This is a genomic window from Sphaerochaeta sp. (assembly GCF_050256055.1).
GTDB lineage: Bacteria > Spirochaetota > Spirochaetia > Sphaerochaetales > Sphaerochaetaceae > Sphaerochaeta.
The window spans coordinates 1-57139 of sequence record NZ_JBFWIJ010000020.1; the positions used below are offsets into that span (position 1 = coordinate 1).

57 protein-coding genes and 1 pseudogene are annotated in these 57139 nt (G+C 53.7%); 17 read left to right on the forward strand and 41 right to left on the reverse strand.

Annotation, left to right across the window (positions count from 1 at the left end):
• From AB7C91_RS08925 to AB7C91_RS08935, 3 genes and pseudogenes are all read left to right on the forward strand, one after another.
• Positions 1–605, forward strand: a pseudogene (locus AB7C91_RS08925) (iron-containing alcohol dehydrogenase); the annotation flags it as partial.
• A complete protein-coding gene (locus AB7C91_RS08930; protein ID WP_428590747.1) occupies positions 602–1342 on the forward strand; it encodes a sulfite exporter TauE/SafE family protein in 741 nt (246 codons plus the stop codon). The pseudogene AB7C91_RS08925 and the gene AB7C91_RS08930, both read left to right, overlap by 4 nt.
• A gap of 10 nt (positions 1343–1352) precedes the next feature.
• On the forward strand, positions 1353–2060 hold the full coding sequence (locus AB7C91_RS08935) for a DUF4867 family protein (protein ID WP_332448094.1): 708 nt from the start codon (positions 1353–1355) through the stop codon (positions 2058–2060).
• A gap of 93 nt (positions 2061–2153) precedes the next feature.
• On the opposite strand, the gene AB7C91_RS08940 is transcribed toward AB7C91_RS08935, so the two are convergent.
• The gene (locus AB7C91_RS08940) at positions 2154–2861 is read right to left on the reverse strand and encodes a hypothetical protein (RefSeq protein ID WP_332448093.1); all 708 of its coding nucleotides are present in this window, start codon (positions 2859–2861) and stop codon (positions 2154–2156) included.
• A 137-nt stretch (positions 2862–2998) separates the two neighbouring features.
• Entirely contained in the window at positions 2999–5107 is a 2109-nt protein-coding gene (fusA, locus tag AB7C91_RS08945; protein WP_428590751.1) for an elongation factor G, read from the reverse strand.
• 263 nt (positions 5108–5370) lie between these two features.
• Between fusA and AB7C91_RS08950 the strand changes: the two genes are divergently transcribed.
• The 3 genes from AB7C91_RS08950 to AB7C91_RS08960 are packed head-to-tail and all read left to right on the forward strand — an operon-like array spanning position 5371 to position 7766.
• Positions 5371–5772: an HIT family protein gene (locus AB7C91_RS08950; protein ID WP_332446673.1), complete on the forward strand. Its 402-nt coding sequence runs from the start codon at positions 5371–5373 to the stop codon at positions 5770–5772.
• Between the two features lie 2 nt (positions 5773–5774).
• Positions 5775–6056, forward strand: a complete 282-nt coding sequence (locus AB7C91_RS08955; RefSeq protein WP_332446672.1) for a hypothetical protein — start codon at positions 5775–5777, stop codon at positions 6054–6056.
• A 15-nt stretch (positions 6057–6071) separates the two neighbouring features.
• The gene (locus tag AB7C91_RS08960) at positions 6072–7766 is read left to right on the forward strand and encodes a hypothetical protein (protein WP_428590754.1); all 1695 of its coding nucleotides are present in this window, start codon (positions 6072–6074) and stop codon (positions 7764–7766) included.
• Here the strand turns inward: AB7C91_RS08960 and AB7C91_RS08965 are convergent.
• On the reverse strand, positions 7763–8365 hold the full coding sequence (locus AB7C91_RS08965; RefSeq protein ID WP_428590757.1) for an HdeD family acid-resistance protein: 603 nt from the start codon (positions 8363–8365) through the stop codon (positions 7763–7765). The genes AB7C91_RS08960 and AB7C91_RS08965 overlap by 4 nt on opposite strands.
• 89 nt (positions 8366–8454) lie before the next feature.
• On the opposite strand from AB7C91_RS08965, the gene AB7C91_RS08970 reads away from it, so the two are divergent.
• Positions 8455–9159 (forward strand): YjjG family noncanonical pyrimidine nucleotidase, encoded by a 705-nt coding sequence (locus tag AB7C91_RS08970; protein WP_332446669.1) that lies wholly within the window; start codon positions 8455–8457, stop codon positions 9157–9159.
• Here the strand turns inward: AB7C91_RS08970 and AB7C91_RS08975 are convergent.
• The 8 genes from AB7C91_RS08975 to def form a co-directional block, all read right to left on the reverse strand.
• The gene (locus AB7C91_RS08975) at positions 9122–9934 is read right to left on the reverse strand and encodes an FKBP-type peptidyl-prolyl cis-trans isomerase (protein WP_428590761.1); all 813 of its coding nucleotides are present in this window, start codon (positions 9932–9934) and stop codon (positions 9122–9124) included. The two genes, AB7C91_RS08970 and AB7C91_RS08975, sit on opposite strands and share 38 nt — an antisense overlap.
• Positions 9935–10176: 242 nt before the next feature.
• Complete coding sequence (locus AB7C91_RS08980; protein WP_428590764.1) at positions 10177–10704, reverse strand: FumA C-terminus/TtdB family hydratase beta subunit; 528 nt, start codon at positions 10702–10704, stop codon at positions 10177–10179.
• Positions 10697–11563: a fumarate hydratase gene (locus AB7C91_RS08985; protein ID WP_428590767.1), complete on the reverse strand. Its 867-nt coding sequence runs from the start codon at positions 11561–11563 to the stop codon at positions 10697–10699. Before AB7C91_RS08985 ends, AB7C91_RS08980 begins: the two co-directional genes overlap by 8 nt.
• On the reverse strand, positions 11550–12038 hold the full coding sequence (locus tag AB7C91_RS08990; RefSeq protein WP_332446665.1) for an antibiotic resistance protein VanZ: 489 nt from the start codon (positions 12036–12038) through the stop codon (positions 11550–11552). Before AB7C91_RS08990 ends, AB7C91_RS08985 begins: the two co-directional genes overlap by 14 nt.
• A gap of 20 nt (positions 12039–12058) precedes the next feature.
• The gene (locus AB7C91_RS08995; protein WP_332446664.1) at positions 12059–12994 is read right to left on the reverse strand and encodes a TIGR01212 family radical SAM protein; all 936 of its coding nucleotides are present in this window, start codon (positions 12992–12994) and stop codon (positions 12059–12061) included.
• Between the two features lie 50 nt (positions 12995–13044).
• Entirely contained in the window at positions 13045–15261 is a 2217-nt protein-coding gene (locus tag AB7C91_RS09000; protein ID WP_428590771.1) for a patatin-like phospholipase family protein, read from the reverse strand.
• Position 15262: 1 nt separating this feature from the next.
• The gene (gene fmt, locus AB7C91_RS09005; RefSeq protein WP_332446661.1) at positions 15263–16207 is read right to left on the reverse strand and encodes a methionyl-tRNA formyltransferase; all 945 of its coding nucleotides are present in this window, start codon (positions 16205–16207) and stop codon (positions 15263–15265) included.
• Positions 16204–16710: a peptide deformylase gene (gene def / locus AB7C91_RS09010; RefSeq protein ID WP_332446660.1), complete on the reverse strand. Its 507-nt coding sequence runs from the start codon at positions 16708–16710 to the stop codon at positions 16204–16206. Before def ends, fmt begins: the two co-directional genes overlap by 4 nt.
• 164 nt (positions 16711–16874) lie before the next feature.
• Here def and AB7C91_RS09015 point away from each other — a divergent pair, with 164 nt between their 5' ends.
• On the forward strand, positions 16875–17363 hold the full coding sequence (locus AB7C91_RS09015; RefSeq protein ID WP_332446659.1) for a hypothetical protein: 489 nt from the start codon (positions 16875–16877) through the stop codon (positions 17361–17363).
• A 22-nt stretch (positions 17364–17385) separates the two neighbouring features.
• Here the strand turns inward: AB7C91_RS09015 and priA are convergent, their stop codons facing one another.
• From priA to glpK, 7 genes are read right to left on the reverse strand one after another with little or no spacing between them, the layout of a single operon-like run.
• Positions 17386–19341 carry a replication restart helicase PriA gene (gene priA / locus AB7C91_RS09020; RefSeq protein ID WP_332446658.1) on the reverse strand — a complete coding sequence of 652 codons (1956 nt, stop codon included), beginning with the start codon at positions 19339–19341 and terminating at the stop codon, positions 17386–17388.
• A complete protein-coding gene (locus AB7C91_RS09025; protein WP_332446657.1) occupies positions 19341–20087 on the reverse strand; it encodes a uracil-DNA glycosylase in 747 nt (248 codons plus the stop codon). Before AB7C91_RS09025 ends, priA begins: the two co-directional genes overlap by 1 nt.
• Positions 20080–20925 (reverse strand): tRNA pseudouridine(38-40) synthase TruA, encoded by an 846-nt coding sequence (truA, locus tag AB7C91_RS09030; protein ID WP_428590777.1) that lies wholly within the window; start codon positions 20923–20925, stop codon positions 20080–20082. Before truA ends, AB7C91_RS09025 begins: the two co-directional genes overlap by 8 nt.
• Positions 20912–21289 carry a holo-ACP synthase gene (gene acpS / locus AB7C91_RS09035; RefSeq protein ID WP_332446655.1) on the reverse strand — a complete coding sequence of 126 codons (378 nt, stop codon included), beginning with the start codon at positions 21287–21289 and terminating at the stop codon, positions 20912–20914. Before acpS ends, truA begins: the two co-directional genes overlap by 14 nt.
• Positions 21289–21693, reverse strand: coding sequence for a CdaR family protein (locus tag AB7C91_RS09040; RefSeq protein WP_332446654.1), 405 nt, complete (start codon positions 21691–21693; stop codon positions 21289–21291). The genes acpS and AB7C91_RS09040 overlap by 1 nt, the downstream gene beginning before the upstream one ends.
• Positions 21680–22501 carry a diadenylate cyclase CdaA gene (gene cdaA / locus AB7C91_RS09045; protein WP_332446653.1) on the reverse strand — a complete coding sequence of 274 codons (822 nt, stop codon included), beginning with the start codon at positions 22499–22501 and terminating at the stop codon, positions 21680–21682. Before cdaA ends, AB7C91_RS09040 begins: the two co-directional genes overlap by 14 nt.
• An 8-nt stretch (positions 22502–22509) precedes the next feature.
• A complete protein-coding gene (gene glpK, locus AB7C91_RS09050) occupies positions 22510–24024 on the reverse strand; it encodes a glycerol kinase GlpK (protein WP_428590782.1) in 1515 nt (504 codons plus the stop codon).
• 113 nt (positions 24025–24137) lie between these two features.
• Here glpK and AB7C91_RS09055 point away from each other — a divergent pair, with 113 nt between their 5' ends.
• The 3 genes from AB7C91_RS09055 to AB7C91_RS09065 are packed head-to-tail and all read left to right on the forward strand — an operon-like array spanning position 24138 to position 26222.
• Positions 24138–24482: a DRTGG domain-containing protein gene (locus AB7C91_RS09055; RefSeq protein WP_332446651.1), complete on the forward strand. Its 345-nt coding sequence runs from the start codon at positions 24138–24140 to the stop codon at positions 24480–24482.
• A gap of 1 nt (position 24483) precedes the next feature.
• The gene (locus AB7C91_RS09060; protein WP_332446650.1) at positions 24484–24906 is read left to right on the forward strand and encodes an ATP-binding protein; all 423 of its coding nucleotides are present in this window, start codon (positions 24484–24486) and stop codon (positions 24904–24906) included.
• Positions 24903–26222 carry a [Fe-Fe] hydrogenase large subunit C-terminal domain-containing protein gene (locus AB7C91_RS09065; RefSeq protein WP_332446649.1) on the forward strand — a complete coding sequence of 440 codons (1320 nt, stop codon included), beginning with the start codon at positions 24903–24905 and terminating at the stop codon, positions 26220–26222. Before AB7C91_RS09060 ends, AB7C91_RS09065 begins: the two co-directional genes overlap by 4 nt.
• On the opposite strand, the gene AB7C91_RS09070 is transcribed toward AB7C91_RS09065, so the two are convergent.
• Positions 26203–29154 carry an insulinase family protein gene (locus AB7C91_RS09070; protein WP_332446648.1) on the reverse strand — a complete coding sequence of 984 codons (2952 nt, stop codon included), beginning with the start codon at positions 29152–29154 and terminating at the stop codon, positions 26203–26205. The two genes, AB7C91_RS09065 and AB7C91_RS09070, sit on opposite strands and share 20 nt — an antisense overlap.
• An 81-nt stretch (positions 29155–29235) precedes the next feature.
• On the opposite strand from AB7C91_RS09070, the gene nfo reads away from it, so the two are divergent.
• Both nfo and AB7C91_RS09080 read left to right on the forward strand, forming a co-directional pair.
• Positions 29236–30081, forward strand: a complete 846-nt coding sequence (nfo, locus tag AB7C91_RS09075) for a deoxyribonuclease IV (protein ID WP_428590787.1) — start codon at positions 29236–29238, stop codon at positions 30079–30081.
• A complete protein-coding gene (locus tag AB7C91_RS09080; protein WP_428590790.1) occupies positions 30078–30800 on the forward strand; it encodes a glycerophosphodiester phosphodiesterase in 723 nt (240 codons plus the stop codon). Before nfo ends, AB7C91_RS09080 begins: the two co-directional genes overlap by 4 nt.
• On the opposite strand, the gene AB7C91_RS09085 is transcribed toward AB7C91_RS09080, so the two are convergent.
• The 5 genes from AB7C91_RS09085 to AB7C91_RS09105 all read right to left on the reverse strand — a co-directional run bounded on the left by AB7C91_RS09085 (position 30790) and on the right by AB7C91_RS09105 (position 35884).
• Positions 30790–32187, reverse strand: a complete 1398-nt coding sequence (locus tag AB7C91_RS09085; protein WP_428590793.1) for a hypothetical protein — start codon at positions 32185–32187, stop codon at positions 30790–30792. The genes AB7C91_RS09080 and AB7C91_RS09085 overlap by 11 nt on opposite strands.
• Complete coding sequence (locus AB7C91_RS09090) at positions 32184–33140, reverse strand: hypothetical protein (protein WP_428590796.1); 957 nt, start codon at positions 33138–33140, stop codon at positions 32184–32186. The genes AB7C91_RS09085 and AB7C91_RS09090 overlap by 4 nt, the downstream gene beginning before the upstream one ends.
• Positions 33137–34381 (reverse strand): peptidase T, encoded by a 1245-nt coding sequence (pepT, locus tag AB7C91_RS09095; RefSeq protein ID WP_332446643.1) that lies wholly within the window; start codon positions 34379–34381, stop codon positions 33137–33139. The genes AB7C91_RS09090 and pepT overlap by 4 nt, the downstream gene beginning before the upstream one ends.
• Before the next feature lie 76 nt (positions 34382–34457).
• Positions 34458–35306, reverse strand: a complete 849-nt coding sequence (locus AB7C91_RS09100; protein ID WP_332446642.1) for a hypothetical protein — start codon at positions 35304–35306, stop codon at positions 34458–34460.
• Complete coding sequence (locus AB7C91_RS09105) at positions 35303–35884, reverse strand: hypothetical protein (RefSeq protein WP_332446641.1); 582 nt, start codon at positions 35882–35884, stop codon at positions 35303–35305. The genes AB7C91_RS09100 and AB7C91_RS09105 overlap by 4 nt, the downstream gene beginning before the upstream one ends.
• Before the next feature lie 197 nt (positions 35885–36081).
• Between AB7C91_RS09105 and AB7C91_RS09110 the strand changes: the two genes are divergently transcribed.
• Positions 36082–37134: a hypothetical protein gene (locus AB7C91_RS09110; RefSeq protein ID WP_428590801.1), complete on the forward strand. Its 1053-nt coding sequence runs from the start codon at positions 36082–36084 to the stop codon at positions 37132–37134.
• Here the strand turns inward: AB7C91_RS09110 and AB7C91_RS09115 are convergent.
• On the reverse strand, positions 37131–37679 hold the full coding sequence (locus tag AB7C91_RS09115; RefSeq protein WP_428590804.1) for a hypothetical protein: 549 nt from the start codon (positions 37677–37679) through the stop codon (positions 37131–37133). The two genes, AB7C91_RS09110 and AB7C91_RS09115, sit on opposite strands and share 4 nt — an antisense overlap.
• Before the next feature lie 72 nt (positions 37680–37751).
• On the opposite strand from AB7C91_RS09115, the gene AB7C91_RS09120 reads away from it, so the two are divergent.
• Positions 37752–39791 (forward strand): hypothetical protein, encoded by a 2040-nt coding sequence (locus AB7C91_RS09120; RefSeq protein ID WP_332446638.1) that lies wholly within the window; start codon positions 37752–37754, stop codon positions 39789–39791.
• Here the strand turns inward: AB7C91_RS09120 and AB7C91_RS09125 are convergent.
• From AB7C91_RS09125 to AB7C91_RS09180, 12 genes are all read right to left on the reverse strand, one after another.
• Positions 39705–40505, reverse strand: coding sequence for a sulfate/molybdate ABC transporter ATP-binding protein (locus AB7C91_RS09125; RefSeq protein WP_332446637.1), 801 nt, complete (start codon positions 40503–40505; stop codon positions 39705–39707). The genes AB7C91_RS09120 and AB7C91_RS09125 overlap by 87 nt on opposite strands.
• On the reverse strand, positions 40502–41161 hold the full coding sequence (gene modB / locus AB7C91_RS09130; protein ID WP_332446636.1) for a molybdate ABC transporter permease subunit: 660 nt from the start codon (positions 41159–41161) through the stop codon (positions 40502–40504). Before modB ends, AB7C91_RS09125 begins: the two co-directional genes overlap by 4 nt.
• Before the next feature lie 3 nt (positions 41162–41164).
• Positions 41165–41935: a molybdate ABC transporter substrate-binding protein gene (modA, locus tag AB7C91_RS09135; RefSeq protein ID WP_428590809.1), complete on the reverse strand. Its 771-nt coding sequence runs from the start codon at positions 41933–41935 to the stop codon at positions 41165–41167.
• Positions 41936–41944: 9 nt separating this feature from the next.
• On the reverse strand, positions 41945–42886 hold the full coding sequence (locus tag AB7C91_RS09140) for a molybdenum cofactor synthesis domain-containing protein (protein ID WP_332446634.1): 942 nt from the start codon (positions 42884–42886) through the stop codon (positions 41945–41947).
• 5 nt (positions 42887–42891) lie between these two features.
• Positions 42892–43863: a GTP 3',8-cyclase MoaA gene (moaA, locus tag AB7C91_RS09145; RefSeq protein ID WP_332446633.1), complete on the reverse strand. Its 972-nt coding sequence runs from the start codon at positions 43861–43863 to the stop codon at positions 42892–42894.
• Positions 43844–44317: a cyclic pyranopterin monophosphate synthase MoaC gene (gene moaC / locus AB7C91_RS09150; RefSeq protein WP_332446632.1), complete on the reverse strand. Its 474-nt coding sequence runs from the start codon at positions 44315–44317 to the stop codon at positions 43844–43846. The genes moaA and moaC overlap by 20 nt, the downstream gene beginning before the upstream one ends.
• On the reverse strand, positions 44317–45345 hold the full coding sequence (locus AB7C91_RS09155; RefSeq protein ID WP_428590814.1) for a molybdopterin-binding protein: 1029 nt from the start codon (positions 45343–45345) through the stop codon (positions 44317–44319). Before AB7C91_RS09155 ends, moaC begins: the two co-directional genes overlap by 1 nt.
• Before the next feature lie 330 nt (positions 45346–45675).
• Entirely contained in the window at positions 45676–47424 is a 1749-nt protein-coding gene (locus tag AB7C91_RS09160; RefSeq protein WP_428590817.1) for an NADH-dependent [FeFe] hydrogenase, group A6, read from the reverse strand.
• A 20-nt stretch (positions 47425–47444) separates the two neighbouring features.
• Positions 47445–49232, reverse strand: a complete 1788-nt coding sequence (locus AB7C91_RS09165) for an NADH-quinone oxidoreductase subunit NuoF (RefSeq protein WP_332446629.1) — start codon at positions 49230–49232, stop codon at positions 47445–47447.
• On the reverse strand, positions 49232–49636 hold the full coding sequence (locus tag AB7C91_RS09170; protein ID WP_332446628.1) for a (2Fe-2S) ferredoxin domain-containing protein: 405 nt from the start codon (positions 49634–49636) through the stop codon (positions 49232–49234). The genes AB7C91_RS09165 and AB7C91_RS09170 overlap by 1 nt, the downstream gene beginning before the upstream one ends.
• 2 nt (positions 49637–49638) lie before the next feature.
• On the reverse strand, positions 49639–50256 hold the full coding sequence (locus AB7C91_RS09175; RefSeq protein WP_332446627.1) for a sensor histidine kinase: 618 nt from the start codon (positions 50254–50256) through the stop codon (positions 49639–49641).
• Positions 50257–50276: 20 nt separating this feature from the next.
• Complete coding sequence (locus tag AB7C91_RS09180) at positions 50277–50750, reverse strand: NAD(P)H-dependent oxidoreductase subunit E (RefSeq protein ID WP_332446626.1); 474 nt, start codon at positions 50748–50750, stop codon at positions 50277–50279.
• Positions 50751–50928: 178 nt separating this feature from the next.
• Between AB7C91_RS09180 and AB7C91_RS09185 the strand changes: the two genes are divergently transcribed.
• Complete coding sequence (locus tag AB7C91_RS09185; RefSeq protein ID WP_332446625.1) at positions 50929–51564, forward strand: redox-sensing transcriptional repressor Rex; 636 nt, start codon at positions 50929–50931, stop codon at positions 51562–51564.
• Here the strand turns inward: AB7C91_RS09185 and AB7C91_RS09190 are convergent, their stop codons facing one another.
• Genes AB7C91_RS09190 through AB7C91_RS09200 form a run of 3 tightly spaced genes read right to left on the reverse strand, consistent with a single transcriptional unit; the run spans position 51565 to position 55418 of the window.
• Positions 51565–52560, reverse strand: a complete 996-nt coding sequence (locus tag AB7C91_RS09190) for an endonuclease/exonuclease/phosphatase family protein (protein ID WP_428590822.1) — start codon at positions 52558–52560, stop codon at positions 51565–51567. It lies immediately after the preceding gene.
• A gap of 47 nt (positions 52561–52607) precedes the next feature.
• Positions 52608–54836: an MFS transporter gene (locus AB7C91_RS09195; protein ID WP_332446623.1), complete on the reverse strand. Its 2229-nt coding sequence runs from the start codon at positions 54834–54836 to the stop codon at positions 52608–52610.
• A gap of 6 nt (positions 54837–54842) precedes the next feature.
• A complete protein-coding gene (locus AB7C91_RS09200; RefSeq protein WP_332446622.1) occupies positions 54843–55418 on the reverse strand; it encodes an ATP-dependent Clp protease proteolytic subunit in 576 nt (191 codons plus the stop codon).
• 141 nt (positions 55419–55559) lie between these two features.
• On the opposite strand from AB7C91_RS09200, the gene era reads away from it, so the two are divergent.
• Positions 55560–56441, forward strand: coding sequence for a GTPase Era (era, locus tag AB7C91_RS09205; protein WP_332446621.1), 882 nt, complete (start codon positions 55560–55562; stop codon positions 56439–56441).
• Here era and AB7C91_RS09210 read toward each other — a convergent pair.
• Complete coding sequence (locus AB7C91_RS09210) at positions 56438–57058, reverse strand: flavodoxin family protein (protein WP_428590827.1); 621 nt, start codon at positions 57056–57058, stop codon at positions 56438–56440. The two genes, era and AB7C91_RS09210, sit on opposite strands and share 4 nt — an antisense overlap.
• Positions 57059–57139: the final 81 nt, after the last annotated feature.

Consider the following 57139-nt stretch of genomic DNA (forward strand, 5'->3'; position numbering starts at 1 on the left):
CCACGGGTTTGGATGCCCTGGACCATGCACTCGAATCTTTGTGGAACAAGAACAGCACACCGCTTACTCGAGAAGTGTCCCGTTCAGCAGCAATCCAGGTTCTTTCCACACTCGGCCGTTTATACGATGCCATCGAATCCGGAAGTCGCGAACGAAGGGCTTTGCAGATGACCATGCTCGAGGCCAGTGCAGAGGCGGGGATCGCCTTCAATATGACCGGAACCGCAGCGGGACATGCAATCTCCTTCATTCTCAGTGAACAGTGGCATATTCCTCACGGACTTGCCTGTGCATTCACCCTATTGGATATTTTCGATTGGGCGATGCAGGAACCGGAAAACCGGGAGGAAATCGCACTCCTCTCGTCCCACTTCCATTCCGAACAAACACAAGCTGATGCATTGGTGCAGCTCTTACGGAAAGACATTGAGCAGTTGATGCAGCATCTCCATATTCCCAGAACGTTTTCCGAACTGTCCCTTCATCCAGATCGTACCATGATCGAGCAATGCTTCAAGCGAAGCCTCGATGACCCGAAACTTCACAACCAGACACCGCCGCTTTCTGAAGCATCTCTGTATGCCTTGTTGGAGAAAAAGCTATGAGCCTCAGTCTCCTGCTTGCAGGCTTGGTGGTTCTGATAACCCATACCCTGGAAGCGATCACCGGATTCGGATGCACGGTGCTGGGGATGCCTTTCGTCTCGGCCCTGTTGGGAGTCAAGACTGCGGTCAAGACGATGACGGTACTGGCATGGTTGCTCGCTCTCTATTTTGTGGTTACCAAGTTCAAGTACATCGACTTCAAGCAGTACGGAATCATCGCATTCTTCATGCTCCTGGGCATGCCCATCGGCATGTACCTCTTCCGCGCGCAGCAGAACGACAGCCTCTTCATGTTCCTGGCTTGGTTCATCGTAGTCGTCTCGGTCGTCCAGCTGGTGCGGATCAGCACCCAAACTGGAGAACCACCACTTCTGAAAGGCAAGGCTGTAATCCCTTATTACATTCTGCTATTCATCGGGGGCATCGTCCATGGGGTATTCTCCTCCGGTGGACCGTTGGTGGTGTTGTACGCTTCCCGGACCCTCCGGGACAAGAGTACGTTCCGATCAACACTGTGTCTGCTCTGGACCACCTTGAACACCATCATCATTTCGACCTATCTTATTGAAGGTTCGTTCAAAGCGGATGTGGCCAAGACGACCGGAATCATGATTCCGTTTGTCCTTTTGGGTATATATCTTGGGGAGAAAGTCCACAACAAGGTAGACAGCAAGCGCTTCTCGTTGCTTGTATTCGCCATGCTATTGGCCACGGGTATTTTCATGCTTGTCTTTTAAGGGGTGCAGTATGCAAACAAGTTCCTATCGGGTACCGTCCCAACTCATTGCAAAGAATCCAAAGCTGATGATCCACAGCATCACCAGTTCCCGTTTCAGCGAATACGGGAGAATCCTGAATGATGTCGACGTGGAAGCCCTCGTTGCGCTCGCCGACCAAACCATCAGCCTTCCTGAAGCGGGGACCCAATATATCTCGTCCGTCGAAGTGTTCGAGCAAGCTGAAGGCTCGGATGCATTCGTCCCCTATTTCGGAGGCATGGACTACGAAATCGGACATTGCAGCGGGAAGAACAGTACGATCAACGGGATGGAATACCACAAGAGTCCGGAAATATTCGTTGCGGTGACCGACTGTCTCCAGTTTTTGACTTCCTATAAAAGTCTGGAACATTTCAGCAAAGTCGGAACCTCACATGCCGAGTTGTTTTATTTTCCCAAGGGATCGGTGACGATCATCAACCCTTTGGTACTGCATCTTGCTCCTTGTTCGGTCCATCAGGAAGGTTTCAAATCCTTGATCGTACTGCCCAGACTCACCAATGAGGATCTCAGCGAAGCAGAACTTGCAGCCAAGAACAACGCGAAGGATCCGGAAAGCCGTTTGCTCCTGAAAAAGAACAAATGGATCATTGCCCATCCCGAGCGGACGCAATTGGTCGGTCAAGGAGTACCGGCGGGGGTTGCAGGGGAAAATCTGTTCGTCGCAGCTATGTGAATGGGCTCTATCCAAGATGAACCGGCCTTTGCAGGGCCGGTTCGTACAGACACGAGTACACCGAAGGCCGCTTTCGCGGCCCTCGGGTGAACATTACTTGGAAATGAGCATGGTCTTGGGATCGAGCGAAACCCCCATAGGCTTGTCGAACATCCCGGTGTGAGACTTCACTGCAGTCATCACGACTTTGTCGCGCTCCTCATTGTAGATCAACCCAATGAGGACATCGATCAGATTCACATATTTGAGCATGGTATTCGGAACACCATATTTGTCATACACAACGTCGGCACGAACCGGAGATACGCTGAACCATACCTCAAGATTCATGTTTAAGGCAAACTGCTTGATCTTACGCACGTCATCCTCGGTCGCCACGGTCAGCTTGTATCCGTCGAACAGGATGGCATCGGCCTTGAAAGAGCCATGCTTGATCAAGGTTTCCAGACTGGAAAGCACCTTGTCAATGGTGACATTCTCTTGGCTGAAATTCATGACCACACGATTTGAAAGGATGTTGTTGTACACGGATGCTGCATCATCCAGACTGCGGCCATCGGAAACCTCACGGAAGACTTCCTTGTACCAATTGATCACATGTTCCACATTCCCCGAGAAGGATACATGGATGACATGTTCACCCCTGAGCAGCTTGTCTGTGGCAAGGTGTACGAGACATGCCGTCTTTCCGACACCATGACGAGAAACAAGAACACCGAGGTTCCCACGACCGAGCCCACCGCCCAGTGAATCGTCAAATACACGAAGAGGACTCAAGTCGTTCAACTCTTGAATTTCCATAGCGCTCACCTCCAAGTAGTTATTAGGTTCATACCCAGTATACTATGGAAATCCGCAAATGGGTACATTTTTACACAATGGCGCAAAACAAGCCCCCAGATACAATCCGGGGGCTTGTCGTTTCAGCAAACGGGAAGTTACTTCTGTTCCTTCTTCCGCTTTTCCTGATAGTCCTTCTTCAGCTGTTCGGATACACTGCTCGGCACCCGTCCATACTTGTTCAATTCCATGGTGAACTCACCCTTTCCTTGGGTCAGGGAGCGCAGCACCGTCGAGTAGCCGAACATTTCGGAGAGCGGCACATCGGCAAGCACCGTACACATGGCGTTGTCTTCAGTGGAGCTTACGATCAAGCCACGTCTCTGGTTGATCGAAGCGAATACACCACCCTGGAATTCGTTCGGGGCAACGACCTCGACCTTCATGATCGGCTCGAGAATGACCGGCTTGGCCTTCTCAAACGCTTCACGGAACGCTCCGAGTGCTGCAGTCTGGAATGCCTGGTCAGAAGAGTCAACCGGGTGCCAAGCACCATCATTGACCACACCCTTCACACCGATTACCGGGAATCCAAGCTGACTGCCCTTCTTGATTGCAGTCTGGAAGCCCTTGTCGCAGGAAGGAATGTATTCGGTCGGGATGGCACCACCCTTGACCTCGTCAACGAATTCGTATTCCTTGTACTCCTCACCATCGGCAGGCTCCGGAAGCGGTTCGATGTAGCCGGCAACGCGAGCGTACTGGCCGGAACCACCGGTCTGCTTCTTGTGGGTGTAGTTGAAATCCGCACGCTGGGTGATGGCCTCACGATACGCAACCTCAGGCTGACCGATCTCCACCTCAGCCTTGTATTCGCGCTTCATGCGCTCGACATAGACTTCGAGGTGCAGCTCTCCCATGCCCTGGATGATCGTCTGATTGGATTCAGGATCAACAAAGGAACGGAACGTCGGATCTTCCTTGGTGAAGCGGTTCAGAGCCTTGCCCATATTGTCTGCGGCTTTCTTGTCCACCGGCTTGATGGCCAGGGAGATAACCGGGGTGGGGACGAACATGGAACTCATCGAGTAGTTGAGTTTGGGATCCACAAACGTGTCGCCGCTGGCGCATTCGATGCCGAAGAGGGCAGCGATCTCACCACAACCCGCTTCATTCAAGTCTTCCATGGTGGAAGCATGCATGCGGATTAAACGACCGACGCGGAACTTCTTCTTGCTGCGGGTATTGTACAGTTCATCGCCCTTGCGGACCTTGCCCTGATATACACGGATATAGGTCAACTGGCCGTACTGTCCATCCTCCAACTTGAAGGCGAGGATGACCGGCGGAAGATCGTCGTCAGCCTTGAGGATGACTTCCTCTTCGTTCTTGTCCAGATCGAGGGCCTTGTTGACAACCTCGGTGGGATTGGGCAGGTAGCTTACCACACCGTCGAGCAGAGGCTGGATGCCTTTGTTCTTGTAGGCGCTGCCCATGAAAACCGGGCAGAGCTCAAGACGAATCGTGGCCTCGCGGATTGCCTTTCTCAGTACCTCCACGGTCACGTTGTCCTCAAGCATCGCTTCCATAAGTTCATCAGAGCACATGGAGACGCCGTCGAGCAATTCCTCGCGCTTTGCCTGGGCTTCCTCAAGCAATTCGGTGGGAATCTCCGCCTCGCGGACCTGGTCCTTGTTCGGGCCTTCATCGAAATAGAGAGCTTTCATGGTCACCAAGTCGACGACACCTTCCAAACGATCCTCAAGACCGATGGGAATCTGCATCAACACAGCGTTCAAGCCGAGTTTTTCGATCAACTGATTCTTGACGCGGTACGGGTTTGCACCAGTTCGGTCGCACTTGTTGACGAAGGCGATGCGGGGAACGTGATAGCGTTTCATCTGCCGGTCGACGGTAATGGACTGGCTCTGCACACCACCAACGGAGCACAGGACGAGAATTGCACCGTCAAGAACGCGAAGACTGCGTTCAACCTCGATGGTGAAGTCCACGTGGCCCGGAGTGTCGATGACGTTGATCTCCGTCCCTTTCCATACGACGTTGGTTGCTGCGGAGGCAATGGTAATACCCCGTTCACGCTCCAGCTCCATGCTATCCATGGTGGCTCCAACGCCATCCTTACCACGAACTTCATGAATTTCGTGGATCTTATTGCAGTAGTAGAGGATGCGTTCGGAGAGCGTAGTTTTGCCCGAGTCAATGTGGGCACTGATTCCGATGTTCCTCAAGTTTTGCAAGTCAGCCATTCTTTATAACCTCTATACATAGAATAAAAACGAGTCCACAGTTTACCCTGCAGCGTTCATTAAACACCCGACGAAAAAGCTCTTTCTTCCTAGCACACATCAGGTTAGCTACTGAAGGGATGGGAAGGGACGAAAACGAGACAGACTTGTCCCAACGTACCTCGTGGATAATAGTATATCTCGGTTTTTTGTGCAATCCCTTTTCCTCACACAATCCTTTTCCGACTCGACACTTGTGTGCTACAATGGCTCAGAGGTGTGCCATGGAAACGATTTTTACCAAAATTCTGGAAGGGGACATTCCCTCCGTTAAACTTCACGAGGACGAACTTTGTTTCGCCATCCTCGATATAAATCCGGTCAACAAGGGCCATCTGCTGATCATCACCAAACAGCCCTATCCTACCTTGGAGGCGTGCCCGCAACCAACTTTGTGCCATCTGATGCAGTTGGCCAAGACAGCCGACACGAAACTCAGGCAGGTGTTGCATTGCGACGCCACCAATCTGATCATCAACAACGGGAAGGCAAGCGGACAGGAGGTTCCCCACCTGCACCTGCATGTCATCCCCCGTTACGAGCAAGACAATAAGACCATCCATCTTTCCAAAGAGACCTATACAGACGGCGAGATGGCCGAGTATGGGAAACAACTGGAGTTTTGAACATGCGCGCCTGCCATCACTGTCATACCCCGATTGATGTGTTGACCAGTATTGGCTATTCCACCGTCTGCCCCACCTGCAGCAAAAGCCTGCACAGCTGCGTCAACTGCCGCTTTTACAGTCCTGGTGCTTACCACGACTGTCTGGAAGGAGTGGAAGAATATATAGAAGACAAAGTGGAGGCCAATTTTTGCGACTCCTTCATGCTTGGTGAGGATACCAAGGAGGAAGCTGAGCGCAAAGCACAGGCGAAAGCCCGAGCCGAGGCTTTCTTCAATTTCTAAGGAACAAGGATACCCATGAACAAACGCCTACTTTTGCTGTTGATCCCCTGCATGCTTCTTTTGGCTGCCAGTTGCCAAAGTTATACCGCAGCCCAAGGGAAAGAGAAAATTGGCTCTGCCGAGCAACCGCAGCAGCCGGTTTTGGAGACCAAGTACTCAGTCATTGAAGCGGAAAAACAAGCTGTTTTGGACGCCCAGGCGCAAGCTGTGCGCGAAGCTGAGGAACAAAATGCCTTGGAACAGCAGAAACAGGAAGAAGCGGCACATCTGCTCGAACAACAGCAACGCGAGCAACAACAACAGCAAGCCCTCAGTGAAGCAGAGCAATCCATCACAGCACTGAAAGCTGAAAAGCAACAGCTCTCCGATTCAATACTTTCGCTGCAGACCCAGCTGGCGGCAACCGAGGACCAACTCAAGCAAAGCAAACAGACCGGAAGCACCACTGATGAAAATCTTGCCCAAACCCAGGCAAACCTATCGCAACTGCAAGAAACCTACGATCAGTTGGAGTATCGGTCCAATGAGCTGGAAAACCTCCTCGCCGAACAACAGGCACTTGCCGCGGACCTGAAGGCATCACTCGCACAGACACAACAGGAACAGGAGCAGGCAGTCGAGCAATTGAAGGCTGAACAGCAACAGGCGATCGGGCAAAAGGACGATCTCATCGAAAACCTGCAATCCGAAGTTGCCATCCTCAAGGCGCAATTGGAAGAGAAAACCCAAACGTTGGAGGAGAAAAACAAGCTGGAACAGCAACGGGAAGAGGAAGCCAAGAAACTGGAGGAGCAACGCCAGGCACAGGCACAGCAGAAAGCCTTGGAAGCACAGAAGGCAGCTGAGGCCGAACGACAGAAACAATCGGCGCTCGAACAATTATACAAGCAGATTCCTCCGCTCTCTCAGCTTACGCTTCCCAGAACCTATACCACCGATGAAGAGTCCATACTCGCTCAGGACAACGATCAGCTGAAGGCCATGCTTCTCCCCCTGGATGACACTCCCTGGACCAATCCTGCAATGGCTGAGGAAGTCCAGAAAAGCATCAGTGACCTCAAGTACCCGCTCGTGCTCCTCACCGGTCATATGCAGAATGTCATTGATGTGGTCAGGAAGATGGGCAGGAATGCCACCTTGGTGGAAGGCGGGGCGATCATCAGTTCGTATGCGGTACTTGAAACCGACGCGAATGGGATCAGAATTCAGTTCAGCGAGAAGAAGACGCTCAGGATCTCGATTGCAGACCTGCCTGAATACCGCGTACTGGCGGCATTCAACGCCAAAGGCGACTGGGCTTCCGTCCAGAAGGAAATCACCAAGGATCGTACGCAGGTTCTGGCTTCCATCATCAAGCAAGGGCCCATCATCGAACCCACCCTGCTCGGGGCAAGCCTCTACGAACCGTCCCATCAGGACTGGAACTCCTTCAGCCCCATCCCCTACCGACAGGTGGATTACCTATGGCCGCTGTGTGCATATTTGGAGGATCAACAATTCTATGATGTGTATCGAACCACCCATTTTTCCTCAAGCACGGATGCCGGCAACACATTCCTCATGAAGGATCTGAAGGAGCGAATCGATTACCTGTTCAGTCGGAAACTGCTGCCGCTCTCCTCTTCCATGCTTACCATCGGAGGAGAGTCGGTACCGGATGAAGCGGGTATTTCCCATTATGGAATCGTCGCATCCTTCCTGGTTCCCTAGTTCTCGTCGATCACCTCGGCCTTGACTTCCACTGTCTCAGTCTTGAACTGCCGGTTCAACTGTTTGATTCGTTGCGACCAAAGGATAATGGCCAAACCGATGATGATCAGAAGAACTCCCACAAGCTTGAGCAACAGATCACCGATCTGATCAGGGAAGACAAAAAGGAGAACCGCTGTCACCAACGAGACGATTGCCTCGGAGAGCAAGCCGGTGACCGGAAACTCAGATTTCCGCAACAAGAAGGCGTCCAGAAAGGCAATCATGGCGCTAAAGAGCAACTCAACGGCAATGAAGTACAACAACAGCGTCCAACTCACTGCGGCAGTCAGAATCGGAGCAAAAAATGCAACCAAACCAAGCCCCAGGCTTACCAGGGCTTTGATCAAGGTGACCACCTTGGTCCGGGGAAACTGCGAATAGGTTTTGAGTGAAAACAAGGCGGAAATGCCGGAAATTGCAAGAAACAGGCCGAGGATGGAGATGAAGATCTTCACAAACGACTCCTGCTGGAACATCAAGTATACGCCCAAGAGGATCAACAACGCCCCTACTATGGTGGAAAGCAACAAATGACGTTTCAAAAAGGAATCCTGCATGATACGCTCCCCTTTCTCCGGTCTTGCGCAACCGGATGGTTTTTCTTTATGGTACAAACAAGCGCCGTACAAGTAAAGGATGACATGCCATGTACCGATATCTTTTCTTTGATGCCGATGGAACCCTGTTCGATTTCGACCAAGCCGAGAAAGAGGCTTTCTTCGCCTGTGCAAAGGATCTGGGTACCACATTCGACGAACCGATGTTCACCCTCTACCAAGCCTGCAATAGTGCCTGTTGGCAGGAATTTGAACGAGGAACACTCAGCCTTGCTGAACTGAAAACCAAACGCTTCGCCGTCTTCTCAAATCAGAGCAAAGTGGTCCTCAATCCCGACCAAGCCAGCAGATACTACCAAGCTCACCTCGCCTCCCAGGGCATTCTATTCCCCGAAAGCCGGGAAGTTCTGGAAACCCTGAAGCAACAAGGATACATTTTGTATTTGGCTTCCAACGGTATTTCTGATGTGCAAAGGGGAAGAATCGAGGCGGCACACATTGCGTCCTATTTTTCCCATATCTTCATCAGCGAGGAACTGGGATACCAGAAACCGGACCCGAGGTTTTTCCGAACCATGCTCGCAACAGCGAATCTGGAGCAGGAAAAGAGCCGATGTCTGATGATCGGGGACAGCCTGTCCAGCGATATCAAGGGAGGGATGGCAAGCGGAATCGATACGGTATGGTTCAACCCAGGGAACAAGCGGATTGAGACGTCCGTCAGTCCTACCTATACGATCCAGACACTGATGCAGATCATGACCCTGCTTTCACCGAACTCTTCACCGATTTAAGCTCCACTTCCACGATCAAGAGGGAATTGGGCTCCACATTCTGGTTTCCATCCTTGCCATACCCCAGGCTCGGATGTATCCAGAACCGATACTTGGAACCGGCCTTCATCAGCTTAACCCCTTCGATGAAGCCCGGAACCTGAATGGCTTTCAGCTGGAAGGTGGAACTTTGCCCGCGTTCATAGGAGCTGTCGACGATCTGACCGTTGAGCAACATGATCTGATAATCGACCTCCACGATGCTGTCCTCATTGGGAATTTCCCCATTACCCTGGACCAACACCTGGTACTGAAGACCGGAATCAGTGACCGAAACACCTTCACGATCCTTGTTGGTCTTCAAGAAATCCTCCGCTTTCTTCAGATTCTCCCCGGCAACCTTGTCGAGTTCCTCCTGGGCTATCTTCAGCAGCTTGGACTGCACCTCATAGAGAGTCTGCATCATCTCATCGTGTGTAAAGAAGCCCGAACCCTTTTGGGCGTCCATCGCTCCTTTTGCGAAATAGGAAGCCGACACATCCCCGTATCCCTGCTGCAACAAGGTGGTGTAGAGCATATACCCATACGTATAGCTGAATCGTTCTTCCAGACTGGTTGGTTTTTGCAGATCATTGATGACATCTGTCACCTTGGAAATCGGTTGCTCCTGCGTTTCCGTTTGAGCCGGAGGTTGGGGATCCTGTTCCGCCGATACCACCTCGGGAGCCTTCGTACAACTTATCAACAACAATACCAATAGATAGGGTGCAAGACGCACGGTCATCGCTTTCTTCACGGTACATCCTTCCGCTCAAGATTTGCCTCACCATTCCAGTCATAAGACACGGAAAAATTCCCGGCGCATCACTCACCCCATGGTGACGGCCCTCGCAAGAGAGGCTTGCATACAGCAAACTGTACCCCAGACCCAACAAAACGTCCAGTAAAAACTACGCCAATAGCCAAAAAGCGGGCAACATGAGCGGATTCCCAAGGAAAAATGGGAAGAAACGGGACCTTCTCATGACCTCTGTCATACTATGCTCGATCAAAAACACTCCCCAAATGACTGTCGATCGCCACAATGACCGGAAAATGCTCGACCTGCATCTCCAACAATGCTTCAGGACCCAGTTCAGGAAAGGCCAACGTACGAACCTGTTTCACCGTAGCAGCATACAACGCACCACACCCACCGTAGGCCTGCAAGTACAAAGCCTTGTTGCGCCCGATGGCTGCAACCACCTCGCTGCTTCTCGGACCTTTGCCGATCATGACCTTCAACCCTTGGTCGAGCAACAGCGGAGTGAACCGATCCATCCGTGCACTGGTGGTCGGTCCGCACGATCCGATGATCTTCCCCTCGGGAGCCGGGGAAGGCCCCATGTAGTAGATCGCCTGACCGTGCAAATCCAACGGCAGGCTCCTCCCTTGGCTGATGAGATCATACAGTCTCTGATGTACCTGGTCCCGCCCCACATACAGCTTTCCGGTAAGCAGAATCTGGTCGAAGGCACACAGTTGCTCGATGTCCTCTGCCTTCATCGGCAATGTCAATTCACGCATCCTCACCCTCCCAGACAACATGGGCTTTCCGATCAGCCCAGCAATTGATGGAAACGGCCAAGGGAAGACCAGCTATATGGGTGCTCTCCTGTTCGACGGCGACATGCAAGGCGGTAATGGCCCCTCCGAGGCCGCCGCTGCCGATCGAAAGGTGCTGCAACTGTTCGGTTATGCTCTCTTCCAGCTGTGCATACCGTTGATCGGGATTGCTGATGCGTACATCCCTGAGCAACGCCCGCTTGCTCAGATACGATGCACGATCCATGGTACCGCCCAGACCCACTCCGACAAAAATCGGAGGGCAGGGCTTGCCCCCGGCGTTCCTGACGATCTCCTGAACAGCCTGAATGACCGCTTGCTCTCCCCCGGTAGGATTGAGCATGCGCACCGATGAGCAGTTTTCACTTCCGAAGCCCTTGAGCAATACCTGAATTTCCAATCCATCGCCCGCAACCACGTTCCACCAAATGACCGGAGGAAGATTCCTTCCTGTATTGGCGCGGTCATACACCGGCTCCTCCACTACCGAACGACGAAAAGATGCTCGATCTACGGCAGCAGCACAACCATCCAGCACGGCACGCTCGACTGCACCCAGCCCAAGCGGGCATGCTCTCCCGATATCAACAAACACCAGGAACATACCGGTATCCTGGCACATGGGAAGGCCTTGCTTGTCGGCTTCTTGCAAATTGGCCAGGATGGCCTCAAGAACAGCGCTGCTGGCTCGACTCCCTACCGAAGCATCAGCGAGTGCTCGCTCCTGATCCAACGCCCAGTGAATCCGTTCCAACACGTCCTCATCCAAATAGCGTGCGGCATGTACCAATGCATCGGCGAGTTTCTCAGTGAGCGTCATGCACATCATCCTCCCAGTTGGGATCATAAAGCCAAGGCCTATCGGTGAAGTAGCTGCCCACCAGTTTCAACAACAGCAAAGCGAATGCGATGCCAACAACCAAGCCCATGAAATCCGCTGCAAGGTCGAGCCACTCTTGGCTTCTGCCGAAATGGGGTTGCAGCAGCTCAATCACCAAACCCAACGCAGTTCCATAGGAAAGTGTGTAGATGATGGCTCTGCCTGACCATGAGGTAAGGTGCAGTGTTGAATGGGGTTTTTCCCCTCCTTTACGTTTTTTTCCGGACCCGGGAATCTGCAACGTGGCAAGAAACAGGGAAAATCCCAGACCGGCATACCCAGCCATATGGTCACCCTTGTCGGCAAACGGAATCCAGGAAAACTTCGGATATGAGGTTTGCGGCATAAACGAGAGTACAAGAATTGCACTGACAACCAATACGGTCAGTACAATCCCTATCACTCGAACTATCATCTGCAATGGAATCCTTCCATTCATGTCAAATCCCCTTGTAACCAACCATGGCGGTTCATCGTCTGCTCTACAAGCTGCAGGAATTGCTGCTTGTCGGCAAACCGACGAGGTGCAACCCGCCGATGATTGGGAGTTTCGCACATCAAGCGCTCAACGACAACAGAAGGATCAAGGTACCTGAGAAAAAATACACATTGATCCACATGACGTGCGAGTGAAGCAGTGCTGAGTTCTCCCTGCAGATACCAGTTTTCCATCACCGTGGCACTCAGTACATGCAGGTTATGTATTTTCACCGCATCACTGTTGGCTTGATTAACCACGTGTGCAGTGTTCCGATATCCATCCCGTCCTTCATAGGGAAGTCCAAACATCACATGGGTACAAACACCGATACCCTGCAAATGTAACGAATCTGCCGCTGCAAGATAACAAGCAACCGAGTGATTCCGCCCCACAAAGTCCAGAGTTTGCTGATTTGCACTCTCCAAGCCCAGTTCCACCCAGACCTGTTGCACGCATGAACGATACCCTGCCAGAAGCGAAACCACCTCGTCGGTGATGCAATCAGGCCGGGTGGAAACGATCAATTCGACGAACGGCCCATGGGCAAGGGCTGCGTCATACAGGATCTTCAAATGCTCGATCGTGTCGTAGGTATTGGTATACGCCTGAAAGTACAACGAATAGGCTTGTGCCTGATACCGCCGCTTCACAAACAGTTTGCCCCGTTCGATCTGGTTTGCGATCGAATCAAGTCGTTGTTCCATACCAATCTCAGGCACTCCTCCTTCCAAGGAGAGTACGTTGCCGCTTTTTGCTAAAAGCGCCTCATCAAAACGCTGATAGACGGCACTGCCCCCCTTCCCGTCACAGAAGGCGCACCCTCCTCTGCCTTGCCTGTCGCGATTCGGACAGGAGAACAAGCCGTCGACGCCGATGCGATATACCTTCATGTGGTATGTTTCCTGGAGATGACGGGTATAGGAGCGATACGGCAGACTCATCAATAGATTCCGATGGAGAAAGTCACCTTCCCCTTGACACTGGTCCCAAGGTTTGCGATCACCTCACCAAGTGGAGTATCCAAGCCAACCTGAATCCCCAGTCCCATATCCCAGGCAAGGCTGTCGAACGGTATGGAAGTGTTGCTTTCGAGCGCAGTATAGGGGTCATATGAATCAAACATTGCACCACGCAGTACCACTTTGGAAAACGTCGGGTAACCGAGGATTTCGCTCAGACGATGCTGCCAGGTCAGACCAAACATGGCGAGGTCCCGTTTCAGAAAAAGCGGGCCGTAGCCGGGAAGCCCTTCCAGCATCCCCACCTCGGCATAGCTTGACAGCAGGGGCCAAGGTTGTCGAAGCAGGGAAATCTGCGCATCATATCCGAGGCTTTCCTTGTAGGAAAGTTCAAAAACCTGACTCCAACCTATGCGAAAGGCATACTTCCAAGTATTGAGATACCCGATGCTGGCAAGCATATCCAATCGCGCACCATCCGGGGAAAATCGATCGCGTTTGCTGTTGTACAGGAAGGTAGCCGAAAGCTGCGGGTAGGCAAGGAACGTAGTTGGATAGCGACTATCGTTGAGCGATACCAGATGATAGGACCCTTCCAATTCAGCTTTGCTTTCCGTATTGAAGGTAAAGTCCAATGCAAAGGTTCCAAGGAATGCCTTGTCAAGCGAAGCACTCCGGTCGGAATTGACGGTTGCCGTAAGGGTGGACATCCCACCATTTGCGTAAAACAGGGAAAGCCGGACATCCATGCGCCCTTGCTTGGTCAAGGCGAACGGGTACGCCAAACCCACCTGCATGCCGGTTTCCGTCCCTAATGTTGCATTGACCAGCAGCATGAGTTCCGTCTGGGCAAGCGCTTCGATCGAAGCATCAAGATATACGTCCGCCCGATACCAGGCAGGAGAAGACGGTAGCGAGGTCGAGAGCCCGGCATCACTTTTCAGTCCCATACTGATGCTCTTGGTACGTTCACCGAAGCCTCTGGAATTGATGACCAACGTTCCTTGGGGAGCCATCTCGTATCCCAGGGTGGCCAGTCCGTTCGCCTTGCGGATATCTCGTAATTTCAGGTTCAGCTCCTCGGCTGTCTGGGCATCAAGACGTCGACCCAGAAATGCAGTGAATTGATTGCTTGACGGCACCTTGTGCAGTGACTGACTGGAAATATCGCGGACAACCAACTGCAGGATCGTGGGGGTCGATCGCAAAAAATAGGGGCCGATCCGGTCAGGGTTGTAGACAACCAGTTCGCGGGATTCGGAAATCCGGGCGGCAAGGGCATCCAGTTCACTTTGCTTGGAGGCCACCGCCTGCCTTCCACGCTCGAGAATGGTTTCCCAACGGCCGAAATCCAAGGCAAAGAGGTCGTACAAGGAAGGCTGGAACACCAAGTCCGCCAATGGATGCTGCACCCGCGCCTTCTCCTGGGTTACCAGGATGATGGTCTGCATCGCCATCGCCGAAAGACTTTCGAGCTGGTCGTAGTCTTGTATCTGCTGCGCATTCACATCACTGGCGATGACAATATCGGCGCCCATCGAACGGGCCAGAGCAACAGGGAGGTTGTCAGTGACTCCCCCGTCCACGGCGAGCATACCCTTTTTAAGCGGATAGGGGGTAAAGATGATGGGAATGGAGATACTGCTGCGGATGGCGTTGACCAAGGATCCAGCACTGCAGACCAGTGCCTCTCCGCTGACTGCATCAGTCGCCACACAGCGAAACGGTATGGGAAGGGAATCAAAATCAATCGTATCGTCATACCTGCTGAACAGATATCCCAATAATTCCAAAATCCTCTGATCACCAATCAAGGCAGGAGCATCCCCGACTCCTTTGTCTCCGAAACCAAGGGAGAATGCATGGTCGTGGGTGTAGGTGAACACTTCATCCTGCACACGCGAGGTATCAAGCACCGGTTCGGAAAACAACCCGGTCAAGTCTGTCTCGGTGATGAGGCTCTTGATTTCCTTTGGCGTGTATCCGGCACTGTACAGAGCCCCGACGAGGGCTCCCATACTGGTTCCGATCACCAGATCGATGGGAATGCCCGCCTCTTCCAAGGCCTCCAGGACGGCAATATGGGCCATCCCACGGGCCCCGCCACCTGAAAGCACCACCGCCACCTTGTCAGGGGAGGCGAACAATGAGGAGCTGACTGCCAACAGCAGAAGTACCAGAAGCGCCCGCCTCATCATTTCATCCCACCTTGGATCCCAGAAAGTCCTGATTGCCGTTCAAAAAGGAAAGATAATCCATCTCTTTTCGCGTATCCAGCTGTAGTCGGGTCACCCAAAGCAAACCTGAACCCGTGGCAATGGCGATGCCTTTCCCTTTTTGCTTTGCCACCACTGTCCCCACCGGTGCCTGCATCGCTTCGCCGTCGGAGCCATCCTGAGCGAAATTTCCCTGAACGCCGGTCAGAAACAGGACCTGCCCCTTCCAAACGGTCCTCGCCTTGGGCCAGGGGTACATGGCCCTGACCTGCGCATGCAATGACGCAGCACTCTGGGAGAAATCCAACTCCCCCATTGCCGGGTCGAGCAGTCTGGTGTAGGTGGCTTCGCCCTGTTGGGGAACAAAACGTGCAGAACCGGATTGCAGGGCCGTAAAGGCCTCTACAGCCAGATCAGCGGCTGCTTCGCTGACAAATGCGGTCAAGCTTTCTGAGGTCTCATCTCCTTGCAACGAAAATGACCGAACAGCAAGCAAATCCCCACTGTCCATCTGCGCAGCAATCCGTTGGATGCTGATCCCGCTCTCTCTTGCTTGGCTGAGAATGGCTCCTTGGATCGGACTGGGACCTCGCAGCAAAGGAAGCAGGGAAGGATGGATGTTCAGCTTTTCTCCGGAAAACAGCGAGAGGAACTTGGGACCGAAGAGCCGTCCATAGGCGAAGCACACCAAGGTATCACATCCTGAGCGTTGGACCATATTCCGAGCTTCGCTTCCCAGATGGTCGAATTGAAGCACGGGAAGGCCCAGACGCAACGCCTCCTGCTTGACCGGCGACGGAAGGAGGGCCTTGCCCCTTGCTCCCGGTTTATCGGTATTGGTCAACACCGCTCCAACCGTACAGCATTCCGACAAGGCCCGTAGTGTAGGTACCGCGATTTCTGCAGTTCCTGCAAACAAAATCCTCACAACGTCCTGCTCCTGCGTCCTTTGGTCCGCTTTTCATATGCCTTGACCATCTTCCCCCGTTCCTCTTCATCAAGACGATCGATGAACAGCACCCCGTTGAGATGGTCATACTCATGCTGTATGGCGCGGGCAAGCAATCCCTCCGCTTTGACAGTGAACGCCTTGCCTTCAAGGTCCTGAGCCTGAACCGTCACCCGGGCCGGCCGCTGTACATCATGCCAAACCCCGGGGATGGAAAGACAGCCTTCCTCAGCAGTCTCCGTTTCAATGGAAGTCTCCAGGATCTGGGGATTTACATAAGCTCTCCGCTCCTTTCCCTGGATGTTGATCACAAACAAACGGCTGCCTACCCCTACCTGCGGAGCGGCAAGACCGACCCCGTCGGCCTCAGTAAGCGTTTCAAACATGGCATCGACCAGGACCCTGAGTCCGCTATCGAATTTGGTTATCGGTTGGCACTTTTCTGTAAGTACCTCTTCTCCAAGTGTATATATATCCAACATAGTACATCAACTATACCAACACCCCGTACAATGGTCAACGTTCATCCAACTTGTACAACCACAGGACAAAGCAGGGAGTTCTCTAGGCAATATATCTAGACAGATTTAGAATTGTGTACACGATTGTTTTTTTTCATCAGATGGAGAGTCAGAAGGAGGTGCCTATGCGCACAACACTGCTTGCTACGTTCTGTATCCTGCTCCTTTTCTCTGTATCCTGTGACCAAGACGGGGAGACCAATCTCAACCCTACGCAGAAAACCATTCAATCGCTCCTTGAGGAACTGCATACCGCCGATGAGGAAGTGGCCGCTTATTATCAGCAACACAGCAACTATCCCGACCACTACACCAAAACAGACAGCGGCACGACCTTCACCCGTACGTATTCAGCATATGTGAATGCGAATTCGGTGACCATCACCGGTACGGATACGTTCACCGGAAATCCTCCTCCAAGTGCCGAATCCAACTACGGCAAGCTGGATATGACGTTCAGCGGAGGTTCGATCGGTACGGCAACCCAATTCATCTTGGAAGTGACATTTCCCAAGAATGCTCCACCGATCTGCACCAAATGCACGCTCGATGGTCAGGATGTAACTTCCGATGCAACCGAGATGGATCTGGAGCTGGAAGACCAGATGGAATGAAGAAGAGCAAACAGGGTATACGCTACAGCAGCTGCAATGGATCCATATCCACTTCCAGATAGACGCTGGAAGGAGGCGCGTAGGAAGCCAATACGGTTGCCACTGCATGATGGGTGAGTGCTGCATCATTTCCTGACACCAACACATGATAACGGTAGTTGCCTGCTATCTTCTCAAGCGGGCATGCATTGCTGCATAAAAGCTGAACATCGGCAACCTGAGAAAAGAGCCCTTCCAGCACTTCTGCTTCCCGGGCGACCTTTTGTTGGCTGCGCCCCCGCAGCACCAGATTGACCAGACGGCTGAAAGGAGGAAATCCAGTTTCCCTGCGGATGGCAAGCTCCTCCTCATAGAAGCCCTGCAGGTTCCCTGCCATTGCGTATCCGATCGCAGGATTCTCCGGATGAAAGGTTTGGATGACCACCTTGCCTTGGTCATTGTACCGCCCTGCCCTTCCTGAGACCTGCGTGATGAGGCTGAACGTCCGTTCCTGGCTGCGGAAATCGGGAATATTCATCCCGCTGTCGGCAAGTACGATACCCACCAACTCCACCAACGGGAAATTCAACCCTTTTGCAACCATCTGGGTTCCCAGCAGGATATCGATCTCACCGTTGCGGAATTGGGAAAGCACCTCGCCCACATGCCCCTTCTTTTTTGCGCTGTCCGTATCGAGACGGGCGAGACGGGCGGAAGGAAACAACACCTTGATCTCCTGTTCGACCATTTCCGTCCCAAAGCCGCTGTACCCGACATCCAGGCTCCTGCACTCAGGACAGACCTTCATCACGGATGTTCGATACCCGCAGTAATGGCAGACCATCTGGTTCTGACTCTTGTGGTACGTCAGGGCAACGGCACAGTGGGGGCATCGCAACTCATACCCGCAGCTGTGGCAGTGGAAGAAATAGGAAAACCCTCTGCGGTTGAGAAACAGGATGACCTGATGCTTGCGTTCAAGGGTACGCTTGATTTCCTGCTTCAAGGTGGTGCTGATGAGATCCTTCTCGAAAGCAAGATTCACCACCTCCATCGTCGGCATACGGCCGCCGGAGACCCGCTTTGTCAGTTCCAGCTTCTGCACCTGTGAACCCTGCTGCATCATGCTGTATGCTTCCAAGGAGGGGGTGGCACTTCCCATGACCAACACGGCGCCTTGGGCCTGACATCGATGTTGGGCGACTTGACGGGCGTGATAACGAGGAGTATTCCCGCTTTTATAGCTGCTTTCATGCTCCTCATCGAGAATGATCATTCCCAAATTCGCAAAGGGAGCAAATACAGCACTTCGTGCTCCGATTGCAAGCGAAACCTCTCCGTCGAGGATCCGTTTCCATTGTTTCAGGCGCTGGCTCGGGGTCAGAGCTGAGTGCAGGATGGCAACCTTGTTGGAGAACCGATTCGCCACCTGCCGAGCCAGTTGATGGGTCAAGGTGATTTCCGGCACCAGATAGATGACGGACTTGCCCTGGGCGATGACCTGTTCGGCACACCGAAGGAAGACTTCGCTTTTCCCACTACCGGTAACCCCATAGAGGTAGTACATCGGCTTTTGGGCGCGCATGATCGTCTGGATGGCCAGCTCCTGTTCGTCACTGAGATGTTCGACCCGGTCGAAATCCAGGTCTTCCTCTATGTCCAGCGCGTTTGTGCTGCTGTCCCGCCTTCCCCCGGGCAACATCATACTCAGGGCTTCACCGGTGCTGCACAGATAAAAGCGGGACATCCATTGGGCCAGATCGATGATGGATTGACCGTACAAAGGCTCGACGTCGATCACGCGTTTTATTGGCTTGAGTACATATTCTGCAGAGAAGGTTTCCAAGGTGTCGACCACATACCCGGTCATTTCCCGTTTCCCAAACGGGACCACAACGCGCAAGCCCACTACCACCTGGGATGCAAGCTGTTCAGGTACACTGTAGGTGAAGGACTGCTTGACCGGCAGATCCAGCACCACCTCCACAAAAGCCGTCATCAGGATCTCCCGCCCTGCGCAAGTTGCAAATATTGGGCGACTTTTTTCAAATCCTCCCAGACCGGGCGTTTCAGGTCCATATTGCGAAGTACCCCGGCAGGGTGGTAGGTGACCATGACCGGAAGGCCTTCATACCTCAGGAACCTGCCCCGCAGTTTTCCCACTCCCTCATCAACCTGAAGCAGGGAACGGGCTGCTACCGAACCGACCAATAAAAGGATCTGTGGTTTGACCAACTGGATCTGTCGTTTCAAATAGGGGATGCATGCCTGTACTTCGTCAATCTGCGGATCCCTATTTTGCGGAGGCCGGCACTTGACGATGTTGGCAATATAGACATTGGTTTCTCTGCTCATCCCTATGGCGGAAAGCCAGCTGTCCAGATATTTCCCTGCTTTTCCGACGAAGGCGCGACCACTCGCATCCTCCTCGGCACCGGGACCTTCGCCTATGACCATCAATGGGGCCGGGGCGACGCCCTCTCCAAAAACGGTATTCGTTCTTCCTTCCTGCAACCGGCATTTAGTACATTCACGGACCAGCGTCTCCAACTGACGAAAATTGGTTCCTTGGATGGAAGTACGGTCCACCGGCAGGGGGAGCAAGGCATCAATCAGATTGGAAAAGTCTCCATCAGCAGACTGCACAGGACTTGCGGAGAGCAAGGACTCTGCATCATCCAAAAGTTTGAGGAACTGCCCAAGACCGGCACTGAGTTGTTCGCGTTTTTGTTCCATCTCACTCATGTTCCTGCTCCTCGAACCATGCGTATTCCTGCTCATCATAACTGATACGGTATAAATACAGACCACAGGCCGAGGCGGTTCGCCCGGCCAGACTGCGGTCCTTCGCCTCCAGGATGTCGGAAAAATCCTGCACCGTCTTCCCCTTCTGGGCGAATTCCATCATTGACCCCACCAAGGAGCGTACCATTTTGTATAAAAAGGCATTCCCACAGATGGTATAGGTGAGCAACGGCTTGCCCCATCGATCAGTCTCGATGTCCCAATAAGATTCGTAGATGTCACGCCACTTGCTTGGGCAAAGATCTCCACTGGCGGTGAAGGTCGTAAAATCGTGGGTGCCCTGCACGTTCTTCGCATACCCGTTGAGCAGTTCCAAGGAAGGGAATTCCTTGATTTTCGCAACCAACAGGTCGTCGAAGGCGGTCATATCCCGTTCTTGCTTGAAATAATACCGATACATGCGAGCCATGGAGGTAAAGCGTGCATGAAAAGAATCATCGACTTCACTGCTTTCCAGAATCCGGATATCCGGGGGGAGTAGGCGGTTGAGCGCAAGCGAGAACTTCTCCGCCTTGATTTTCTGGTTCTTGATATCCATATGACAGACTTGGCCGAGCGCATGCACCCCGCTGTCGGTCCTCCCACTGCCGATGACCTCGACGTCCTCATTGATCATCTGCTTGACGGTCTCTTCGAGGACTAGGGCGACGGAGGTGGCATTCGCCTGACGTTGCCAACCGCTGTAATGTTTGCCATGGTAGGAAACGGTCATCCTGATTCTTCGCCTTCCGGGTGCAAGCGGTTCAAGTGCAGGTCGTTTCCAATCAGAACGGGCCATCCGAACCTCCTGTAAGCACCACCATGGCGACCGCCACCGGTTTGTCATGACTGATCGAGAGGAGAATCGTCCTGTGTGCTACCATTTCCTCAGCCTTTGCCTGTACACGCATCACCGGTTCTCCGTAGGGTCCCCGCTCAACCCAGATATCCTGGAGTCGGAGATTCCGCAACCCGGTTCCCAAGGCTTTTCCCAAGGCTTCCTTTGCCGCGAACCGTCCGGCAAGGAACTCAGCCTGCCGCTCTTCGCCCAAACCAAGGGAATCCTCGATTTCCTGAGGATGAAACATACGATTGCGCACTGCATCCGAAAGCCTGGCGATCCGTTCAATATTTACGACATCTATGCCGATTGCCAGTGCCATCAGGGAGCACTCCTTTGTCCGAAAAGAATCCTGTACTGTGTGGGATCAGCCAAGAGAGCGATCCCCGCGTTGTCGAACATCTGCTGGTCGTACTTGAGGACCACCACGCGGGTGGCGATGCCTTCCTCCGTTACGGTGGAGAAATCGATGCTTGCCTCAATGGCATTGGGGTCGACCAAGTAGATGATATCCTCATTGCCCTTGATGCTCACCTGCACGGAATTCGGCACCAAGCTCTTGGCGTCCATCGTCTGGGGAAGCTTCACCGTAAGTGGAATGGTGACCAAACGAGCCCCCACCGTGGAATATTGGATGAAGGCATACACCAAGAGGGCGAAAACCAGGGAAAGGACCTTCGCAGGCCAATTGTACAGCAAGGATTGAACGTACTTATTCAACTTCATCGCTGCCTGCCTCCTGGAGTATCTCCTCTGGGGTGATGTCATGATAACTGAACAAAGCAAGCAGCATCCGCTTGATTGTATTGGGATCGAGATCATAGTAGAGATTGGCATTGTAGGTCATGCTGATGGCTCCGGTTTCCTCGCTGACAACCAACACCACTGCATCCGATTCCTCCGCAAGCCCCAAAGCGGCCCGATGCCGGGTACCGAAACTTTTCTTGATATCGGTCTGTTCACTGAGCGGGAGATAACAGCCGGCGGCTAGAATGCGGCCTCCCTGCACTACCATGGCTCCATCATGGAGCGGAGTGTCATGGTCGAAAACGGTCAGGATCAGGCTGGTGGATAGATCGGCATTCAGCCGGGTCCCGCTGTCGATGATGTTCTTGATGCCCAACCTTCTGGGGAAGACGATGAGCGCACCCCTGCGTTTGTTCACCAAGACGTTGCACGCATTGAGAATGGAATCGATCTGGTCGGAACTGGTTGTCTGCGTACCGATGCGGAACAGTCGGCTGCGTCCGCTCCATACTTGGGTGAAGGACCGACGCAGTTCCGGCTGGTAGACGATGCAAATAAAAATGGTGGCAGGAACGGAGATGTAGCGGAAGAACCAAAGCAGGACTTCCAGTTGCAGGATATAGCTGACGGCATAGGACGCAAACAACACGACCAGGACTTTTATGATCTGCTGGGCCTTGGTCTGTGCGATCGCAACATAGAAACGATAGAATACCCATGCAAGCACCCCAACCTGCAAGGTCGGGCGCAAAAACTTCAGCAGGGTCTGCATCGTATCACTCACCATCGAAAAAGCTACTCCTCTTCATGCTCCGTCGAAACCCAATCAAGGGTGCGATTCACCGCCTTCTTCCAGAAACGGATCTTTTGCATCCGCTCCTGCGCTTCCATCTTCGGTTCCCATCGGCATTCTTCCTGCCAATAGGCGGCAAGTTCATCCAAATCCTTCCACACCCCGACCGAAAGACCGGCGGCATAGGCGGCCCCGAGCGCAGTGGTCTCCACAACCAAGGGGCGTATGACTGGAATCCCCAGGAGATCCGCCTGGAACTCCATCAACGGTTTACTGTTGGTCAGTCCCCCGTCAACCTTGAGCGTCGTCATTTCGATCCCGCTGTCCTTTTCCATGCCCTTGAAAATATCGTGGGCCTGAAAGGCCGTTGCTTCCAGAATGGCCCTGCACAGGTGGGCTCGGGTTACAAAACCAGTGAGACCGGCAATGACACCACGGGCATCAGAACGCCAATACGGGGCGAACAATCCGCTGAAGGCGGGAACAATGTATACTCCGCCGCAGTCTGGCACAGAGGCGGCCAGTTTGTCCAGTTCCTTCGGGTCTTGCACAATCTTCAGGTTATCGCGCGCCCACTGCACCAAGGAACCGGCAACGGCGATCGAGCCCTCCAGTGCATACATCGGCTTGTCGGTCCCTATCTGGTAGGCAACGGTGGTCAGAAGCCCTTGTTCGGAGGCAACCGCCTGGTGGCCGGTATTCACCAGCAGAAAACAACCGGTCCCGTAGGTACTCTTGCCAAGGCCTTCGGAAAAACAGGCTTGCCCGAACAAAGCAGCCTGTTGGTCGCCTAGAATGCCACAAACCGGGACCTCGCAACGAAGCGGGCCACTGGGTGAAGTAGTGGCGTAGACCACTCCCGAGGAAGGTACGATGGTCGGCAAGGCTTGCCTAGGGATGTTGAAGAGTGCAAGCAACTCATCATCCCACTGACAGGTCTCTATGTTCATCAATAAATACCGGGAAGCATTGGTGACATCGGTGACCAATGCCTTACCTCCGGTAAGGTTCCACGTAAGCCAGGTGTCGATGGTACCGAACACCACGTCCCCTTTCGTTGCCGCATCGCGCAAATCCGGTACGGAATCGAGCAGCCAGGCAATCTTGGAGGCGGCGAAATACGGGCTGAAGATCAACCCACTGCGTTTCTGCAGGAATGAGGCGTCCACCTTCGTCTTCAGTTCCTCAATCAGGTCAGCCCCCCTGAGGTCCTGCCATACGATCGCATTATGCCAGACCTTGCCGGTCTTGGGGTTCCATGCAATGATCGTCTCGCGTTGGTTGGTGATGCCGATGCCTTGTATATCGGTACCCTGCAGATTCGCTTTCTTCAGGGCCTTGCTGATGCATTCACAGCTGTTGTCCCATATTTCCCAAGGATCATGCTCGACCCAACCGGGTTTGGGATAGATTTGCTGATGTTCCACCTGATGGGAAGCAACGATGATTCCTTTTCCGTCAAATACAATAAACCTGGTACTGGTCGTCCCCTGGTCCAACGCTCCGATATAGTTCACGCACAACCTCCTTCCGTATAGGCTAGTATAGCTTCTCACCCTTGATTTTGAAAGGCCAAAAACATGAAAGCAACCCTACCGTCAAACCTTCCGTCCATGATATACTGCTGTCTATGAAACTCAAAGAAATTCTTGCATGTGTCGACGGGAAATTGGTCTGTGGGGCTTCCCATCTGGAAGATGAGGTACAACGTGGCTTCGCCAGCGATCTGATGAGCGATGTATTGACCATCCTGGAGGATGACATCCTCCTGATAACCGGGCTTTCCAATAATCAGGCGATCAGGACGGCGGAGATGAGTGACATCACCAATATCCTGCTGGTACGAAACAAACGCCCGAGCCAAAGCATGATCGACATGGCCAACGAGCTGAACATTTCCCTTTCCTACACATCCTACTCCCTGTTCAAAACCAGCGGATTGCTCTTCGCAAAAGGGTTGGAACCGGTATACTGAGATGCGACAGGAATACCTCGTCCCGGCCCAGGACTTCTCAGTTGCAGGCCTAGCATCCAGCAACCTGAAGCGGCTGCTCAAACAACTCAACATCCCCCCTTCCTTGATCAAGCGGATCATCGTCGCAGTCTTTGAGGCGGAAATCAATGTAATCGCCCATTCCTATGGGGGGAGGATCATCTGTGACCTGGGGGAGGAGGAAATCCGCATCGAGGTCATCGATACTGGTCCGGGTATCGCCGATCTCGAGCTTGCCATGACCGAGGGGTGGTCCACAGCCAGTGAAAAAGTCCGGGAACTCGGGTATGGGGCTGGCATGGGCCTTCCCAATATCCGAAAAAGCTGCGACCACCTGTCCATTTCCACAAAGGCTGGCGACCACACCCATATATCGATGACGTTTTCGGTGAAGGAGGGGGCGTGAACGAGCATTTGGCAAGCCATGCACTTGAAGTGCTTTTCAAGCAGTGCAGAGGATGCACCCATTGCATGAAGGTCTGCCCGACCAGCGCCATACGCATCCAACGGGGAAAGGCTTTCATCAAAGAAGAACTGTGCATCGACTGCGGCCAATGCCTCGCATCCTGCCCCAACCATGCGATCCGCGTGCAGCAGGAAAGCCTCTCGAAGATCGAACAGTTCACGTATCGTTGTGCAATCATACCAGCAGCCTTCTTTGCCCAGTTCCCCGAATCAATCACCCCGTCACAGGTGCTCTTTGCCCTTGGCAAACTTGGGTTCACCCATACCTATCTGGCGGAAACCGGTGTGGACATCCTCTCGCATCTCCAGAAGGAAGCACGCGCTTCGCTCTATCCTCTGATCAGCAACTACTGCCCGGCTGTGGTGCATCTGATCCAGATCCGTTTTCCCCTGCTGGTGGAAAACCTGGGTACACTCCGTCCGCCGGCTCAGGTCACCGCCCTGTTCGCCAGAAGCGAGCTGGCCTCGCTTGGGGGAACGCTGGGCATATTCTATCTGACTCCGTGTGCGGCGAAAATCGCCCAATTCAGGACCGAAGGTTCCGAGGAAGGCCGGCTCTTTGATGGGATTCTGAAGTTCGACACGGTCTTCAACCAGATCAACGCCATTTTGGCGAAACAGAAATCGGAATCAGGAGCTAGAAACCACGAGCTCACCTTTCCCTACGCAACCCAGCAGTCCCTGCTGTGGAGTCTGGTCAAAGGAGAACTCGTCGGCAAGGGCGGACGTACGTTGGCGGTGGATGAGATGCACAACGTCATTGAATTCTTGGAAATCCTGGAAGATTCAGAACAGACAAACCTGCAGTTCCTGGAGCTGGAAGCCTGTGCAGAAGGATGCGTCGGCGGCATCCTTACGATACGCAATCGCTTCCTCGCCTCGGAGAGTCTGCGCCATTGGGCTGACAGCCTGCCGTCCTGCCTTCCCGAGCAAGCGGTTGCACGGATCGAGCAACAAAGACAAAATCTTGCGCCGAACCTCCACCTTTCCCCGTTCGAGGCAAAAGCAGTGCTCGGCCTTGACAGCGACCATACGAAAGCACTTCACAAAATGGAGAAAGTGGAACAGATCGTCTCAGCCTTGCCGGGAATCGACTGCGCGCTCTGCGGCAGTCCCTCCTGCCGCGTGCTTGCCGAGGATATCGCAAAGGGCGATGCTTCGATCCGACAGTGTGTCGTCCTCAAACTCAAGGATCCCAAGCAACTGAACGCTCTGGCAAAAATCTGGGGCAGGCGTACTACAGGGGCAATCGAATAGCGGGACGATCAAGCAAGGGTTGTTTTTCCTTTTCGGTTTCAAGCAGCTGGGATCCGGAGAGCACCACGTAGGCGTCTTCCTCATTCGCCAGGTTCATGAGCTGCCTGGCACCCTGCTTCAAGGCTTCGCTGTCCAACGACAATAATTGTTCGCGCCTGTTGGCACGGAATTCATCTGAAATTTGATACAGCAACCTTCTGAAGGCAAGAATAGCATCCTGACTGGGAGAAAGTGGTTTGAGCTCCGACCCGATGAGGGCGATCAATGCATTCTCCCGATGTTTGGTCTCAACGTCCGTTTCTGCATATTTGGCAAGAATCCGCTTGAAATCCGCCCAGGTTCCTGCAATCCGCGGATCTCGATAACTGGTGAAGACAAACATTTGCTCCATGACGTCGGCATTGGCCGAAACCCCATAAGCTCCCCCTTGCCCTCGGATGACTTCCCAAAGGTCGTTGCCGGTGAGGATCTGGGCGAGCAGCACCTGGGCGGCCTGCTCCACGCTTCCCCGCTTGCTGGTGCGCATTGCATAGGCTGCATAACTTACTGCCGATGGCAATCGGTACAGTTGCACATCATGGACCGTGCCGGTACTCACCTCGGCATAGTTGCGCTGCAAGCGGACAATCTTTTCACCCACCGGAAAAGCAGTGGAGAACCGTTCCCAAACCGGCAGCAAGGAGGCGACCTGCTCCTCATCGCAGTTCATGTGCAGTACCAGACGATTCCGATTATTCAGCTTTCTCTGTAATGCGAGCAGCTCCCCTGCCAAAGCCGGCAGCTGTTCATCGGTGATGGTTTCCAAAAAGAACCACTGGTGCAGACCGGAAAGCAACTCCCCCTCATACTGGATCGGGCTGAAAACCCTGGCTGCGCACAGGCTGGCGAAGCTATGGGCGCTGTAGGTGATGCTGTCTGCAAAATCCGTCCGATAATTGTTCAGGACCAGCTTGATCTGCTTCAGGTCGTCGACCTTCGCCTCGGTAAGGAGCCGTTGCAGGAAGAGCATGGCCTCCTCAAAGTCCTCCAACAGCGTCTTGGTTCGGCACAAAACCACCAAGGTATCCTCATCGGTACAGGAAGAACCCAATTCAGGGAAGTAGGAAACATCCCCGGTCAGATGCTTGAGACGATTGGAAACCTGTGCATAGGAGAGTTCAGCCATCGAAGTGGTCTGGACCAACCGGGTGTAGAAAGGAAGCAGCAACAGTTCGCGATCGCTCAGGTCCTCTATGCGGAATGCAAAATCAGCATACACGATCTTGTTGCAGAACAGCGTCCGAACAAACAGCGGTTGACCGCCGGCTTCCATGAGACTATGGGTGTTCGGTTTGATGGAGGACGGCAGATCATCCAGATGCAGATAGGGTACCGTCGCCAACGCTTCGGGAGTATCGGTCTCCCGTTCAAACTGCAGGAACCGTTGGTTCTGTTGTTGGATCTGTTTCAACCCTTTCTTTCCCAGTTCCCCTGCAATCTGTGCTGCATATTTGGCGATGGCATCCGTCTGACGCTTCTGGTGCTCGCTATCCGGTTTGACGGTGACCAGACAGCGATGCTGGTTGTTCAAGAGGTTCGTTTCAATCCAATGCTCGAAATATCGAGGGTCCGCTGCGACCAGACGTTCCAGCGCCTCCAAGGGTTTGGAAGATTCTATGGTTGCAGTTGGTCCAAGATCGAAAAGCCACCCGCGCAGCGAGCGGTTGAGTGCCCTAAGGCCGTTGGGCATGCCGCCGGGAATCTCCCGTTGCTTGAAGCGCGATCGTTTGAGCGAGGATGCAACCAGGTCGGGGTCCAATCCATCCTTGACGATCGCTTGCAATGCATTCAGAATGCACGCCCGTGCCTGCTCCGCTTTCTCGGCCTCAATGCCTTTGAAACCAACAAGGAAAGGCATCTGTCGAAAATCTGCACTCATCCCGCTTTCCGGAGAAATATCCAGACCCAATTCACTATCCAACAGGGCTTTGTACAACGGGGCCGCCGGATTTCCCAACAACAGGTCGACCAACGTCGAGAGGGTGACCACCTCGATGGGATCGGTGACTTCACTCGTCGCCCAGGAAAGGACGATGGAGGCATTCTCTGCAGTCTGGCCTTCTTCCATCGGGCTGGTGAACATGACCCTGCGTTCGCTTTTCCAAGGCTGGGAAAGCGGACACAGACTGTTCACGCGCAGCGAACCGCGGGTTTTCAGGTATTCTTGGTCAAGAAAAGCCAATTTTTCCCCAATCTCCAGGTCTCCGTACAGGAAAAGCTTGCAGTTGGAGGGATGGTAGAATTGGCTGTAGAAGGAGAGGAACTGCTGGTAATCGAGCCGGATGATCTGCTCGGGATTCCCCCCTGATTCAAATGCATAGGGAGTGTCGGGAAACAGCGTACGGATGCTGCCTTTGCCGACGATCGAGTCATGATCCGAACCGTCGCCGAGCATCTCATTGTACACCACTCCTTCGAAATGGCAAGTCTCCTCTTCGCAGACCAGCCGGACCCCTTCCTGCCAGAACGTCTCTTCCCGAAGGGCTGGAGCGAACACGGCATCGGAATAGACATTGAACAGGTTGTCGAAATCCTTCTTGAGCGGGCTTGCTACCGGATAGAGGGTCTTGTCCGGATAGGTCATCGCATTCATGAAGGTGTTGGTACTTCCTTTGAGGAGCGCCATGAAGGGGTCACGGACCGGATAGCGCTTGGAACCAGCCAATACGCTGTGTTCAAGGATATGGGCTATGCCGCAGTCATTGTTGGGAAGGGTTCTGAAGACGTAGCTGAAGAACAATTCAGTGTCGTCATTGACCAGTTGGAACACTTCCATGTTGGTCTCGATATGCCGAAACAGGTATCCGATTCCCTTGTATTCCTCAAGCGGGGTGATTTCCACCAACTGGAATCCCGAGACCTCATCACCCACTGCCCATTGCCGTTCACTCATGCGTACGCGCTCCTCTGTACAGAGGACACTAGCACGAGTGAAGGCAATTGACAACCCTCGCCTCCAGCGCTAGGTTTGGGTATGCACGCTATCGGATTCCATACCAGTATCGCCCAAGGATTGCACCTTGCCCCGGCCAGAGCCCGAGCATTGGGTGCCGATGCCATGGGTATGTTCACCAAGAACCAGCGCCAATGGAAAACCAAGGATTTGGAAAAGGATGAGATAGCACGTTTCACATCTGCCTTGGCGGGAGCAGACATGGAACCCGGCCACGTATTGGTCCATGATTCCTACCTGATCAATCTATCACACCCTGATGCGACAAAGCGAAGACAAAGCATCGAAGCATTCCTGGTGGAGATTCAACGGGTGGATGCTCTCGGATTGCATCTTCTCAATTTCCATCCAGGTTCACATCTGGGTTTACTGAACGAGCAAGAAGCCCTTACCTTGGTTGCCGACAGTCTGGACGAGGCCCTCAGTCGAAGCGAACGGGTGACCGCTGTCATCGAGAATACTGCCGGACAGGGAAGCAATCTGGGGTCCTCGTTCGAGAGCCTTGCTTCGCTGTACGAGAAAATCCGGCACAAGGATCGGATCGGTTTCTGCCTGGACACCTGTCACTGCCATGCCGCAGGTTATGACTTGAGCTCTGTTGAACGGTTCGAGCAGGTCATTGCACGGTTTGATCAGCTAATCGGGCTTTCCTTGCTTTCCGGCATGCATCTCAATGATGCGAAGTACCCAATGGGCAGTCGTCTTGACCGACATGCAAGCCTTGGAGCGGGGACGATCGGATGGGAAACCTTTGAACACATCTGCGGCGATGAGCGCTTCAGCGGCATCCCTTTGATCTTGGAAACCCCTGACCCCACCCTTTGGAAAGAAGAAATCAACCGATTGCGGAAGGGAGGACAAAGGTGAATAGGAAACCGTTTGCCAAGCCGATGCTGTTCGGCCACCGGGGATCTGTGGTCGACCATCCGGAGAACACCCTTGCAGCATTCGCCGCTTGTCTGAAAAACCGCATCGACGGCATTGAGTTGGATGTGCAACGCTGCAAGACCGGTGAACTGGTGGTCATCCACGATTATGATCTGAAACGGGTAGCCGGGAATCCTCAGAAAGTCAAGGATCTGGATTATGCGCAACTGAAGGAATTCGATGTAGGTCAGGGGCAGCATATTCCCTTGTTGGAGGAAGTGTTCGCCCTATGCAAACGGGATTGCTTCTATGACATCGAACTCAAGAGCGAGGGAATCCAGAGCGACGGCTTGGAACAGGCGCTCTTCCAGGCCATTCTGAAAGCCGGCCTTTCGGACCGGGTATTCGTCAGTTCGTTCAATCCGGTAAGCCTGCTTCGCTTCAGAACCATCAGTAGACACAGCATACCTACCGCGCTGATCTATGCGGATGAACCATCACTTCCCAGGATCCTTCGCCATGGGTTCGGGCGGTTCCTTGCCAAACCCGACTATCTCAAACCTCAGCATGCATTGGCCGAGGAGGCATTACGTCTCCCCTATCAAATCTGTCCATGGACGGTGGATGACCCGATGCAGGCAAAACGACTGCTTGCCCAAGGAGTCATGGGGATGGTCAGCAATAATCCACTGCTTCTCACCTACCTGTTCAACGATTGAACAGATAGGAACCCGCCACATATGCGGCAATCCGGCCGAAACGCTTGAAGGCTTGTTCCCGGGCCACCGAGGCGCTGTCTCCGAAGCCGGTGGCCTGTACTTCCTGGGTATCTGCAACTAGTTTCTTGGTGGCCACTTCATACAGCTGGACCCGTCCTGAAAGCACGGTCACCGAAGTCTGTTGCACCGTATCCTCCACCGCGATCCCCACCGTTCCGAGGAAGGCGAGCTTCGCCTTCGGGTAATTGTCGGCTATCATCTGAAGCTGTTGTTCCAGCTCCAGTGCTTGCAGATCAATCTTTTGTACGGGGATCGCATCCAGGGCCATTTCCTCGCTGAATGTCTCCAGCGCATCAGAGCCTTCCTGCAATTGACCGTCCATATTGAATTGCTGGATCTCTGCAACAGCCGGCCGATCGGCTACCAAAGAGGTGAAGGCGTAGGGAAAATCGATGCGGCAGGCTTGTAAGGCAGCAACAATCGCATCACGTTGTCCGGAAGGGAGCCCCTTGGAAAGCCGGGCCAGGAGATCGGAGAAATCCAGGGTGAAAGTGACCACCCCGGTCTTGAGCAACCCTTGGTTGTAGGGCACGAACGTGAAGAACCCGTCGCTTGCCGTATTGAACTGCAAGGAATCGGTGTATTGCATGCCCAGGCTGTTCCTTGCCTCGAAGGTTGCCGAAACCTTTGCGTTGAGAACTTTCGGGGAAAGCAATCTGCTTTTCCTCTGAACGGAAACCGTAACTTTTGCTTGGGTGCTGTCTTGTCCTTTGAGGGTGAAACGGAGTGCTTCCACAAACCCTTGGGCTTTCTCCAACAGGTAGGAGAGTTCGTGCTTTTTTTGGCTTACCGGCCCTTGGGCGGACAACAGGGCAGCCTCGAGGTAGAAGCGTATTGCCTTGGTGTCATCATTGGCGCGGTATGCTTTGTCAGCCTCAACGATCAAGGCATCAATGTCCGCATCCCGTTTGAGCATTTCATTAGCCAGGCTCGTTCGCTTGCCGGACAGCAACTGCTCATCCATCCTTGCAAGCATGTATACTTGGGCTGGTGTACGAGGTTCGGCTTTGGTGAATTCGTTGGTGATGGTCAGCTTGAAGTCGGTGATGGCACCGGTCGTGGTCAATTCCCGGTAATACAGAGGCCGGATGTTCTGTCCGACATAGGCCGATATCTGTGAAATGATATCCTCATAAGCCGCCAAACGGGCATTATAGGGGACGGGATCGACGCCTTTTCCGACAAACGCAACCTGACCGCTCCTCGTCTGTGGTTCATAAACCCAGGAAGGCAGGCCTTCCACCTGTGCCCGCACCAAGTCGGAGAGGGAGGAACAGGAGACCAGAAGTAGACTGATGGCCAGAAGCAGCACGACAATGCGTTTCATGGTGTATAAGTGTACGCGCTTGACAGGCTGAGGAAAAGCCCTTGCTCTGCAATTGTCCCTGCATTGGCAATGAAACGGTTGCCACCGAGCAATAGGAAAGAGAAACTGCCGACTTGATAGGAGAAGCCGACGCTTCCTTGTGCACAGAGTACCTGCTGGGAAAGCGAGGTTGCATACCCATACCCGACACTCGAACGAGCCAGCACTGCAAGATTGCGCCACAGATGGCTTGCATCGGAAAATACGGAGGCAAGGGGAAGCTGTGACTGCAGTCCCACCGAAAGACTGACTGTTGATCCCGGGCGATACGCGGCTTCGAGAAACCACGAGAAAGGATAGACGGGAAACAAGGAGCCAACCGTAAGCGAGAAGCCCAATGCAAAAGAGACGTCCATATCCACAGAGAGAGAAACAGGATGCGAAAGCCGGGGAACCAAAGCCATTCCAAGACTGAGTTTTTTCCCTTCCGTCTGATCAAGCAACGACATCTGTTGGGCTTTGAACGTCTTGGAAACCACCACCGACCCGCGTCGGTTCCCCTGACCGTCCAAAACCCACCATTGGCTTCCCTCTTTCAGGGCCTTGGTCCCATATCCGGTGGAGAACCGGAAGGAAAGCGATTGCTCTCCGATCGGGTCGAGCAGGGCCAGACCGTCATACTCCAGATTTTCGGAAAGTCTGCGTTCCATAGTCCCAACAGGTTCGATGAGATCTTCCTCCAAGGTTCTTCCCTTGTATTGCAGATTCAACACATACCCGTCCTGTCCGTTTCGCCTCAGCATGGCCGAAAGCTCCCCATCCGCACCCAGACGGGGAAGCATCGAGCGCTCAAGCGAGCTTCTTGCCGCCTTCTGCACTTCCAGTGGTACGGTGTTTTCCGCCTGCCAGACAAGCGAAGCCGATGACAGACGGAAAAGCAGAAGCAGTACGGTCAGCAAAACGAGCCGTTTCATTTCGAAGATCCGACCTCGATGATCTTCAGGACCAAGGCGCAGGCATCCTCCATGGCCGGCAAAGCCGCCCATTCAAACCGCGAGTGCAGGTTGTGCCCTCCGGTGAAAATGTTCGGACAGGGGATGTTGCGTTCGTTGGCCATCCTCGCACCATCCGTGCCACCACGGATCACGACTTCCTCCAATTCCATACCCAGGCAACGACCGGCTTCATAAAGATTTTCCATGGCGAAGGGTTTGGAGCGGGCGATCAAGGCCATGTTGTAATATACGTATTTGGCATCGACGGTAACCGTTCCCTTCGGATACAAGGCTTGCGTCGCCTCTGCAAGTTGTTTCATCGCATCAATTCTTCGGTTCAGCTGCTCGAGATCGAAATCCCGAAGGTAGACGGTCAGGTCAACCTCGGTCGCAGTACCGGTGATGTTCTGTGCACAGTAGTATCCCCAGCGGCCGTCGGTCGCCTCGGGGCTTTCGGCCTGCGGAAGGGCGTTGATGAAGAAAGAAGCCATCGTCAAGGCATTGACCAACCTGCCGCGGGCCATTCCCAGATGGTAGCTCACCCCGCTGAAATGCACCTTCACCGTGGCGGCATTGAAACATTCGCTTTCCACCTCGAACCGCTTGCCGCCGTCGATGGTATAGCAGTAGTCGCAGCTGATCTTCTCATAGGGAAACTTGTCCATTCCCGCCCCGGTTTCCTCATCGCTGGTAAAAATGATTTCGATCGTTCCGTGTTTGATTTCCGGGTGTACACACAGATGGTGGACGGCACTCATGATTTCCGCCACACCGGCTTTGTCGTCGCTGCCGAGCAGGGTGTTGCCGTCGGTGACGATGATCGTCTGGCCGACATACCTGCTGAGCTCGGGGTTGTCCTCAGCCTTGAGCGTATAGGTCTCGTTCAGAACAACGTCTCCTCCCTCATACGCTTTGATCACTCTCGGTTTCACATGGTTTCCCATCACATCATCGGCGGTATCGACATGGGCCATGAAAGCAACCGTCGGGACTTCATGGTCCAGATTGGAAGGGAGATGCGCAATGACCACTCCATTAGGGTCGATCTGGACATCGGGAACCCCCATCGCCTGCAGTTCATCGGAAAGCAGGTTGAGCAGATCCCACTGCCCTTCGGTAGAGGGATGCTTGGTGGCGACCGCCTCCTCGTCACTCATCGTATCTATGACCGCATAGCGGAGAAACCGTTCCAGAATATCTGCTGACAATGCCTGTTCCATAGCAATATGCTCCTTCCTCGTTCGTGTTCACCGCATAGTATTCCACAAAGCGGGGAGAGGAGCAACCAATAAACCGTCAGACGGTGAAATCGTATTTGGTGAGCATCGGCTTGACCAAGTCGACCACATTGTACAAGGCGAATACACAGATGATGATGCCGGTAACCACCGGGCCCCGTTTGAGGGTATTGCCCACTGCCATAACGCTTGCCGCCAAGGCGTAGGAAAGCTCAGGTTCGGTGGTGACCGTCTTCAGCCATTCCTCGAAGCTTTCGTCGACCGTCCCTCCGAATTGATAATACCGCCAGATAGCCATGACGGTGTTCGACACCACTCCGGTAGCCACTGCTATGGCCGTCGCTGCCGAGATCTTGCCCCAGAAGACCACGGTGGGGATACAGGCATAGACCACCCCCGCGGTGAAGAGGACCAGTGTCTGCACCACCAATTTCTGCATATCCTTCCAAAAGGGGGCTCGCTGGGACGGAGCAAGCGAACGGGCAAGTTCCTGTGCCTGGGAGCACAGCAGGCTCCTGGTTTGGTTGAGTTTCTGATCGAGGTCGTTTCGGCTCTCCTCATCAAGTAATGAATGGGCGAATTCGACAACCTGATTCACATCCTCCTCAGTCTGGGGATTCTGCACCACATAGCAGAATTCCAGATATTCGCGGCCTTGCTGCTCGGTCAGGGTGTTGGCCACGATCTGCTCGCCCGAGAAATCCTCATGATCCAAAGCTCTGGACATCTCCTCATCCAGATAGGGCCACACCACTTCCTTCTGCTGTTCGATCATATCCGAAACAGCCGGGAACAAGGTATCATCATCAATATTCGCCTTGCTTGCAGCTTCCCATCCCATCGAACACCCAGAGAAGACAAAAATCAAAACAGCGACGACAGTCCAGGTCCCAATCTTGTACATCATATGCTTCCTCCTTCATCCAGCAATGTTTCAGCGCTTCCTTCCTCCTTGTCCGATAGACTGAAAGCCCATCCTGCCAACAAGGAAAAACGAACCATAGGAAACCGACCAAAGTAGGAGGAAAGTTCCTCATACTCGCTTTTGAATACAGCGTTGGGGTCGCGGATGACCAAACGGGGGTCGATCACCAAGGAAGGGGAAATCTGGATCGTCCAACCCACCGCCATCTCATTGAGGAAGTACGGTTCCGTCGAATCTGTATAGGGGTTGTTCAGCAATACCCCCACCTGCAACAGGGAGAGGGAAAGATGCAGCCCGTTTTGCAGCGGATGGTAGTCGAGAAACAGTCCGGTTTCCACGAACGCCGGATCTCCCTGGTGCCAACCGGTAGTGAGATTGATCGGCATGCGCAGGCCAAATTCAGCAGAGAGCGTTAACACCGCCTCGGCCCTCACCAACGCCGTATCGCTGAAAAAACTGTCCAGACCGGCAAGGTCCAGACTGACAACGGCCTGCGTTCCTGCAACCAAAAGCAACGGGCAGAACACCAGCAAAAGCAGGACAAGAAGACATGGACGCATGGTACTTCCTCCGGTTTCAGACCGTACCACGAAGTGCTTCGGGCGGACATTCACCGGACGGAGTACAAGAATCGGGGGATATACTATGGATTTATGATGAAGATTCGGGGAAATCATACCACGAATGGCGATAAATCATGCTAGACTTGTAGTGTAACCGCCTCGCAGGGTGTTGTATGAGTACAGAGGAGTGAATTGTGAACAGAACATTGTCTGTAATACTTATCGTCGTTGCCTGTCTCGTGGCGCTGTCCGGTACCTATTGGTATATCGAGATGCGACCTAAGACAAACCAAAGTGCAAGCGCCGAATCACAGATGGCAGAGAGCACTCCCCCCGTTGAAAAACCTGCAGTACAGGCACCTGTACAAGCGCCGACACAAAAGCAGACTATCCCGGTCACATCCAAGGCGAGTACGCCTACGGCGTCCCAGCCAAAGGAAGCAACCGCACCGGTAGCAGCGCCAGTCTCCATCGAAAAAGTGACCCTCGAGGAACCGAAGGCCCCACCGGCTCCGCTTCCTCCACCCACCGACCCGTTGGTGGCCAGCGGACTGCTCAAGCTCCCAGGTTCCGATGCACCTTCCATCAAGATACCCTTAGCACCAGTAGCGCAGGCACAGGACTTCGTCCCGACTCCCACCATAGCCGAGCCGGTAGTTGCTCCGGAAAGCATCGCAGAGGAGAGCATCCCCGCCGAGGAACCAAAACCGGAGCAAGCGGCGCCACCTGTGGATACGGCAGAGAAAATCATCCTGACTCCCAGTGCACCCCAGACCCCTGTGGTCCCGACAAGCAGGGTCGAGTTCGATCCCCAACCGCTCTCATGGGCCACATCCGCATCGGTTTCCTTCGTCGATTACCAGTGGCCGGGTACGGTACGGGGGTTCGATATACAGGCAGACATCCTGCGTCGCAGCGAAGGCTTGTTCAGCTTCGGCGGTGCCATCGAGTATTCCAACGTCGGCACTGCACAAGAGATGAGTGTTCTGGCGAAGGTGCAGTGGACGTTCAATCAGGACAAGACCCTATCCTTCCCCGTCTCCCTTTCCCTCGGACCAACCTTCCAGTTCAAGCCGACTTCGGAATTCGGTCTGCTGGCGAAATTGCAGGCAGGCTTTTCCTACAGCTTGACCGAACGGCTTCGCTTCTTCTATCAGGCTGGGATGCAGCTGCAGTATCTGATTACCTCCCCGGCCCTCTCCTTCTCACTGGAACCGATGCGCGTAGGATTCGGCATCAGTTTCTAAAGCTCGGTAAATGACCGATCCCCGGCAGCCTCGCCTTCCACTGAAGGGGAGGGCTTCGCTGTATTCCATCCGAGGGCTTTGGTAAGGGCGTCCTTCTGCTTGAATGCAGCACGGGTGACGAATCTCACTTCCCCATCCTCGGTCTCGAAAGTAATGCCCTTGCGGATCGAAAGCACTTGGCCGACACGAAACGCCTTGAGCTTCGAGCGTTCGAGACGCCAGACTTCCTTGCAACGTCCAATGCCTTTCTTGTCCTTCTGGAACAGCACCAGGGAAGTATCGGTGACGACCAACCTGCCTCGTGTCAGATCGCCATCCCCTATCGAAGGTACTTGCGCACAAAAAAGTGAATAGGAAAACTGCTGGTCGCATACCTTGCGTACGGTCTTCTCACTGACGTAGTAGGCGACACGATAAAACAGCCCCACCAGAAGAAACAGCAAGGGAAACAGGGAGTAATAGAGCATCTTGCCGATATAGGTCGGATTGATGAATACCAAAAAAAAGGTCAGGGCCAACAAAGCCAGTTTGATCAATACTTGCATAGTAAGCAATGTACCAAAGAAACGGCGTGAAGCAAAGAGAAGGACAACACCTCTTGCTCTGTGGAGGCTAGAATGAACAGACACATACGACGTTCACGTTGGTTTTTAATCCCCCTCTTCTGCTTTCTTGTCCTGGCAGGGGGATGCAAGGAACAGAGTGCAAACAACCGCTCGACCTTGCAGTTGAGCATGGAGCGAAGCGAAACGCTTGACCGCTCGCTGCTCCCGCAAGACACTGTCCTGGAAGTGTCGCGTTATGCGGTTGAGGGTGATGGACCGCAAGGATCGACGTTCAGCGTCATATCCACCACCGATCAGGTGGAAGTGGAGGGACTGTTGATCGGAAACTGGAACCTTCGCGCCGTCGGACAAAACAACCAAGGACTGGATTTGGTGGAAGGAAGCACAACGGTCAATCTGACCAGTGAATTGACCGAAGCCGTCCTGGAACTCAACACCTTGAGCGGGGAAGGCATCATGACCGTGCACCTTGGATGGGATTCCACCAAAATTGCCGATCCAGTACTTGATCTCTTTCTTACCGACGATCAGGGTGTCAAGACCCCCCTGACCCCAACGACCAATAATCTGGGACAAGGTATGGTGACCTATACGGGAACCTATACGGCAGGTTCCTATCTGCTGCAGGCGCAGCTGTACAGTGGATCAGTGGCGGTGGCCGGTTGCGCTGAGATCATCCGGGTGGTAAGCAACAAGACCACCGAGGGTACCATCACCTTGAATCTGGACAAATATGCCAGCATTCCGACCAATCTGACGCTGGTGGACAATCTCGGGGTCCCCGTCCAATGCACCATCAGCGGGATCAGCGAGACGGTGGAAGCCTTGCAAAGCACAACCGCCACCTTGACGGCAAACAACGTGGAGGATACGCAGTCGCTCTCAGTAGACTGGTATCTGGATGGCCAACTCCTTGGAAGCGGATTGAGCTGCACCTTCACCCCTTCCAGCGGGTCGCACCGGTTGGATGTCATAGCCAAAGGAGCACGCTTGGCTAGTTCCGGTTCGGCCAGCATCTCTTTCCAAGCCACTGTCTCAGGGCAACCGGGCATCCCGGTTCTGGTCAGTACGGTAGCGGACACTACCAACGGCTTGTCAATCGGAAGCGATGCACAGGTGGCATTCCTTCCTGATGGAAAGATCCTGCTGGCCAGCAACGCACACCAGACGATCCAAGTCTGCAGAATTGTCCGAGAAACGTTGGAAGTCATGCACACCTATACCAATCTCGATGGGTTCAATGCCTCGGGTATCACCGATGTGTACGTAGACAATGCCACCTATCGGGTAGCTATCGCCGATTCGGTGAAACCGGGATTGACGATATACCAATACGATTTGGCAACCTCCTCGTTGACCAAGTTGTTCGACCGTTCAAGCACGTACTACCCGTCGCTTTCCTTCCCCTACCTGACCGATCTGAGCCTGGACAGGATGAGTGGAATCCTCTACGGGCTCGCAGGGGACAAGCCGAACATCGTGGAGACCAACCTGTACGCAAACAACGCATCCGATGCGGTATGCGATGCGTATGTAATGTGGTTCCCACCATCGACTGAACCGTTCGACGGCCTTGCAATCGCACCAGGAGGAAAGGATGCTGCGGTCGTGGAATCCTCGACCGGTCTGCTGAGAATCTGCAACAAAGACAGTATGGGTGCTCTCTTCGCCAATCCGGTGAAATTCACCCCGGCCGATACACCGTACATCAACAATATCGATTCAGTCGCCTTCCTCAATGACGACAATCTGTTGTATGCCACCGATGACGATGTCGGGCGGTTTGAACGGGTTGGTTCGACATGGACGCAACAGGAAGTCTTCACCACCGACCTGGATGGTGTGGGAAGTATGCAGGATATCATACAGATCGAACGCAATGTGACGGGGAATTCGCTGTACATCCTCAGCGGTGGCAGCAGGAACCTCACCACCTTCACCGCAACATCGCCCTCCTATGCGTTGGCCTATGGCTCCACAACAGAGTTAGGAGACTACCTGCCGTCACAGATGGCGGTCTCTCCCAAACTCGATCATCTGGTGGTGGTCTCCTCGGCCAACGATTCGCTGCTTCTCTTCCAAATTCCTTGAATCATCGGAACGGGGGTCGAAAGGCTCCCCGTTCTCCATCATACGACCCGCCTCAAGGTGTACTCGGCGATTACAGTACCGTCTTACTTCCTCAGGATCATGGGAAACAAGGATGACCGGGCGGTTGCAGCATTTCAAGGCTGCCTTCAGGTCCGTCTCGATTTCCTGCTTCAGCGAAGCATCCAATGCAGAGAAGGGTTCATCCAGCAATATCGCCTCCGGTTCGGATGCAAGTAATCGGGCGAGCGCCACCCGTTGCTGTTGTCCACCGGACAATTGATGCGGATATCGAGCGGCAAGCTCCTCGATGTGCAGAAGCTGAAGATACCAAGCGGCACTCTGGTCGGACCGCCTTGTCCAAGCGCGGTGCATTTCCCCTTCCTTTCTTCGTATCCCGCTTTTCACATTCTGCAACACCTGCATGTGAGGAAACAGGGCATACGAGGGAAACAGGTATCCGACCTTCCTGAGGCGCGGGGGAACAAGGATTCCCTGCTTGGTGTCGGTGAGAACACGTTTTTCCAGATACACCCTGCCTTCGTCCGGTTGGATGATGCCGGCGATGCACTTGAGCGTAATGCTTTTCCCGCATCCCGAGGGCCCGAGCAGGCCGAGCACTTCCCCCTGCTCCACCGTGAAGGCAACATTGAGGGAGAAATCCTGTGAAGCGTGCTTTGTATGCATATGCACGTGCAATTTGACATCCAGGCTCATACGCTTCTTCCCGCATTCAGATAGGACGCGATCCCCAAGGAAAGAAAGGAAGTTCCCAACATGATCCCTACCCAGATCCAAGCGGTGTGCATATCGCCGCCGGCAGTGGCGAAATAAATGGCCATCGGGATGGTTTGGGTCCTGCCCGGGATATTTCCAGCGATCATCAACGTTGCGCCGAATTCTCCGAGCGAACGGGCGAAGCTCAAGGAAAGCCCGGCAAGGATACCCGGCCGGGCATTGGGCAGCATGACCTTCAGAAAGACTTCCCATTCACGCATTCCCAAAGTTCGTGCAGCCCAAAGCAACTGGACATCAACCTGCTCGAATGCCCCGCGTGCACTCCGATACATGAGGGGGAAGGAGACGACGAATGCCGCAAGCACCGTTGCATACCACGTGAAAACGATGCCTCCTCCCGTCAGATCCCAAAAAAAGGAAAACGGACCGTTCCTCCCGAACAACACCAACAGGAAAAATCCCAGAACCGTGGGGGGAAGCACCATCGGCAGGGTGCAGAGCGTGTCCACAAACGATGCAAACCTGCCATTGCAGCTGAGAAAGAAGCGGGCGAAGAGTGTACCGAACACAAATACAAAACAGCTGGAGAGCAGTGCAGCACGAAGGGAAATGAAGAGAGGAGAGAAGTCGATCATAGGCTACAGGACCGTAAAACCGTATGAAGCAAAGACCGATTTTGCCTCGTCGGTAAACAGGAACTCCACAAATGAGCGAGCCAGCGCAGCATGTTTGCCGTCCTTCAGCACCCCTACCGGGTAGGTAACCGGCGTATGCGTCCCCTCGGGGGCATATGCATCGACCTGCACCTTTTCAGAGATCTTGCTGTCGGTCTCATATACCACCCCTGCATCAACATTACCCGTCTCCACCCAGGAAAGCACTTCACGTACATCCTTGGCATAGACGAACTTTGAGGATAGCTGTTCGCTCAGACCCAGGGCATCGAAAACCTGCCGGGCATATTGGCCGGCGGGAACCGATTTTGGATCCCCCACCCCGATCCTGACAATCTCTTGCTGAGTCAAATCATTGAATGAAGAAAGTGTAGGGGATCCTAGCTGAGTGATGAGGACCACCTTGTTTTCCAGCAAGTCGCGCACGGTGACATCATCCATCAAATGTTTGTCAACCAATGCTTTCATTTGTTTCTGTCCTGCCGAAAGAAACACATCCACCGGCGCCCCTTGCTCGATCTGCTGCTGTAACGCCCCAGACGAACCAAAGTTGAATACTACATCCACCCCAGTGTTCTTCTCTGCAAAGAGCGTGCCCAATTCCTGCATACAGTCGGTGGTGCTTGCCGCCGCACTGACCAGCAGTTCTACGGATTTTGGTTCAGCTGTACCTTGGGCGAACAAAACGGCGGACAGGCTGAAAAGCAGAATCCCGATTACCATTCGTTTTCTCATATCATACTCCTATTTGGTGGTTTGGAAGGTTTCCGCACAATCGCCGCTTCTTCCCTCCAGCATCGAAAGTCCATGGTCAAGAACAGGAAGCAACGCCTCGAGGTTCTCCACTGCCGCCTTGGGGCTACCGGGAAGATTCACGATCAAGGTCTGATTCCGTGTTGCGCACACGCCGCGGCTCAAGGCGGCTCGCTCGGTGATCGCCAGACAACGCGAGCGCATCAATTCCGCCAATCCGGGGACCTGACGATGGGCGATGTCAAGCGTGGCTTCAGGAGTGACGTCACGCAATGAAAGTCCGGTACCGCCGGTGGTCACCAATATGTCAGCTTGATAGGAATCGCATACCTCGGCCATAGCTTGGGCCAAGCGGGAGCGATCATCTGGAAGCAATGCAGTCCCGACTACGGAAAATCCGGCTGCTTCCAGCCTTTTTTTCAACAACGGGGTACCGGCATCCTCCCGTAGATTGGCAAAACTCCGGTCACTGCTGCACAGGATGTATGCCCGGTATTCCTCATAGACCTGCATCGGCATGCCGACCTCGATCGTTCCACCGTGCAATACCGTTGCGAACACCCCCTCACGCGGCATGATGCAATGGCCCATCCGTTGGAAAATCAGGCATCCATGATGGCATTCCTTGCCGATCTGGGAGATCCTGAGCACCACCTCACCCGAGCAGCAGAGGGAACCAACTGCAAGCGAACGGAAATCTATGCCGGAAACAAGCAGGTTTTCCCCGAAATCTCCGTCAACGACTTCTGCTCCTTCCTGTCGGAACGCCTGGACTTTGTCAAAGGAAAGCAAACTGACCTGCCGATGCCATGCACCGGCATGCGCATCTCCTTCTATACCCCAGGCAGGACGAAAGACCGCTTTTTGCCGAGGTTGCTTCGCCGTACCTTTTTTCTCACTGGTGCATACGGCTTTCACCGTTCCTTCAATCATGTGGTTCATCCTCCGATCGCGGCAAGCGAACTGGTGTCGATCCGCGCTTTGTCAAACTGATGGGAGAGCGGTTTTCTGTAGGCAAAGGCTTCGATCTGTTGCCAGATCGTTTGATCATCCGCCCCGTTCTCCAGATACGGAAGCAGATCCAAGCCCGTTTGTTGGTACATGCATCCGATCAACGTACCGCCACTGGTGAACCGGAGGCGGTTGCAACGACTACAAAAGCAATCGGTAATGGCGCTGATGAACCCCACATCCACCCCACTATACCGCTGGTAGACGGCAGGACCTTTTCCAAATGCATGTCTACTCGTGATTTCCTTTGCATAGGTCCCGGCCAGAAACGCCTGTACCTCAGCGGAGGAAACCCCGTTCTGGCTGCATCCTTGTCCGATGGGCATCAGTTCAATGAAGCGAAGCGGAAGCTGCCATCGTTTTGCCAACTCCATGAGTTGGGTGATCTGCCGGGTATGCACCGCGCGCAGCAACACGCAGTTGAGCTTCACCCGCAAACCCACCTCCAAGGCCCGCTCGATGCCTTCCAATACTGTCTTGACCTTGAATCCCCCACTCAAGGAGGCGAACAAGGCAGGATCGGTTGCATCAAGGCTGATGTTGACGCTTCCCAATCCACCCTCCTGCAAGATGTTCGCCAGAGGAGCAAGCAGATAGCCGTTGGTGGACATGGTCAGATGGACCGAAGGCAGATGCTCGGAAAGTGAAGAGACTAGCTCTGTCACCGAGGATCTGAGCAACGGCTCCCCACCGGTCAGGCGCAGCGTGGAAAACCCATGGGTTCCGAACAAGGTGGCGAGGCGAACCAACTGCTCATCGGACAATTGCTGCTTCGGTTTCACCTTCCCGCAGTACAGGCAGTTGAAGTTGCATCGATCGGTAATCGAAAGCCGAAGATAATCCAGTGTCCTTCCCTGCTCGTCCTGTAACTTGGAGGTTTCACGCTGTATAGCGGCCACTCGCTCCTCCATCCTTCAGTACGAGGCGAACCGCCTCAAGGTGCATGCTTCGATCGAAAGCCTTGCACATGTCGTAGATGGTCAATAGCGCCACCGTCGCCCCGGTGAGGGCCTCCATCTCTACGCCGGTCTTCCCAACGGTCTCAGTCGTACATACCACCTCGACTGAACGCTCTTCTTGGTGGGCGATGCACTCTATAGCGGCACGGGTCAGCGATATCGGGTGACAGAGAGGAATCAGGGATGACGTCTGCTTGGTCGCCATAATGCCTGCAATGCGTGCAGAGGCGAACACATCCCCTTTCGGTATGGCCTGGTTGCACAGCAAGGCAAACGCCTCGGCAGAAAGAAAGATCCTGCCCGAGGCAACGGCGATGCGTTTGGTATCGGGTTTCTGTGAAACATCGACCATACGTGCGTTTCCCTGTGCATCAAGATGGGTGAATGCACGCATCAATATCCCCCTTTGCCAAAAGAACAATTGGGGAAGTGACAGACCGGACAGTCCATGCACAGCCCACCATTGCCCAATCGGGCGATATCAGATGCCTGCAGTACAATTCCTGCAAGCAAGCGGGGAAGCAGTAGATCCAATATGGTCCGTTTTGCATACATGACGCATCCCGGCAGACCGAGCACCGGAGTATCATCCAGATAGGATACCAGGAACATGGCTCCCGGAAGTACCGGAGCACCGTAGCTGACCAAGCGGGCACCGCTGGCCTTGATGGCTGCCGGTGTCCGGTCATCAGGGTCCACACTCATGCCTCCGGTACAGACGATGAGAGAAGAACCGCCGGCCTTAGCCTTTTTGATTGCATCGGTGATAGCCGCCTGATCATCGCCGGTCTTGATCACCGCATTGACGGAAACCCCGAATGCAGCAAGCTTGTCTTCGACCACCTTTGAGAAGGTATCCTCGATGAGGCCTTTCTGGACTTCGTTCCCGGTCACCAGGATCGTACAGTCCTTGACCTTGAAGGGGTGGATCGATAGGATCGGGTCCTTTGTTCCGGCAATGGAGGCAACCATATCCAGCTGGGTTTGGGATATGGCCAAGGGAATGATGCGCATCCCAGCCAGCTTGTCACCCGGTTTGACAACGGTATGGTTTGCCTGGGTTGCGATCATGACCTCACCGAGGCTGTTGATGCGAAACAACCGCTCGGTATCGATTTCCAACACCCCTGATCTGGTGGCTTTCAATTCCACCTTGCCTTCCTTGACGGGACTCTCCCGCATGTGATCATTCCTACAGGCGTTCACCAGCGTCTTGACTGCATCATCCTCATGCACCATACCTGCTTCCAGAGAAAGGGCATACACATGTTCCTTCCCCATGGAAAGGAGTACGGGAACATCCTCTTCTGTAATGATGTGACCTTTGCGGAATCGTGCATCCTTGGTCACTCCTACGATGATCTGCGTCATATCATGGCAAATCACCTGTCCTACAGCGTCTTCGGTTCTTATCAGTTTCATGAGTATTCCTGGTACGTATTTGGCAGTTGATGAGCAAATACAACAAGCATCCAGCTGCCATTATGTTTTCAAAAACATAATGAGTGTACGGAGGATTCCTCTCTCTTGTCAAGAAAAATTTGGGAATTTCTGAGATAGGGTATGAAAAATTGCGGGAAACCGCTATGCACGTTCAGCTTGCAAATGCTGATGGTCAAGCAAGGAACGATCTTTCAGGGCAAAAGATGTCTCGTTTTTCCAAGGAGAAACGGACTGCAGCACCATCGCACTGCCTAAAGACAAGAAGGCCCGGCCTGTCGGGGGCCGGGCACATGGGATACTGGCCAACCATCAGGCCTTGTAAACAGGGATACCCTGATAGCTGGTGTGAAGAAGATGATGGGCTGTCTCACTCAGCGGCTTATCGAGGAATTCCTCGTAAAGTTGCTGGATGGAGGCATTCTGGTGTGAACAACGAACGTGACTCTGTTTGTCATCTGCATACAGACCGGCTGAACGTTCCTCACGCAGGATGTCATTGGCGCCATAGGGTTGGCCGCCTCCGGCAATACAACCACCACGGCAGGCCATGATCTCGATAAACTCATAGGGGGCCTGTTCCCCGGCAGCCTTGGCTGCGCGGATCTCGTCCATGACTTCCTTGGCATGGGAGAGTCCATGAATGACGGCCACCCGGACCTTGGTTCCGGCAAAATCTACGCTGCCTTTCTTGATCTCGGTCAGACCGCGGACGGAAGCAACCTCGACATCCTGCAGCTCATCACCGGTCACCAGATGGTAGGCGGTGCGTACCGCAGCCTCCATAACACCACCGGTGGCACCGAAGATGGTACCGGCACCGGAGTATTCCCCGATCGGACTGTCGGCTTCCTCTTCCTCAAGCTTGAGGAAATCAATGCCTGAACTCTTGATCAAGCGGGCGAATTCACGGGTGGTCAATACGAGATCAACGTCCCTGAAACCGCTGGCATGCATGTGCTCGTCGCGGTCCGACTCATACTTCTTGGCTGTACAAGGCATGATGGCAACGGTGAACAACTTTGCCGGGTCGATACCCATCTTCTTGGCATAGAAGGTCTTTTCAATGGCACCTACCATCTGCATCGGGCTCTTGGCACTCGAGACATGATCCAAGAGGTCCGGGTAGTACTTCTCTACGTAGTCCACCCAGGCAGGACAGCAGGAGGTAAGCTGGGGAAGCGCACCACCGTTGGTCAGACGATGCACCAATTCGGTTCCTTCTTCCATGATGGTAAGGTCAGCACCGAAATTCGTGTCATGTACCGCCATGGCGCCCAGTCTGCGGATCGCCGCATAAATCTTCTTGGTGGTGACTGTTCCAGCGGGAAGCCCGAAGGATTCGGACAATCCTACACGGATCGAAGGCGCAATCTGGACAACCACCTGCTTTTCAGGATCGGCGGCAGCCGCTCTGAAATCAGCGATTTCATCCTTCTCGTAGATGGCTCCAACCGGACAATGGGCTGCACACTGGCCACAGCGTACACAAGGGCTGTCATCCAGCTTCAGCATGGCAGCCGGTGCCATGCAGGTCCCGTCGCCACGCCCGATGAACTCCAGGGCGAACACACCCTGCAGGTCTTGGCAGACCTGTACGCAGCGTCCGCACTTGATGCACTTCTGCGGATCCAGCACGATGGAAGCCGAGGAAGTATCCGGTTCTGCATCGCTGAGGCGGACTTCGAAGGGCTGTTCGCGCAGACCGAATTCAGCAGCGATGTTCTGCAATTCGCATTCACCGTTGCGGATGCAGGACAGGCAGCTTGACGGGTGGGTGCTGAGAATCATTTCCAAGATGGTCTTGCGAACCTGGAACAACTCATTGTCATTGGTGATGACGCTCAGGCCTTCATTCACCGGAGCAGCACAAGCGCGGATGATCTTCGCACTTCCTTCCTGCTTGACGATGCAAAGGCCGCAGGAGCCGAACGGCTTGAGGTCATCGTGGTAGCACAGGGTGGGTATACGCACCCCGGCCTTCTTCGCGGCATTCAGAACACTGGTTCCCTCTTCGACTTCCACAGGGATTCCATTTATTTTCACATGTACGATACTCAATTGATTCCTCCTCACTGATCCTAGTGGATTTCGACGGCGCCGAACTTGCAGGTTTCCATACAGACGCCACACTTGATACAGACCGACTGGTCAATGATGTGGACCTGTTTCCGTTCGCCGGAGATTGCAGCGACCGGGCACTTGCGTGCGCATGCCGTACAACCGATGCACTTCTCTGCATTGATCGAATAGGAGATCAACTTCTTACAGGTACCGCTGGGGCACTTCTTGTCAAGGATGTGAGCCATATACTCTTCCTTGAAGTGCTTGACGGTGGAAAGCACCGGGTTGGGGGTCGTCTGGCCGAGTGCACAGAGACTACCCTTTCGCATTGCCTCGCCGATGGTCTGCAGGGTATCCAAATCCTTGAGGGTGCCGTTGCCGGCGGTGATTTTCTCCAGGATGTTGCACAAGGATCTTCCACCGATTCTACAGGGTGCACACTTTCCGCAGGATTCATCGACGGAGAAGTTCAGGTAGAACTTGGCCACGTCGACGATGCAGTCATCCTCGTCCATGACGATCATACCGCCGCTTCCCATCATCGAACCGATGCGGATCAAGGAACCGAAATCAATCGGGGTATCGAGATTCTCCTCGGTGATGACGCCGCCGGAAGGACCACCGGTCTGCACCGCCTTGAATTTCTTGTCATTGGCGATGCCACCGCCGATATCATAGATGATCTCGCGCAGGGTGGTTCCCATCGGGACTTCGACCAAACCGGAGTTGCGGATCTTGCCGGTGAGGGCGAAGACTTTCGTTCCCTTGCTGTCGGAAGTACCGATCTTGTTGAACCAGTTGCCGCCCTTGGTGATGATGACCGGGACATTCGCCCAGGTTTCGACGTTGTTGATCACCGTCGGTTTTCCCCACAAGCCTTTAACGGCCGGGAACGGCGGACGGGGTTGGGGCATACCGCGTTTGCCTTCAATGGACTGCAGAAGAGCGGTTTCCTCACCACAGACGAACGCACCGGCGCCGAGGCGGATCTCGATATCGAAATCGAAGCCGCTTCCCAGGATGTTGGTGCCGAGCAGACCGTATTCACGGGCCTGTTTCATGGCGATTTCCAACCGATGGATGGCCAATGGATATTCTGCACGGATGTAAATGAATCCCCGGTTTGCTCCGATCGCCTTGCCGCAGATGGTCATGGCTTCCAGAACCGAGTGCGGATCACCTTCCAGGGTGGAACGGTCCATGTAGGCACCCGGATCGCCTTCGTCTGCATTGCAGACGACATATTTTGTGTCGTTCGCCGCCTGTCGGGAGAAGTTCCACTTCATCCAAGTCGGGAAACCGGCACCGCCGCGGCCACGGAGCCCTGCGGTCTTCAGCTCCTCGATTATGTCCTCGCCGGACATCTCGAACAACGCCTTTTCCAAGGCCTGGTATCCTTCACGCGCGATATATTCGTCAATGTTCTCCGGATCGATGAAACCACAGTTGCGCAATACGATGCGGAACTGTTTCTGGTAGAATTTGATGTCCTCCACCTTGGCGTGCTTGTGGCTCGACTCCTTGTCGTAGAGCAGGCGGGTGACCTCGCGCCCCTTGATCACGTGCTCAGCGATCAATTCCTTGGCATCCTCGGGCTTCACCTTTACATAAAATGAGTCCTCAGGGAGGATCTTGACGATCGGGCCTTGTTCACAGAAGCCGAAACAGCCGGTCTTGACGACCTGCACCTCATCGGCGATCCCCTGTGCCTTGCATTCCTCTATCAGGTTCCGGTAAATCTGGTCGGAACGGCTCGACTCACAAGCAGTGCCTCCGCAGACCAGAATATAGTTTCTGAACGCCATTATTTACCCCCGTCCTTCTTGATGATGTCAGCTGCCGGACGATCGAACATATGGTCGGTCACCAACTGCTTTGCCATGATGTGCTGCTCGACGATCTTGCGGGCGGTAGCCACATCCACGTTTCCATAAATCACATCGGGCATGCCGGGAACGATGACTTCGATGGTCGGTTCCACATAGCATAGACCCATGCATCCGGTCTGGGTGACCGAGACGTTCTCGATGTGCTTCTCATCCAGAATCTGGAGAAAGGCATCCAGCACCGGCTTGGCACCGGCGGCGATTCCGCAGGTTCCCATGCCGACGACGATGCGGGCGTCCTTTCCTTCGATCGCACGCTTGTGCATCTCGTTCTGTTTCTGTTCCCTGAGCTGTCTCAGTTCCTCTAGTGTCATTTTAGGCATCTTCACCTCTCCTGTTGTTTTGAAAACTTCATGTGCTCATCGGTATGCAGGAAAGCTTCTTGGTAGTACTGCATGAGCTCCTGTTCTCCACTTGCGATGTACTGCCTCAAAAGGTTCAGTTCACCAGCGGTTTCCAAGCCCCCCAGGATATCCTCGAGCTCCTCTTTGTCCAGCGTGTAGTCTCCCGTACCCTTTGCAGTCTCCAGACTGCGCTTAATCACCAATTGCTTGGCAGATGGGTGGGAAAGCAGCAGGACGAAGGTTGAAACCAGATCTCCGATCGGAGGGGCATCCACATGCTGGAGGTTGAAGGAAAACGCAACCTCAGTTCCGCTACCTACCTCGGAGTGGAGGGAGAACCTCCCCTCGCAGGCTTCACAAGCCTGTACCAGAAAGGGCAATCCCAAGCCTACCTTCCGCTTTGCGTGCTTCTCGCCGTCCGTATAGAACGGGTCAAGTACCCGCTTCTGAACCTCTGCATCCATTCCCTTTCCGTTGTCCTGTACCAAACAGTCGAACCATTGCTCGGTCTGCCTGATCGTCAACCCTACCTTCGTACTGTTTGCCTCAAAGGAGTTCTGGACGATGTCCAACAAAAAGTCGCCGATGCAGATATGCATACGCTGAGCGCCTTTGCTCTCTAGCTGAACTTTGCGATGATTCCGGCGACCTGGTCTTTGGTGACCTTGCCGAAAACCTCTCCACCGACGGTCATGACCGGTGCGAGTCCACAGCAACCGACGCACCGAACCGCCTCCAAGGAGAAAGCTCCATCGTCAGTGACGGCTCCGACCGGCAGATGCAATTGCTTGTCCAACTCGTCGATAATTGACTGACCGCCTTTCAGATAGCAGGCAGTACCCAGACATACCTGGATGTTGTGCTTACCCGGCTTGGTCAGCTTGAAGAAGTGATAGAACGAGACGACACCCCAAATGGTGGCAAGCGGTACATCAAGCATGGAAGCGACGGCATCCGCAGCTTCACGGGAAATGTAGCCGACTTCCTCCTGTACCTTGTGGAGCACCATGATGAGATTACCCGGCTTGGTTTTCCATTCTTTGATGAATGCCACCAGTTCGGGTGAGAACGTGATTCCGTTTGTGTCCGACATGTAACCTCCAGTACCCAAATTAACGTTGGGCGTATCCTATCACTTTTCCGGGGGTCTTGTACATAACATTATTTACCTAAAACAGATTTTTGTCTACAAGACTCGTAATTTTATCACAATATATTGACCATTTTTCATTATTAATGTACATTATTTCACATAAATAGGAGTTACTATCATGAACAACGATCAGCTGATACGAATCACTCGCTACTATCGATCCCTTAATCGTCTCAAGACCATCGGACTTGAGAAAGTCTTTGCACATAACCTAGCCGATGCAGCCGGCGTTTCCGCTGCAATCGTACGCAAAGACTTTTCCCAGTTGGGAATCCACGGACAGAAGCGGGGTGGATATGAAATCCACGAGCTGTTGACGGCTCTGGGCGAGATTCTGGGAAAGGGTGACAGCCAGAACTGCATCATCATTGGGTGTGGAAGAATCGGAAAAGCGTTGATGCACTACAACGGCTTCGAACCGGACGGTATCCGCATTGTCGCTGGTTTTGACAGCGATCCCTTGGTATACAGCGACGCCTCCCATCCCGTTCCGATCTATCCGATCAGCCGCATTGATGAAGTGGTCGAGGCTTTGGATGTAACAGCAGGCATCATCACCGTCCCCGAGCAGGCAGCCGCCGACAGCTACGAGCGCCTGGTAAAGGCCGGAGTCATGGGAATTCTGAACTTCAGCCCGATCACGCTCAAGTCGCAGAAGCTTGAGGATGGCCGGATGCCGGTGGTACACAACATTAACATTGCGCTGGAACTGGAACAAATCTTCTATGAACTGAAGTTCCCGAAAAACACCTGATCATCTTCGTTTGAGCGTCAGCAAGACCGGTAAATGATCACTGAGACCGCTGAGGGTGGCAAGATTCCATCCGTTGGGCCTACCGTCCGCATCCAGGCAGGATGGTAGGTCTTTGATTCTGAAGTCAAAGAACTCCCAGCCCATACCGTCGAACAGCATCCGATTCCCCAAGATCTGGTCGTATTGGTGCCAGGTTCCATCCCAGTTGCAGCTTCCCGGTACCGAAAAGGTTCTCTTCTGATCCAAATAGGGAGAATACCAACCAAGCGGGCCAAGAGCCTGGGAATCCCCTCCCACCACCAAGGAGCCCAGTCTTTCATAGGCCTGGGCCTTGCTGTGCGTCTGATCGACCAAGGCGGTCTGCATCCCATCGGCTTCCCATATGGCATCAGGATCCTCGTTGAAGTCCCCGCATAGCATGACGGGCCTTCCGGCATGGGCCTTGACCGCTTCCTTCAGCGTTGCCGACAAGGCAAGGCGCAGGGCCTCGGTCTGTGCCAATTCACCGATTTGGCTCTTTGCATGCAGGGTAAAGAACACCAAGGGGCCTCTATCGGTTTCGACCACGACCTCAAGAACGGGTCGAATCCCTGCAGTTCCGTGGACCAAGGTGCCGGAAAGAGGATGACGGCTGACCACCGCTACGGCAATCGACTGCCCGTCACCTTTGGCCACGGCATACCAACGGTACCCTTTTCGGGCAAGATGATAGGTCAGCAGATCTTCAATGACCTGCTGCCCCTCGACCTCCTGCAGGAACAGGATGTCGGGCAACGTCAATGCAGGGTCGAGCAATACGGTTGCCAGAGCTTTCAGACGCTGGCGGTAGGCAGAGTGCGTCCAGACCTTGGGATCTTGGTATTCCGGATATTCATCACCGTCAAGCCGGGCGTCAAACAGTGATTGCACGTTATAGGACAGGACCCGAAACGTTTTCGGGTCTGTTTCAGCCAAATCACAGCTGCAACCGAACAACAGAAAAACACAGAGCAGCACATACAAGACTCTCATGCCCTACAAGGCGCACCAAGCGGCTTCGTGCTTCAACCTCTCGAGTTTTTCCCCAATGAATAACTGAAATACAACAGGGCCAGGGCATCCTGGATGTCAAAGAGACCGATATCCATTTCTTTCGCCTTGAGCAACCCCTTCTTCAAATTTTCAAAACAGGGATCATACGATACGTCGCATGATTCGAGGATTTCCATGCAGAAATACCGCAGGTTCTCCCATTGGTGATGGTTGAAATAGGCAAGGATGGAATCATAATTCAGGTCGATCTGGTTCAAATCCCTGGCTTCGGCCAGGAAGGAAGAAAGGAAATCCCGTGGATAGCCGAGGTTCATATGCTCATACAACTGGGCAAGTCGGGGCGAGCCGAACTTGAGGAAGGAAGCGATGACCGCATACCGGGTCTGCCGGAAGGTGGCGCTTCTGCCCTGCTCGACGGAGAGGAAGAATTCCTGGTAGAACGTGCCTTCCTTGTCCATAAAGCGCTTGGCGATCAAATAATCGATGATCTCGTCGATATGTTTTGCGCTGTGACTGAGCTCGTTGACCAATGGAAGGTATTCGGTACTCTCGGTTATTCGGGCAAGCGATTTGCTTGCCATCGACCGGACCGAGGACCACCGGCCGTGGAGCATGAGCTGCAGAAGGGCATCCTTGGCCCGTTCTTCCTTGCGGTAGGAGCCCAAGGCCGCAATGGCCTCGAGTTGCACATAGGAGTCATCGTCACGGGCGACGGTAATCAGATCATCCAACAATGATTTGCGGGGACGGTCGGCAAGCGCCCTGACCGCTTCGGCCTTGTCAGGGGAGAAGGGACTTGCCAAAATCTGCCTCAGTTCGCTGGTTGCCATGTTGTTCAGATTCTCTCCGAGGGAGAACATCAGAAACCGCCGTTTGGCTGGATCGCTGGTCCGCTCCAGTTTCTCGATCATGGAAACCGCACGCAGTCCATGCATGGAAAAAATGACCTGTGCCGCCTCCTGGGAGGAATACGCCCCCAATTCCTGCAATCTGGTCGCCACCAAGGCCTCGATGGCGGTCAAGACCATGGCAAACAGGAATACCAGGGTGTACCCGTTTCCTGCTGCTTTTCCCTCAAGAACGAAGAGGGAACGAGCCACCTCTCCTTGGTTTGCCAGCAAACCACTGACGATACCAACAGCGAAGGCGATGATTGCGATGACGAAATTGACCATTGAGTTGAAGGCGACCATCTCGTCGTCCGGCATGACCTGAGTTACCAAACGGAAGGTCAAAAGACTGATGAGTCCTACGAAGAAATTGGTGAGAAACCCAAGTATGTAAAACCAAATCGGTGAGACGGAACGGGTGACCAAAACCCAAACCATGAAGAAAAACAAAGAAAACAGGGTGGCGAAAAAAACCAGAGGACGGGAACCCAGACGATCTGAGAATTGCTTGCTTACATAACTTGCCGCGATGATCGAGAGGCCGAGGACCACGGAGTAGATGACGACCATAGAGCTCGAAAGCCCGAGCTCAAGACGAAGGAACGGTGTGGTGAGACCGAAGATGACCGCCACGGCGGTTGAAAGCCAACGAAGAACCAGACGACGACGGAACGCACTCTGTTGCATCGCCTCCTTGAACAAGACAACGACGGTCCTCCCCTTTTTGTGGAGGATGGTGTTGCGGGAGGGGATGAGCGACATTTCGTGGGCTGCCAGGAAGTTTACCAGGGCCCCTACGATCTGCAATCCCACCATACCTACCAATCCGGTGAACTGTTGGATACCCAAGACCAATGCAGTGAGGCAACGGACGACGATGGAAGAGCTTTGGTAAGCGGTATTGACGGCAGCGACGACCTTGCCTTGGTTTGACGCACTGCTCAAGCTCTTGAGAGTTGAGTCATTGAGCGCAATGCCGATCATACGGAAGATGTTGAACAGGGTATAGACGACCAAGAGGAGCAGGACCGCCCAGGTCCCGGTGACGATGAATAGTCCAAGGTAGAGAAAACAAACCACCCCACGCATCAGCCAGGCCATTGCCTGTACCTTGATCTGGTTTCGACCATGGAACATCTGAGGGACGAAGGGAAGTACGATGCCAGCTATATAACTGGCCGAGGAAATGTAGCCCAAGGCAATGTTCCCAGCACCGAAGTAGATCGCCAGCAGATAGACGATTGTATCGCCGAGGAGGCTGTAGGCAACACCGTTGTACATTTCCTCCCGGTACATATGCTTCCTTCCAAACTTCTTCTCTGCATCACTGAGATATTTTGTCTTGGGCATGACGTGCTACAGCTCACTCCTTTGGGTGATGATCCTACTGACCAATCCATAGGAACGGGCTTCCTCAGAAGTCAGCCAATGGTCCCGTTCGGTGTCGAGGCGCACGTCCTCAATGCTCTTTCCGGTTTCCTTGGCAATGAGGTTGTCCAATTTGATCCGCAACTTCTCAAGGTGCTGGGCATGGATTTCTATGTCGCTGGCCACCCCTTTCATTCCGCTCATGGGCTGGTGGATGAGATAGGTGGAGTTGGGAAGAGCTATTCTGCGTTCGCGGGGAACGGCAAGCAGCACCAATGCTGCGGCGCTCGCAACCAGGCCCATTCCGATCATATAGACCGGAGCAGAGATGAAGCGGGCCATATCATAGATGGCGTAGCCGGCGTCGACATCGCCGCCGGGGCTGTTGATGAACAACTTGATCGGTTCAGAGTTTTCGCCTTCCAGGACGAGCATCTGTTTGATGACGGACTCTGCACTTTCCTTGTCGATTTCTCCGGAAAGGAGGATGGAACGGGTCTTGAGCAGTTTGTCTTGTATCTGTGGATCCTGCACTGCAGGCTTCTTTTCTTCTTCTTGTGGCATGAAAAGCCTCTCTCCAATAGGGTTTTGACGAAAAACGCCATCCCAAGTATACGGGATAAGGGGATGCTTGAAAAGGGACATGCATTGGTAGGCAGGCAACTCATGCCACGATATACTGAACCGGAGAGAGGAGAACCACCTATGAAATGTGCCACGGTTGCCATCATCGGCCGCCCTTCCGCAGGGAAAAGCACCCTGCTCAATACGATATGTGAGATGAAGGTATCCATTACCGCAGCCACTCCCCAGACGACGAGAAACGCCATCCGGGGCATCTATACCGACAGTCGGGGACAGTTGATCTTCACCGACACCCCGGGCTTCCATCTCAGTGAGAAAACCATGAACAAACGCCTGCAGGAAACGGCGTTGAAGAGCCTTGAGGAGTCAGATGTCGTGCTCTACCTGCTTGATGCCAAACGGAGTGCCGGTGAGGAGGAGATGACTCTTGCATCCCATGTTTCCAAACTGAAGACTCCGGTAATCTGCGTCATCAACAAAGCAGACATTCTTACGGTAAAGGAAACAGAGGAAGCAAAGGCTTTCCTGGAGCAGGTGCTTCCCGATAGGACAGTGCTCACCGCTTCTGGCAAACTGGATGAAGGGGTGGATGAAATTTTGATCGAGCTTTTCAAATTCGCCCCAGAGGGCGAACTGCTCTACCCTGAGGATGCCTATACCGACCAGAATCTTGAGTTCCGCATCAGCGAGATACTTCGCGAGAAGGCGATCAATCTCGTCACCGAGGAACTTCCCCATGCCATCTACGTTGAGATTGCCGACATCGAATACGATGAACCGGCCAACACCGTCTGGGTGCGTGCGTTCATCATTGTGGAACGGGAAACCCAGAAAGGCATCGTGGTAGGCAAAGGCGGAGCGAACATAGCCAAGATACGCAAACAAGCGGAGCCTGAAATCCGTCAGATCTTCCCCAAGAAAAAACTACGCCTGGACCTTCGGGTGAAAGCCCAGGACAAATGGCGCAACAATTCCATTGTGTTGGACAGAATCCTGCGCTAGCGAATGAAATTGGTGACGTACTGACGTTCAGCTTCCGGCCGAATTACCACATCCTTGCCGGCCTCAATGCATTTGAGCAGCCAGGCAAGGTTGCTTCCCAGGTTCCGCATGACCTGCAGTCCCTCAAGGTCCTGCTCAACCTCGGCAACGCTGTTGCCATGCACCGAATTCCAGTAGGTCGAGGAAACGATCGGCATCTGGCTGATCGTAAAATACTTGTTCAACTGATCGAACGAGGCGCTTGCCCCACCTCTGCGGCAGGAAACAACACCGGCACCCGGCTTGAGGGCCATCTGCTTGGAGATCACACGAAACAGACGGTCGAAGAATGCACTCCCCGCCCCTGCGATGCTTGCATAGTGCACCGGGGCACCGAGAATCAAGGCATCGGCAGCTTTTGCCTTCGCCGCCGCCTCATTGAGCTTGTCGTCTGTAAAGACACATACTTCGTTTTTATAACAATACCGGCAATCGGTACATCCGTGCAGAGCTTCCTTGCCGATCCAGAGGATCTCACTGTCAACTCCCTGTTTCGCCAAGGAAGCAGCCACTTCCTCAAGGGCTCGGTTGGTGCACCCCTTCTGGTGGGGACTGGTGTTGATCATCAAAACATGCATGGAAATGCCTCCTGTGAAATTGAATGTTCTCTGAATGGACTCTCAACGAATACAGGGAGCCGAAGCTCCCTGCACCATTGC

Bases quoted from the DNA above. Each gene is read 5' to 3' on its own strand.
- AB7C91_RS09060 (WP_332446650.1), top strand. From the start codon at position 24,484: ATGCGACAGGAATACCTCGTCCCGGCCCAGGACTTCTCAGTTGCAGGC.
- AB7C91_RS09115 (WP_428590804.1), bottom strand. From the start codon at position 37,679: ATGCAAGTATTGATCAAACTGGCTTTGTTGGCCCTGACCTTTTTTTTG.
- AB7C91_RS09120 (WP_332446638.1), top strand. From the start codon at position 37,752: ATGAACAGACACATACGACGTTCACGTTGGTTTTTAATCCCCCTCTTC.
- modA (WP_428590809.1), bottom strand. From the start codon at position 41,935: ATGAGAAAACGAATGGTAATCGGGATTCTGCTTTTCAGCCTGTCCGCC.
- def (WP_332446660.1), bottom strand. From the start codon at position 16,710: ATGTTGGATATATATACACTTGGAGAAGAGGTACTTACAGAAAAGTGC.
- AB7C91_RS08990 (WP_332446665.1), bottom strand. From the start codon at position 12,038: ATGATAGTTCGAGTGATAGGGATTGTACTGACCGTATTGGTTGTCAGT.
- AB7C91_RS08955 (WP_332446672.1), top strand. From the start codon at position 5,775: ATGCGCGCCTGCCATCACTGTCATACCCCGATTGATGTGTTGACCAGT.
- acpS (WP_332446655.1), bottom strand. From the start codon at position 21,289: ATGGCACTGGCAATCGGCATAGATGTCGTAAATATTGAACGGATCGCC.
- era (WP_332446621.1), top strand. From the start codon at position 55,560: ATGAAATGTGCCACGGTTGCCATCATCGGCCGCCCTTCCGCAGGGAAA.
- AB7C91_RS09085 (WP_428590793.1), bottom strand. From the start codon at position 32,187: ATGAAACGCATTGTCGTGCTGCTTCTGGCCATCAGTCTACTTCTGGTC.
- AB7C91_RS09105 (WP_332446641.1), bottom strand. From the start codon at position 35,884: ATGCGTCCATGTCTTCTTGTCCTGCTTTTGCTGGTGTTCTGCCCGTTG.
- AB7C91_RS09195 (WP_332446623.1), bottom strand. From the start codon at position 54,836: ATGCCCAAGACAAAATATCTCAGTGATGCAGAGAAGAAGTTTGGAAGG.
- AB7C91_RS08980 (WP_428590764.1), bottom strand. From the start codon at position 10,704: ATGCGTGAATTGACATTGCCGATGAAGGCAGAGGACATCGAGCAACTG.
- truA (WP_428590777.1), bottom strand. From the start codon at position 20,925: ATGGCCCGTTCTGATTGGAAACGACCTGCACTTGAACCGCTTGCACCC.
- AB7C91_RS09140 (WP_332446634.1), bottom strand. From the start codon at position 42,886: ATGATTGAAGGAACGGTGAAAGCCGTATGCACCAGTGAGAAAAAAGGT.
- priA (WP_332446658.1), bottom strand. From the start codon at position 19,341: ATGACGGCTTTTGTGGAGGTGGTGCTGGATCTGCCGGTCAAGCAGTCC.
- AB7C91_RS09175 (WP_332446627.1), bottom strand. From the start codon at position 50,256: ATGCATATCTGCATCGGCGACTTTTTGTTGGACATCGTCCAGAACTCC.
- AB7C91_RS09165 (WP_332446629.1), bottom strand. From the start codon at position 49,232: ATGGCGTTCAGAAACTATATTCTGGTCTGCGGAGGCACTGCTTGTGAG.
- AB7C91_RS08985 (WP_428590767.1), bottom strand. From the start codon at position 11,563: ATGACGCTCACTGAGAAACTCGCCGATGCATTGGTACATGCCGCACGC.
- nfo (WP_428590787.1), top strand. From the start codon at position 29,236: ATGCACGCTATCGGATTCCATACCAGTATCGCCCAAGGATTGCACCTT.
- modB (WP_332446636.1), bottom strand. From the start codon at position 41,161: ATGATCGACTTCTCTCCTCTCTTCATTTCCCTTCGTGCTGCACTGCTC.
- AB7C91_RS08995 (WP_332446664.1), bottom strand. From the start codon at position 12,994: ATGAAGGTATATCGCATCGGCGTCGACGGCTTGTTCTCCTGTCCGAAT.
- AB7C91_RS09015 (WP_332446659.1), top strand. From the start codon at position 16,875: ATGCGCACAACACTGCTTGCTACGTTCTGTATCCTGCTCCTTTTCTCT.
- AB7C91_RS08950 (WP_332446673.1), top strand. From the start codon at position 5,371: ATGGAAACGATTTTTACCAAAATTCTGGAAGGGGACATTCCCTCCGTT.
- pepT (WP_332446643.1), bottom strand. From the start codon at position 34,381: ATGGAACAGGCATTGTCAGCAGATATTCTGGAACGGTTTCTCCGCTAT.
- AB7C91_RS08970 (WP_332446669.1), top strand. From the start codon at position 8,455: ATGTACCGATATCTTTTCTTTGATGCCGATGGAACCCTGTTCGATTTC.
- AB7C91_RS09000 (WP_428590771.1), bottom strand. From the start codon at position 15,261: ATGATGAGGCGGGCGCTTCTGGTACTTCTGCTGTTGGCAGTCAGCTCC.
- AB7C91_RS09185 (WP_332446625.1), top strand. From the start codon at position 50,929: ATGAACAACGATCAGCTGATACGAATCACTCGCTACTATCGATCCCTT.
- AB7C91_RS09055 (WP_332446651.1), top strand. From the start codon at position 24,138: ATGAAACTCAAAGAAATTCTTGCATGTGTCGACGGGAAATTGGTCTGT.
- AB7C91_RS09200 (WP_332446622.1), bottom strand. From the start codon at position 55,418: ATGCCACAAGAAGAAGAAAAGAAGCCTGCAGTGCAGGATCCACAGATA.
- AB7C91_RS09210 (WP_428590827.1), bottom strand. From the start codon at position 57,058: ATGCATGTTTTGATGATCAACACCAGTCCCCACCAGAAGGGGTGCACC.
- cdaA (WP_332446653.1), bottom strand. From the start codon at position 22,501: ATGGTGAGTGATACGATGCAGACCCTGCTGAAGTTTTTGCGCCCGACC.
- AB7C91_RS09100 (WP_332446642.1), bottom strand. From the start codon at position 35,306: ATGATGTACAAGATTGGGACCTGGACTGTCGTCGCTGTTTTGATTTTT.
- AB7C91_RS08940 (WP_332448093.1), bottom strand. From the start codon at position 2,861: ATGGAAATTCAAGAGTTGAACGACTTGAGTCCTCTTCGTGTATTTGAC.
- AB7C91_RS08965 (WP_428590757.1), bottom strand. From the start codon at position 8,365: ATGCAGGATTCCTTTTTGAAACGTCATTTGTTGCTTTCCACCATAGTA.
- AB7C91_RS08935 (WP_332448094.1), top strand. From the start codon at position 1,353: ATGCAAACAAGTTCCTATCGGGTACCGTCCCAACTCATTGCAAAGAAT.
- AB7C91_RS09170 (WP_332446628.1), bottom strand. From the start codon at position 49,636: ATGCCTAAAATGACACTAGAGGAACTGAGACAGCTCAGGGAACAGAAA.
- AB7C91_RS09155 (WP_428590814.1), bottom strand. From the start codon at position 45,345: ATGAAACTGATAAGAACCGAAGACGCTGTAGGACAGGTGATTTGCCAT.
- AB7C91_RS09090 (WP_428590796.1), bottom strand. From the start codon at position 33,140: ATGAAACGGCTCGTTTTGCTGACCGTACTGCTTCTGCTTTTCCGTCTG.
- AB7C91_RS09180 (WP_332446626.1), bottom strand. From the start codon at position 50,750: ATGTCGGACACAAACGGAATCACGTTCTCACCCGAACTGGTGGCATTC.
- AB7C91_RS08960 (WP_428590754.1), top strand. From the start codon at position 6,072: ATGAACAAACGCCTACTTTTGCTGTTGATCCCCTGCATGCTTCTTTTG.
- moaC (WP_332446632.1), bottom strand. From the start codon at position 44,317: ATGCGTGCATTCACCCATCTTGATGCACAGGGAAACGCACGTATGGTC.
- AB7C91_RS08930 (WP_428590747.1), top strand. From the start codon at position 602: ATGAGCCTCAGTCTCCTGCTTGCAGGCTTGGTGGTTCTGATAACCCAT.
- AB7C91_RS09025 (WP_332446657.1), bottom strand. From the start codon at position 20,087: ATGAGTGAGATGGAACAAAAACGCGAACAACTCAGTGCCGGTCTTGGG.
- AB7C91_RS09125 (WP_332446637.1), bottom strand. From the start codon at position 40,505: ATGAGCCTGGATGTCAAATTGCACGTGCATATGCATACAAAGCACGCT.
- AB7C91_RS09040 (WP_332446654.1), bottom strand. From the start codon at position 21,693: ATGAAGTTGAATAAGTACGTTCAATCCTTGCTGTACAATTGGCCTGCG.
- fusA (WP_428590751.1), bottom strand. From the start codon at position 5,107: ATGGCTGACTTGCAAAACTTGAGGAACATCGGAATCAGTGCCCACATT.
- AB7C91_RS09070 (WP_332446648.1), bottom strand. From the start codon at position 29,154: ATGAGTGAACGGCAATGGGCAGTGGGTGATGAGGTCTCGGGATTCCAG.